Source organism: Paraburkholderia sp. RL17-368-BIF-A (assembly GCF_046054045.1).
Taxonomy (GTDB): domain Bacteria; phylum Pseudomonadota; class Gammaproteobacteria; order Burkholderiales; family Burkholderiaceae; genus Paraburkholderia; species Paraburkholderia graminis.
The window spans coordinates 55890-111425 of record NZ_JARESN010000019.1 but is presented as its reverse complement, the minus strand read 5'-3'; the positions used below and the strand labels follow the sequence as shown (position 1 = coordinate 111425).

Genomic DNA, 55536 nt, shown 5'->3' with positions numbered 1-55536 from the left:
GCGCAATGCCTGCTGCCGCTCGCGATAAAGCCGCCGCATGCGTCCAAGGTGCCGCCCGAATTCGCCGCCTTCCATGAAATGCGCGAGCGCGAGTTGCTCCAGCCGATGCCCGCCGCGCAGCATCTCGTACAGCGCGACTTCGGCATGCGCGGCGATGGCGGGCGGCAACACCACGAAGCCGATGCGCAGCGCCGGAAACATCGTCTTGCTGAACGAGCCGACGTAGAGAACCGGCGCGTCGTCCACGAGCCCCTGCATGCTCGCGATCGGCTCCCCGGAGTAGCGGAATTCGCCGTCGTAATCGTCCTCGATCACCCACGCGCCGCAGCGCCGCGCCTCGGCAATCAGCTCGAGCCGCCGCGCCACGGACAACACGGCGCCCGTCGGATACTGGTGCGCGGGCGACGTGTAAATCAGCTTCGGCGGATGTGCGGCCCACGCGCCGGGCGGCACGCACATGCCTTCTTCGTCGACGGGAATCGGCTGAACGCGCACGTCGCCCTGTCTGAACGCGGCCTTCGCGCCGCGATAGCCGGGGTCCTCGATCCACGCGACGTCGCCGGGATTGGTGAAAAGCCGCACACACAGGTTCAGCGCCTCCTGCGCGCCCTCGGTGATGATCACCTGCGAGCCCTCGCAGCGCACGCCGCGGGCCATCCGCAAATGCGCGGCAATGGCGTCGCGCAAGGCCGGTTCGCCGGCCGGCGTGCCGTAGCCGAGCGCGAGCGGCAACGCGCGCTCCATCGAACGTTCGAGTGCGCGCCGCCAGGCGGCCAGCGGAAAGCGGTCCAAAGCGGGCGTGCCGGGCGTCAGCGGCAACGCGCCATCCATGTAGGTGCGCGTCGCCTTGAATTCGCCGACGCGAGCCGCGTAGGCCACTTTTGGCGCGGCGGGTCGCGCGGGCGGCTCGGCGCGCGCCGCGCGGCTCGAGAGCGCGGTCACGCGCGTGCCCTTTTTGTCGGCGACCACATAGCCGACCGCCGCCAGGTGCTCATACGCGATGACGACGGTGTTGCGCGACACGCCCATTTCCGCCGCCAATAGCCGCGACGACGGCAGCAGCGATCCGGCCGGCAGGCGTCCGCCGAGAATGGCCTGCTGCAGGCGCTCGATCAGCTGCTTTTGCAACGGCGCGGTTTTCCCGGCGGGGTTGCCAGTGGCGCTGCGGTCGCTGTTGCCACGGTTCGCGGCCGTATGAGCAAGCGGACCAATAATCTCGATCATGACGGCTGGACCTATCGAATTCGATTGAGCTGGATCTTTTTAACATACCACGATTGCCGTATCGTTCTTCCATGATTTCCACGATCAACGACACCCACGACGCGAGGAGTGCACACATGGAACCGCAACGTAACGCCTTCGACCAGCCGATCGGCGCGCCGCTGCCCGAGTGGCGCGGCGCAAAGCCGCCAGGGCGCGCGCAGTTGGCGGGCCGCTATTGCCGGATCGAAGCGGTCGACGTCGACGCCCATGCGGCGGATCTGTTCGAAGCCTACGATTCGGCCGACGATGGCCGCGACTGGACCTATCTCGGCGTCGGCCCGTTCGAGAGTGCAGAGGCGTATCGCGAACATTTGGCGCGGCTCGCCGAATCGGCCGATCCGCTGCACTACGCGGTGATCGACAGCGCGAGCGGCAAGGCGGTCGGCACCTTCGCGCTGATGCGCATCGACCCGGCCAATGGCGTGATCGAAGTGGGACACGTCGTTTATTCGCCGCGTCTGAAGCGAACGCGCATCGCGACCGAGGCCATGTTTCTGCTGATGCAATATGTGTTCGACGAGCTCGGCTATCGGCGCTTCGAATGGAAGTGCGATTCGTTGAACGGACCGTCGCGCGCGGCGGCGCTGCGTTACGGCTTCACGTTCGAAGGCATCTTCCGTCAGGCGATTGTTTATCGTCAGCGCAATCGCGATACGGCGTGGTTTTCGATTATCGACAGCGAATGGCCGGTGTTGCGGCCGAGTTATACGCGTTGGCTGAGTGATGCCAATTTCGATGCCGAAGGCGGGCAAGTGGAAAGGCTGGCGGATTTGATTGCGCGGGGAAGAGCGGCGTCTGATTGAGTCCCGCTGATATCAGTTCGAACGATGAATTTTTGAGCCGGCTTTCGCGCCGGCTTTGCTTTTACATCGCCGCGCCTGGCTCGCGCTTGAACATGATGGTCGGCTGACCTTTATACGTCGTGCGAAGCTGCTCGCGATAGCCGGCCTTGTGCGCGACTCGCAGCGACGCTTCATTCTCCGGCGCGACGATGCATGCGGTTGCAGCGCCCGGCCATTTTTGATCGGCCCATTCCAACGCGGCGCGCACGGCTTGCGTCGCGTAGCCTTTGCCGTGCATCGCCGGACTCAAAGCCCAGCCCATTTCCGGCGTGCCCGCCAATGACGGCTCGATCTCGCGCTGAAAATCGGCGAAACCCACTTCGCCGACAAAGCGCCCGGTGTCCGTTTCGCGGACTACCCAATAGCCGTAATCGAGCAGCGCCCAGTGACCGGCATAGCGCAGCAGACGCGCCCACACTTCCTCACGCGCAAAAGGCTTGCCGCCGATGTACCGGACGACCTCGGGATCGGACCACATAGAGAAGCTGTCGAGGAAGTCGTCGCGCGTGTGTGGGCGGAGGGTGAGGTGGGGGGTGGTGAGGGTGGAAGGAGGCGTGGGCATTTGAGGGAGCGGCGGCTCGGCGAGTGAGCTTGAAGATTGAGAAGTTGAACGTGGACGCTCAAAGACGTTGCGCTTGCATCATCGCAGATTCCTCGCGTCTGCAAATTATTGCAGCGATTAGTTGCCGCCGGCGGCTCACGCCAACTCCAAAAACCGCCCCAAACAAGGATTACGATTCGCCGGCGACCACGCCAGCACCTGCTCGACCAAAGGCGCATCCACGAGCGGCTTGAACACCACGCCAGCCAACTGCGCCTTGCGCATTGAAGCCGGCACGAGTGCGACACCCACGCCTTCATCGACGAGACTCAGCACCGTCTGCTGCAATTGCACCTCGAAGCGGATGTCGGGCTCGAAGCCGCCCGAGCGGCAATGCTCGAGGATCGTCGCGCGCAACGTGGGCGCCACTTCCTCCGATGCCAGCACGAACGGTTCGCCGGCCAGTTGCGCGATCCTGAGCCGCCGCGCGCGGGCTCGCGGATGACCACGCGATAGCGCCACGCACAACGGCTCGCGCAGAATCGTGCGCGTCGCGAGTCCCTTGCCCGGCACATGCGGAAACATGATGGCCGCGTCGATATGCCCGGCCACCACCTGCGCGGCGAGATCGTTCGAAACGACCTCGCGCAGACTCAAAGCGACCTCGGGATACGCGGCGCCGAATGCACGCGCATAACCGGGCACCACGTTATAGGCCGCGCACATCGTGAAGCCGATGGCGAGCTTGCCCGCTTCGCCCGACGCCGCTGCCTGCGCATTGCTCACCGCCTGCTCGACCGACGCGAGGATCGCCTTCGCATCCGCGTAGAAACGCTCGCCCGCGGCGGTCAGCGTGACGCTGCGCGGGCTGCGCTCAATGAGCGTCACGCCGAGGCTCGCTTCCAGCGCCGCCAGTTGGCGGCTCAACGGAGGCTGCGACAAGTTCAGGCGCGCCGCCGCGCGCCCAAAATGGCGCGTCTCAGCAAGCGTCACAAAATAGCGCAGCGGCTTGATGTCGATCACGTTGCTATCCCCCTTTTCCAACGATGCACAAAAGGTATCGTCGAAGGCAAAAAACGGTATTTGATTGTATCAACGCAAATCACTACGCTGACGGCTCGCCCTTCTATCCGCGTTTATTGCCCGCGCGTTCCAAACCGATGTTAGCCACTCTCGAGATTCTGCTTCCCGTCTTCGGCCTCATATTCGCGGGCTTTGCGTGCCGCCGTCGCGGCGTGCTCGGACCGAACTCGGCATCGGAACTGAATCGCTTCGTGGTCTGGCTGGCGTTGCCGGCGCTGCTCTTCGACACGATGGCGCGCGCCACGTGGGAGCAGTTGTATCAGCCGGCGTTCGTCGTCACGTTTTCCGTTGCATGCGCGGGCATCTTCGCGCTGATACTCGTGATGCGCCTGCTGAACGGACGGCATCTCGCGGACGCGAGTGTCGATGCAATCGCCGCCTCGTATCCGAACACGGGCTATATCGGCTTTCCGCTCGGCATGATCGCGTTCGGCCAGGCGAGCTTGACGCCCACCACCATCGCGACGATCCTGGTCGCGTGCGTACTGTTTGCGGGCGCCATCGTGCTGATCGAAGTCGGCTTGCAGACGGAGCGCACGCCGCACAAACTCGGCCTGAAAGTGCTGGGCTCGCTGGCGCGCAATCCGCTGATCGTGTCGCCGATTGCCGGCGCGCTCTTCGCCAGTCTTCATGTGCCGTTGCCGCCGAGCGCGGAGACCTTCCTCAAGCTGTTGAGCGGCGCGGCCAGTCCGTGCGCGCTGGTGAGCCTCGGCTTGTTTCTCGCGGAAAAGCGTCCGTCCGAATCGGGCACGCGCGGCATTGCGTGGCTGCTCACACTCGTCAAGCTGATCGTGCAACCGGCGCTGACATGGTGGCTCGCGGCGCGTGTCTTTGGCCTCTCGCCCGCGCTCGTCGAAATGGCGGTCGTGCTCGCGGCGCTGCCCACCGGCACCGGCCCGTTCATGCTGGCCGAGTTCTATGAACGCGAGGCGCACATCACATCGCGCACCATTCTGTTGTCGACGGTAGGCTCCGTCGTGACGCTCTCGCTGCTGTTGCTATGGATGGGTCATCGCGCCTGAATCCAAACGCACGCGCACCCACAGCCGCAAAACAACGAGCGCTTTTCCAGCCACGCCGCATCACACGCTAAGATTGAGGCCGCCGGGCCCGCGCGACGCCCGGCGCGACAAGACAGTTTGCCTCGGAGAATCTGATGCCTGAAGAGTATGAAGTGCATGGTCCGCACGACCATGCGGTGCAGCACGCCGGTCACCACGACGCGGACTCTTTCGGGAGCCGCATGGCCGTGATCACGGCAGTGCTCGCGACGATCGGCGCGCTATGCGCCTATCAAAGCGGCAACAGCGAAAACCTCGCGCTGTACTACAAGAACGAAGCCGCGATCAAAAAGACGGAAGCATCGAATCAATGGAATTACTACCAGGCCAAGGGCGAAAAGCAGAACCTCGCGGAGTTGGGCGCGGCGCTGTCCGCGGGTCAGTCGGACGAACACGCAAAGTTTCTCGCGGACGTCGACAAATATAAGCAGCAGAAAGAACCGATCCGCGCCAAAGCCGAAGAGATCGAAAAAGAAGTCCTCGATAACAATGCGAAGAGCGAAGTGCTGCTGCACGGTCACCATCGCTGGGCGCAAGCTACTACGCTGATTCAGGTAGCCATCGCGCTGTGTGCGATCACGTTGCTGACGCGCAAGAAGTGGCTGCGCAATCTGTCTTTCGTGGTCGCGGCCGTGGGTGTCGCCACTGGCGCGCTCGCATTTTTCTCGGCTTGACGGGAGCTTCGTGTGATCGATAGTTCAGCCGTTCTCGGCGTGTTATCCGTGTATGTGGCCGGCGTCGTGATTCCAGGACCGAACTTCGTGGCCGTCGCGCACAAGGCGGCGTCGACCACGCGCACCGAAGCGCTCGCGGTGGTGGCGGGCATCGTCCTCGTCAATCTGTTCTGGGCAAGCTGCGCGATTCTCGGCGTCGGTATCGTGTTTGCGGCGTTTCCGTGGCTGGCGTTTGCCGTGAAGATGGCCGGGGCGGCTTATCTGATCTGGTTCGGCGGACGGCTGATCTTCAAAGCCTCGGCGGGCAACTCGCAAGAGATCGCGCAAGCGCCTGGCGGCAGCCTTCGTCAGGCGTTCGCGCAAGGCTTCGCGACCAATATCGCCAATCCGAAGTCGGTCGCGTTTTTTGCCGCGGTGTTTTCGTCGGCGGCGCCGCCGCACGAGAGCGTCGGCACGTTCCTCGCGATGCTCGGCATGGTGTTCGTCGTGGCAAGCAGCTGGTATGGCTTTGTCGCGCTGACGTTGTCGCATGCGCGAATTGCATCGGCGTATCGGCGCAGCAAGGCGTGGGTCGATCGCGTGTGCGGCGGCGTGATTATCGCGTTGGGTGTGCGGCAGTTGATACGGTAGGGGGTTGGTGGGGGCGTATGTTCGCGGACGTCGCCGCATGACGCCGCGCCGCGTCCACCCCAGTTTATGCGCACAAACTACGGCGCCCTACTGCATCGCCGAGCGGGCGCGCTCCAGCAGCAACTCGCGCTCTCGCACATTGCGCGTCATCGCCGCCGCGCGTTCGAACTCCGCGCGCGCTTCGTCGAGGCGGCCGAGTTTTGCGAGCAGATCGCCGCGCACACTCGGCAGCCAGTGATAGTTCGCGAGCGTGGCATCGGCGGCAAGTGCATCGACTATATCGAGGCCGGCCGCCGGCCCGAACGCCATGCCCACCGCGACCGCGCGATTCAATTCGACGACCGGCGAAGGCGCCACCTGCGCAAGCGCGTCATATAGCGCGACGATCTGCGCCCAGTCCGTCTCTTCCGCGCGATGCGCGCGTGCGTGACACGCGGCCAGCGCGGCTTGCAGCGCATACGGCCCGCTCGCGCCGCCAAGCGCATGCGCCGTGTTAAGCGCAGCCAATCCGCGACGAATCAGCAGCGGGTCCCAACGGCTGCGATCCTGGTCCAGCAACAGAACCGGGCGGCCCTGCGCATCGGTTCGCGCATGCATGCGCGACGCCTGAATCTCCATGAGCGCCACAAGGCCATGCACTTCGCTTTCATCGGGCACGAGACCGCTCAGCACGCGCCCGAGTCGCAGCGCTTCTTCGCTGAGCGCCGGGCGCATCCAGTCGTCGCCGGCCGTGGCCGAATAACCTTCGTTGAAAATCAGATAGATCACTTGCAGCACCGACGCGAGCCTCGGCGCGCGCGCGTCGGCCTGCGGCACCTCGAACGGCACTTTCGCCGCCGACAGCGTGCGCTTCGCCCGCACGATCCGTTGCGCGATGGTCGGCTCGGGCACGAGAAACGCGCGCGCGATTTCATCCGTCGTCAGACCGCCGAGCAGGCGCAGTGTGAGTGCGACGCGCGCGTCCGTCGACAACACCGGATGACACGCGGTGAACACGAGCCGCAGCAAGTCGTCGCCGATGTCGTCGGCACGCGCCGCATCCAGCGCATCGACGAAATCGGGCACCAGATGCGCCTCGAGCGCGTCCATGTCGTGGCCCAGTTCCTGGCGCTTGCGCGCGTGCAGCGCTTCCTGCCGCAAGCGGTCGAGCGCGCGATTTTTTGCAGTCGCCATCAGCCACGCTCCAGGATTGTCGGGCACGCCCGCGTCCGGCCAATGTTCGAGCGCGGACACGAGCGCGTCCTGCGCCAGTTCTTCGGCGAGCCCGACGTCGCGCACCATCCGCGCGACGTGGGCGATGACCTTGGCGGACTCGATCCGCCAGACGGCCTCGATGGCACGATGAGTGGCCAGTTTCGTCACAGGCTCAGCCCGCCGCCTTGGCGTTCGGGTCCATGTAGATCAGCTCCCAGATATGTCCGTCGATGTCCTCAAATCCGTGGCCGTACATGAAGCCGTAGTCCTGCGGCGCGCGCGGCACGCTGCCGCCCGCTTCGACTGCTTTGGCGACCAGCGCGTCGACTTCGCCCCGGCTTTCGCACGACAGGCCGACGAGTGTTTCCGTACTTTCTTTCGGATCGCAAAGCGATTTACGCGTGAACGACTTGAAGAGGTCTTTCACGAGCAGCATCGCGTAAAGGTTTTCACCGAGGATCAAACATGCGGCCTGATCGTTGGTGAATTGCGGATCGAAGCCGAAACCGAGCGCGCTGAAAAATGCCTTCGACCGTTCGAGATTACCGACGGCGAGATTCACGAAAATTTGCTTGTGCATGATGGAATCCAATAATCGGTTCGCGGCGGCTCAGCGGCAATTTAGCGGCGGCCCGCTTCCAGTTCACGGAAACGCTCAAGCTCCGGACCCGGCTCGAAGTCCTCGAGTTCGAAGAGTTGCCGCACTTCGATTTCGCCATCGGCGTTTTCGCCGAACGGCGCGGGAAAACGCCGCGCCCATTCCATCGCTTCCTCGCGCGAACGCACCTGGATCAGCGTGTAGCCGGCAATCACTTCTTTGGTATCCGCAAACGGACCGTCGATCACCGAACGCTGGCCGCCGCTGTAGCGAATGCGCCACCCTTTCGAAGTCGGCTGCAAGCCGGTGGCGTCGAGCAGCACGCCGGCCTTCGCGAGTTCTTCGTGATACGCGCCCATCGCGGCCATGAGGGACGCTTCGGGCATTTCGCCGGCTTCGCTTGCGGCGGTTGCCTTCACCAGGATCATGAATCGCATCGCGGTTACTCCTTTTGTCGTGATGTTGTAGAGAGCGTGCGGCGCCTTGGCCGCTCTTACTCACACGACGAGCAATGCACGAACGATTCGACAGCTATGATGCGTCGCTTGGGGAAAACCCCGAGTCAAAAGCCGTCGCTCGCTTACATGAAGCACGGGCCGAGCTTGCGTACCTCGACGGTGCACCACGTCGCCGCCGGACAGGCTTGCGCAATCGCCACGGCTTCTTCGCGCGATTCGCAATTGAGCAGGTAGAAGCCGCCGATCATTTCCTTCGCTTCGGCGAACGGGCCGTCGACCAGTTTCGGCTGGCCGCCGCGCACCTGCACGCGCACGGCGTCGCTGGAGGATGTGAGCGCTTCGGCCGCCAGCAGTTTGCCGCGCTCCTTGAGATCCGCGCCGAAGCGCACCATCTCGTCGTAGACTTCGCGGCCCTTGGCCTCGCCGCGTTGCGCGCGTTGTTCGGGGGGTTCGACGATCAGCAGCATATAAGACATGGCGTCTCCAATGAATGACGCTGCGGACCGTCAGCCCGGCAGTCGTATGACACAAATGGACGCTCATGCGAGCGCGGAAAGCCAGTCTAACAAGCGCGCATCGTTCCGGTAAACCTGCCTCGATGGGTAATCGGCCGTCGGCGGTTGAGTTTTACGAAGACTCGTAATAGATGGACGGCAAGCGAATTGAGTTTCGCCACGCGCGTGGCGTTGCGCCGATTTGAAGCGGTTGCGAACGCGCTAACGTCTGCTTCAAACTAAGCGGCAGTCGGAAGAAGATTGAGCACTTCAATGTGACGCAGCACAACGATCAACAGACGCAAAGCAGACGCAAAAAAAACGCCCCACGTGGGGCGTTCTATCGTCTTCAACTTACCGACTTAAAGCACCGCTTCCGCGATCGCTCTCGTCCGCGCGGACCGCATCAAGCCTTCGATCATGCGCGCCTGCGCGTTCGCGATCTCGCTCAACGACGCCACCGAAAGTTGCGCATCGAGAATCGCCAGCGCCGTGCAGAGTCGCGCGTATTCGTCGTCATTCAACTTCCATGCGCCGGTTCGCTGCTCGCGCTCGTCGAGGTGAACCATCGCCGCATGCCCGCTCTGAATATCGTCGAGCGTGTCTTCGCCGAGGCCGAGGCGCGCCAGTTCCTGCGACACCAATAAATGCCGGCTCAACATCATGTGTAGGTCGCGCGAACCGTGGCCGTGCTGGAACGCGTCGAGCGACGCATAGCACTGCAGGATCATCGCGGCGGTAACGGGCTCGTGTGCGCTGCGGCTGTGAGTGAGCGCACGCAATAGCGGCGACATGGCCGGCGCATTGTGTTTGCGGACTCGCGCTTTACTGGACATAGATTCAACCTCCTTCGCTAACTCTCGGCTTCGTCGCCACATCGGTACGATTTTCCGGCGACGAATGCCGCCGATGCGCCGGCGGCTCGACAGCCTCTAATGTGAGTCTGTGTAAGCATGATGGCAAGCCTTTATTAAGACCGGCTTAAACGGCGAAATTCCCGGTCGTCCACCGCAAGTACAAAAAAAAACCCTGTTCCCGCGAGAGAACAGGGCCGGACAGGATGGAAGTCGTGCTTGCGCGTGGATGCTCGCCGACCTTTAACCATCGAAACTAACCAAGCTGTTGCTGCTTGTGCTGCTACTGCGAAAAGCAAAACGTTTGCTGCCTGCTTTACCGCTACTGCGAAGACTTTTGTTGCGACGTCAACTGCTTGTGTTATTGCTGCTCAAGCTATTACCGGTGCTGCAAAAACTGCAAACTGCAACTTGAAAAAAACGATCTGCTACTTCACCTGCCACTGCGCCATTTGCTTCTACTTCCTACTGCTTTACTGCCCTGCCGTGTCGACTGCCACGGCAAACTGCCATCAACGGTACGGTTCAAAACAACGCGGGGGAAGACCGCGTCGATGGGCTCGGTGATTTGTCGCTCCATGGAAAACAGTTTATGCGAGCGAGCGCTCGAGCAATTGGGCAAAAGGAAGGGCATTGCCACGCCTGTTTGACGAATGGACGTAACAATCGGGGACGCATGTGGAAGAGACTGCGGGGAACAACGCGAACGGACACCGCCGCGCGCAAGTCAGAGCAACTCGGCGCGAATCAGAGCAACTCAGCGCAAGCAGACACAGCACAACGAATGCGCACGCAGCATCACGTAGACGCTGCGTGCGCAACGATCAATCGACATCAGCGCGCGGCAAAGTCGCTGATCGTCAGCAGGACTTTTTCGCCCGGACGCGCCAGCATCTTTCTTTCGGCCACAGCGGTGATGCGCTTGCGGCCATCGGCGAAAGTTTTCAGCATGCGGTCTTCCGCGGCGCCGCGTTGCAACCAGAAATATTGCTCCAGCGCTTCACGCGTGACGGCGCATTCGAGTTCCCGTCCTCGCGCCGAAAGCTGGAAAATCACCGCGCGCCCGTCTGGGGAGACGCTTGGTTCAAGCTCGATAATCTCCATGGCCCACCTCGCAAAGTTGCTTATGCCGCCCGTCGTATTCAACGAGCGACGCCGAACAAAACTGAATAGACACGCAAGCCCGCATCGGTCTTTCGGCTGATGAATCCGCTACTGCGCCGCCGTTACCTCAATCGTAAGCGAACGTGAAAACGCGTGCATGTCAGCGTGCCCCAACCGAAGCGCAGGCGAAACTGCACGCGCGTTCGTCAGCTCGGGCATGCGTGGCGTCGCGCTCATCCACCGCGAGCGTTTCACACAGAAGTCATGCAATAGCGTACTCAAACCTTCGGACATCGCGTGTGTCCCGCCGCGCACTCCGCGCGACGCGGACGCAAGCGCGAACCAGGAATGCGGCGGCCGCAATTCGTGGGACGTCACACCACGCGAATCGCGGAAACGCAGGCAGCCCGTGTCGGGATAGAAGACGAGCGTCGTCACGTCGCCCTCGATTGCGCGCGTCAGAACTTCGGTTCTCGGGTTCAGCATTGTTCGTCGTATGCCAGGTGGCGCCGTCTGTCGGCGTTTCGGCGTGTCGCGCCGCGAGGTCTCGACCTGCGCGCGTATCAATCCGCGGGTAAGGGCAAAAGCAAGGCACATGCCAATCTGTGTCGAACGCGCCGCGTCCGGTTTCCGTCGAGCCCCATAAAGTGCAAACGTAGCGCGGTCTGCGAACGGCAAAGCATAGGCGGCGCTTGATGCGTCGCGGGTAAAGCCGCTGCGGTGCATCGTGTTGTCGACAGTCGCGTGAGCCGCGATATACGTCGATCAACTGCGCAAGCGCGCACGTTCACACGCCGATGCATGGTAAAAACGCGCAGGCAGCATGACAATTCGCGCCCATTCTTACTAACGGCCCGCGCGCCCGCGCGCCTCGACATGTCCGACCACCAACCTGCGATAACCCTGCGCCCCGCTTCCGCCGACGACGAAACGTTCCTCTTCGAGTTGCGCAAGGCGACGATGACCGAGCATCTCGCGCGCGTCGGCGAACCCGCGGACGACGCCGAGCATCGCGCGCGTTTGCTGCATCGTTACGACGCGGCGCGCGTGATTTGCGTCGACGGCACGCCTGCCGGTTTGCTCAAGGCGCATCGTTCCGATACCGAATGGCGAGTCGTTCAATTGCAGATCGCGCCGGCACTGCAAGGGCGCGGCATCGGCGAACGGGCGCTGCGCACGGTGCTGCGCGACGCCGACGCCGCGACCTTGCCCGTCGCACTCAAGGTGCTCAAGGGCAATCCGGCGCGGCGTCTTTACGAACGGCTCGGCTTCAAAGTCGTGAGCGAAGATGAGAGAGAGTTTCACATGAGGCGCTCGCCCCGTGCGTCGGCGGAAACTGAAGCAGAATGAATGGCGGATAAGAACTGACACCGCACGAGCTGACTTGACCATTCACGAACGCGCGTGCCGACAGATGCGTTGATGTGAAGCTGATCCCAAGCTGATCCGACGAATATCGGCCCGCACGCGTCACATGTTCGTATACGAACTGCACCATCCTGGCGCGGCGACCTGCTTATCGCCGAACAATGTACAGCCGCCGTAGGCATCCGCAGTCTTGCCCTGAAACAGCGAACATGTGCTGCACTTCTGGTCTGCTGCGTATTGCGGATACTTCGCTTTGTCGACCTTCGACGCGTCTTCCTTATAGCCGAGCGCTTGCGCTTGCGGGTCGGTCTCGCTGAGTACATTTGCGTTTGCGCTGGCGGCGAAGCCCACGCGCGACATCATGAGCGAAGAGCCGGCGCTCACACTCATCAATAAAAAATGGCGGCGCGACGTTTTCATTGTTGTGCTCCGATGGTGGTCATGGCGCGTGTCATCGCGGGGATGAATCAACTGCAACGATTCTAGCGTGAGCGACCATTCGCACGCACGCAACCACGCATGCTTACGATTTGAATGCACGCCGAGCGCTCGCGAACGCGACTCTCGTTTTGCGTTTATCCTCTTTGCTCGTTTCTCGCAGTGTTCTCCATCGCAATCGTTTGGTCCCATTCGGAGTTGAGCATGCAATACCGCAAATTCGGCCGCACAGGGCTGACTGTTTCCCGCCTGTGTCTCGGCACCATGACGTTCGGCCTGCAAACCGAAGAAGACGCTTCGCGCCGCATTCTCGACACAGCCGCCGATGCCGGCGTGAACTTCATCGACACCGCCAACGTTTATCCGCTCGGCGGCGGCGAGGACAACGCGGGACGCACGGAGGAAATCGTCGGGCGCTGGCTGAAGGGCAAGCGCGATCGCTTCATTCTGGCCACCAAGGCAGTCGGCAAAATGGGCCCTTCCGCGTGGGATCAGGGCGCGTCGCGCAAGCATCTGCTCGATGCCATCGACGCCTCGCTAAAGCGTCTCGGCACCGACTACGTCGACCTGTATCAACTGCATTCCGACGACGCCAACACGCCGCTCGACGAAACGCTCGAAGCGCTGGACGTGATCGTGCGTTCGGGCAAGGCGCGCTACATCGGCGTGTCGAACTTTCTCGCGTATCGGCTCGCGCGCGCACTCGGCCGCGCGGACGTGCTGCGCGTCGCGCGCTTCGTCTCGGTACAGCCGCGTTATAACCTGCTGTTCCGCCAGATCGAACGCGAACTGCTGCCGCTCGCCGCCGAAGAGGAACTCGCCGTGATGCCATACAACCCGCTCGCGGGCGGCTTGCTGACCGGCAAGCACAAGCTCGATGCAGCGCCTGCGTCGGGCCGCTTCACCGAAAGCGTCGGCAAGGCGGGCGCGATGTATCAGGAGCGCTACTGGCATCACCGCGAATTCGAAACGATCGAGCGGCTCAAGAGCATTGTCGAGCCGACCGGCGAATCGCTCACGCGCGTTTCGCTCGCGTGGGTTCTGGCGAATCCACTCATCACGTCTGCGATTATCGGTGCGAGCCGCGCCGAGCAACTGAGCGACACGCTCGCCGCATCCGAACTCGTGCTGGACGACGACATCAAGAAGCAACTCGACGAAGCCAGCGTCGAATATCGTTGGGGCGATGCGGCGCGCTAACCGCGGCAGTCAGCCGACATGGCGAGTGATCGCGAGCCGCAACACGCGCGCTGCGATCATCGCCCGTATCTGAGCACCGTGCTGGTGGCCGCGATCACATGGTCCTTCATGGCGGCGAGCAGCGCGTCTCTCGTCAGACCGGCCGGCAACGCATCCGGCGCGAGATCGAGCGCGTAGATCTGCACGACATAGTGATGCGGCACCTCGCCGACCGGCGGACACGGGCCGTAATAGCCAGGGCCGCCCGTGCGGTTCGTTCCGGCGACGCTTCCAGGCGGCGGCGCGGCTCCCTCGCCAAGCGCGGTCACGGAAGACGCAATGCCGTATAGCACCCAATGCACGATGCCGAGACCTTTAGCGCCATCGGGATCGAAGATCGTCACTGCATAACTCTTTGTGCCGGCCGGCACGTTGCGCCATTGCAGCGCGGGCGACACGTTGCCGCCGCCGCAGTTATTCGCGCTGGCCGCATGCGTCGATTCGAGTGTGCCGCCATCGGCCAAACCGGGCGAACTCAAGGTGAAAGCCTCGGCCGCATAGGCGTGAGCAACGGCGAACGTCAGCATCGCGCCGACGCTCAACGAAATCATGCGCCGCGCAGCGCCAACGTAAGCCCTTCGAATCATTGTTGTTTGCTCCCGGCGATTCGCGCCAGTTGAGATCTATTTGAACTTCCCCGTGCGTGCATTCGCTTCGGGCAATTGCCGCGTTTCGCGCACCGACCTCGGATGCCATAAGCGCGCGCCGCCTTCAATACCCGCATCGTTCGAAACGGTCGCAACGTTCGCGGGCAAATCGAATGTCAGCCGCGCCGCGTTGCCGCCGCCAATCCATAGCTTGTCGTAATTCACGAGCGATTCGAGAATGCCGATCACTTTGTGAACACGCTTATTCCAGCGTTTATTCCCGGCTTTTTCGCGTGCTGCGTCGCCGATGTACTCGTCATAAGCCACGCCTTTCTTGCTGACCGGATGATGCGCGAGTTCGAGATGAGGCATCAACTCGCCGTCGCGAAAGAGCGCGGTTCCCGCGCCGGTGCCGAGCGTCAACACGAATTCGATGCCCTTGCCTTCTATCGCGGCGAAGCCCTGCATTTCGGCGTCGTTGATCATGCGCGCGGGCAAGCCGCCCAGTTTTTGCGCGAGCAGATCGGCAAGCGCAAAGTCGCGCCATCCTTCCACGCCGAAATGCGGCGCGGTCAGAATGCGGTTGTTGCGGACCACGCCGGGAAAGCCGATCGACATCAACTGCGCCGGCGCCTTCGCGATCAATGGCTCGACGAGTTTTGCCAACGCATCGACGAGTTGCTGCGGCGTGCACGGATGCGGCGTCGCCACGCGCAAGCGCTCGGTTTGCATCTGACCGTTTGCGTCGATGATCGCCGCTTTCAGTCCAGTGCCGCCGACGTCGATTGCAAGAATCCGTTCGTTACGCGTTGCTGCCTTGTCTTTCGATGCCGCCATGTTGCCCCCCGTTGATGTGGTTTTACCGAGCGCGTTCACTTCTTTTCGATTGCATTGGTCTTTAATGGCCGCCACGCGCGGCCGTCGCGTGCGAGCAGCGCATCAGCTTCGGCGGGCCCTTCACTGCCGGCCGCATAGCCGTGCACGGGCATCGCGCCGCCCGTTTTCGGATGCAGCACATCGTCCACCGCGCACCAGCTCGTCTCGATGCTGTCGGCGCGCTGAAACAGCGTCTCGTCGCCGAGCATGCAGTCGTACAGCAGCGTTTCATAGCCGACGTTCGCACGCTCCGCGAAGAAGTCTCCATAGTTGAACGAAGACTGCACCGGGCCGATCTGCATCACCGGGCCCGGCGTCTTGACGTTGAAGTCGAAGCTCGTGCCGTGCGCGGGATCGATACGCAGCGTCAGCACGTTCGGCGTGAGCGCGTCGACGGGCGTGTCGCGAAACAGACGGAACGGCACCGGCTTCAGTTGCACGGAGATTTCAGTGCGCCGCACCGCAAGCCGCTTGCCCGTGCGCAAATAGAAAGGCACGCCGGCCCAGCGCCAGTTTTCGACGAACACGCGCGCGGCCGCATACGTTTCCGTCTTGCTGTCCGGCGCGACGTCCGGTTCCTCGCGATAACCCACACCCGTAGCGCTTTTTTCGTATTGACCGAACACGACGTCGTTCGGTGTGAGCGGCAAGATCGCGTCGAAGATCTCGGCTTTTTTATTGCGCACGGCTTCGGCGTCGAAAGAATTGGGCGGCTCCATCGCCACCATGCCGAGCAACTGGAACAGGTGGTTCGGCACCATGTCGCGAAACGCGCCGGTCTGCTCGTAGAACTTGCCGCGCCCTTCCACGCCGATTGTCTCGGCCGCCGTGATCTGCACGCTGTCGATATATTCGCGCCGCCACACAGGCTCGAACAGCGCGTTAGCAAAGCGCACGGCAAGAATGCTTTGCACCGTGTCCTTGCCGAGAAAATGATCGATGCGATAGATCTGCGATTCCTTCGCCTGCGAAAGAATGTGCGCGTTCAGATCGCGCGCCGATGCGAGGTCGGTGCCGAACGGCTTTTCGATCACGATGCGGCGAAAGCCGCCGTCCTCTTTCAGCAAACCGGTCTCGCCCAAATGTTCGACGATCGGTTTGAAGAAGCGCGAGCCCACGGCCAGATAAAAGATCACATTGCCGCCGGGCGCCTGAGCGAGTTTTTGCTTCAGACGCGCGAAGGTGTCGGGCGTGTCGAAATCGCCGGCCATGTAGGTGAGGCGCTGCGCGACCCAATCCCATGCGCTGTCGTCGAGCTTACCGGCGTGGAAAGTGCTGGCTTTGTCGGCGGCGAATTTTTGCAGCGACTGGTGCAGTTCTTCGCACCATGCGCTCGTTTCGCGCTCGCCGTGATTCACGCCGACAATCTGCATGCCGCCGTCGAGCAGGCCATCCACGGCGAGGTTGTAGAGCGCGGGCATCAGGAGGCGCTTGGTGAGGTCGCCGCCCGCGCCGAAGATGACCAGCGTGCAAGGCGGCGCCGGGCACTTGCCGGCGGGCGACGGCGGCTCGCCGTGCGCACTCGCACTCACTTTGCAACTGCGCGGCGCGGCAAGGTTGCCGTTAGCATCCGCATTCGGAGAATTAGCGGCTTGGGGATTCGATGGAGTCGACATGGGATTCACTCGAGTAAGCCAATGAAACGGACGTGGCAATAGAGAGAAGACCGCGCCCGCCCCCACACAGTTCAACAACGGTCACGCGCTATTTGACCGCACTGCTCGCCAGCGCGGAAACCGTTTCAGGTTCGACCGCGGGCTCCGTGGGCCGCGCCGGAGCCGACGGCGCTGCCGGAATCGGCGCGCGCCCAGGCTCGCCTGCAAGCGGCACGCTGCCCGATGCGGCCATCTCACGCGGTTGCAGCAGCAATGCGACAAGCCCGGTCCAACCGGTTTGATGCGAAGCGCCGACGCCGCGCCCGTTGTCGCCGTGGAAGTATTCGTGGAACAGAATCAGATCGCTCGAACGCGGGTCCGCTTGCAGCAACGGGTACGCGCCCATGACCGGACGCTCGCCGTCCCGGTTCTTGAGGAATAGCGTGGTCGCGCGGCGCGCGAGTTCATCGGCGATTTCGGACAACGACAAGGTCTTTCCCGAGCCCGTCGGATATTCGACGCGGAATTCGTCGCCGTAATAGCGGTGAAATTCGTAGAGCGATTCGATCAACAGATAATTGACGGGCATCCACACCGGACCGCGCCAGTTCGAATTGCCGCCGAACACGCGCGTATCCGATTCAGCCGGCAGATATTTGACCGTGAAGCTATTGCCGTTGTGATCGAACACGAACGGATGATCGCGGTGGTATCGCGACAGCGCGCGCACGCCGTGATCGGAGAGAAATTCGCTTTCGTCGAGCGCGCGCCGCAACAGCGCTTTCATCCGATGTCCGCGCAAAACCGACAGCAACAATGCATTGCCCTTACCCGGCTCGTTCCAGCGCGAGACGAGCTTCGCGAGATCCGGCCGATGCTTGAGGAACCACACGAGCCGCTCGCGCAATCCGGGCAATTCGCCATGCAGGCGCTCTTCGAGTACATGCACCGCAAAAAGCGGAATGAGCCCGACGATCGAGCGCACGCGCATTGGAACACTGGTGCCGTCAGGCAGGCGCAGCTTGTCGTAGAAGAACTCGTCCTCGCTGTCCCATAGTCCGGTATCGCAGCCGTCGTCGCAACTCACGGCTTGCGCGATATACAGGAAGTGCTCGAAGAACTTTACGCCGATGTCGACAAACACATGGTTCGCATACGCAAGTTCCAGCGCGATACGCATGAGGTCGAGTGCATACGCGGCCATCCACGCGGTGCCGTCCGCCTGATCGATGTGGCCGCCCGTGGGCAGCGGCGACGAACGATCGAAGATGCCCACGTTGTCGAGCCCAAGAAAACCGCCCTGAAAGATGTTGTGACCGTCGGCGTCCTTGCGGTTCACCCACCACGAAAAGTTGAGCAGCAGCTTGTGAAAAATGAGTTCCAGAAAATCGCGATCGGGCTTGCCGGTGAGCGCGCGGTCGATCTCGTACACGCGCCACGCGGCCCACGCGTGAACCGGTGGATTCGCATCGCCTAGCGCCCACTCGTAAGCGGGCAGTTGTCCATTCGGATGCTGATAGCGGTCTTTCACCAGCAGCAGCAATTGACGTTTCGCGAACGCCGGATCGATCAACGCAAACGCCGCCGCATGAAACGCGAGATCCCACGACGCGTACCACGGGTACTCCCACTTGTCGGGCATCGACACGATGTCCGCATTGCACAGGTGCATCCAGTCCGCGTTGCGTCCACGTTTGCGCGCGGCCGCCGGTTGAGGCTGCAACGGATCGCCTTCGATCCAGCGATGCACGTCGTACCGGTAGTACTGCTTCGACCACAGCATGCCCGCGAGCGCCTGGCGCTGCACGAGACGCGCGTCCGGATCGTTCATGTCGCGTTGCAGCGCGCCGTAGAACTCGTCGGCTTCGGCGATACGCTTTGCAAAGAGTGCGTCCGCGTCGAACGGCACTTCGTCGGGCGTCGCCTCGGGACGCCAGCGCATATACACGACCGCGCGCCCATGCGGACCGAGTTCGATTGGCGCATGCGCGCCCGCCTTGGTGCCCCGATCGCGACGCACCGCGTGCTGATCGCCATGCACGAGGTAATCGTTGAAGCCGTCCTTGAACGGACCCTCGCCTTCCATATTGAAGAGGCGCTTTACGTTCGTGTCGTTCTCGCAGAATAGCCACGCGATTTGCGGCGCGTCGTGCGACCACGCGGTGACGACAATCGGTTCATGTCCATGCTGATGGCCGATCAACTGCGCGCGGCCTTCGTGGTCCGTGCCTGCGGCAAGCGACGGCTTGTCCGTGTTCTCTTTCCACGACCACGAATTGCGCGCCCAGATTTGCGGGAGCACATCGAGCGATGCGGGTTCGTCCGCGCGATTCTCGATTGTGACGCGCATCACGATGTCGTCGGGCGCGTGCTTCGCGTATTCGACCTGCACGTCGAAGTAACACAAGTCGTCGAACACGCCCGTATCGAGAATTTCGTACTCCGGCATGTCGCCGCCGCGCCGCGCGTTTTCCTCGATCAGATCCTGATACGGATAAGCCGCGTGCGGGTACTTGTACAGCATGCGCATGTACGAATGCGTCGGCGTGCCGTCGAGATAGAAGTACAGCTCCTTCACGTCCTCGCCGTGATTGCCCTGCGCGTTCGTGACACCGAAGAGCCGCTCTTTCAGGATCGGGTCTTTGCGATTCCACAGCGCAAGCGACACGCACCAGCTCAGCGTGTCGTCTCCGAAACCGGCAATGCCGTCCTCGCCCCAACGGTATGCGCGGCTGCGCGCATGGTCGTGCGGAAAGTAGTCCCACGCAGTACCGTCCGCGCTGTAATCCTCGCGCACGGTGCCCCATTGACGCTCGCTGAGGTAGGGGCCCCAGCGCTGCCAGTGGGCACAATCCGCCGAATGCAGACGTGAACCTTCAACAGTGGCGAACAGATTCGCAGCGCGCAGCGGTGGCATGACAGCTTCCTTGCGTCGGGCTTGGCGGTGGGACACACATCGTAGCGCGGTTTACGCGATGTGGCGATCCAACCCGGCAAGCAAATGCTCGACGCGCAGCAATTCGCCGAGCGACCACGCCTGCCACGGCGTGCCGGCGGGCGCGTGCGGCAAATCGCCGTCGGCGATTTCGGAAAGGTGATCGAGCCCCGCGTGATCGAGATGCGCATACAGCGGATCGAGAAAACGCGTTCGAGCTTCGCGGCGCGTTTCGTCGGTATTGCCGCGCACGCGCAGCCACGCTTCGACGAATGGACCGAGCAGCCACGGCCACGCCGTGCCCTGATGATAGGCGCCGTCGCGTTCGTAAGGGGCGCCGCTGTAGCGGCCGCGATAAGCCGGGTCCGACGGCGCGAGCGTGCGCAAGCCGAGCGGCGTCAGCAATTGCGCTTCGACCTGATCGACCACGGCGCGCGCCGCCGCGCCTTCGAGCAACGCGAACGGCAGCCCGCCGACCGCGAAAATCTGATTCGGACGAATCGCGCGGTCCGCTGTGCCGCTGACATGATCGACGTCGATGTTATCGAAAAGCGCCTGTGTCGACGGGCCGACGAAACGCTCGCGGAACGCCTGCCATGCGCGGTCGGCCGGTTGTTGCCATTGCGCATTCCACGTTGCTGCAATGCGCAATGCGTTGATCCACAGTGCCTGCACTTCGACCGGCTTGCCGATGCGCGGCGTCACGACCCAGTCGCCGACCTTCGCATCCATCCACGTGAGCTGCATGCCTGCGACGCCCGCGCACAACAAACCGTCCTCCGCCGATGCCTTGATGTTAAAGCGCGTGCCTTGCGTGTAGCCCGCGAGGATCGCGTCGGCGGCGGCTTGGAGACGCGCCCTTGTTGCCGCGCCCGCGTGATCCGTCGACAGATAGTCGTGCACGGCGACGATGAACCACAGCGACGCATCGACGGAGTTGTATTCGGGCGTGTCGCCGTAATCGGGGAAACGATTGGGCAGCATGCCCTCGGACAACGTGCCCGCCCATTCGAGCAGGATCGCCTCGGCGGCATTGAGACGGCCCGATGCGATCAGCAAGCCGCGCATCGCGATGAACGTGTCGCGGCCCCAATCGGTGAACCAGGGGAAGCCCGCGAGTATCGTGCGGCCCTCGTTACGCTGCACGACGTAGGCATCGGCGGAACGTTGCAGGCGCGAGCCGAATGCTTCGCGGCGTTGTTGTTCGGTTTCCGCGAGGGTTTCTGCATGGTGCGTTGCGGTTACGTGTGTTTGTGTTGCGTCGGATGCGCTGAGAATCATGACCGCTTGCTCATCCGCGAGATTGAAGCTGAATACGCCGGGGGTCGCGAGGTCTTCGCTGAAATCCAGCCCGCGCTCGCGCTCGCGAACGTAGCAGAAGTTGCGATACCAGTCGGGCGCGTGCGCGTAGCTGCCATTCGTCGCGGCATGAATGCGCGGCAGGTCGCCGTAGGGTTGCCAGCTTACGTTGCGCGCGTCGTCGCTGATTTGCGCGCCAAAGTTGAACGCCGCGTTCTCGTGATGCAGCGCGTGATAGTCGCGGCCGGACAGCAACGGCCTGACCTTCAGCGTAAGCGCGCCTGTTGGCGTCGCCGCCTGCGTGCGTTCCCATTGCCAGCGCAATACCGTTTCGCACGTCGCCTTGCTGACGAACACTTCGGCCGTGATGACAATCTGCGCATTGAACTCGAAGCGCCATGTCGGCCACGGCTCCGTGCCGAACGCCAGCAGATTCGCGCTCGCATCGGGATAAAGCACATCGGGCACGTAGCGCTGCATGCTGAGCGGATAGCGCTCGCCGTCCGCTTCGAGCCAGGCTTCCGCGCCGTTGACCAGCACGACGCGCCCGCCTGGCGCGCGCGTGGCCGCCAGCAGCAATGCGTGATAGCGGCGCGTGCGCTCGGTGCCCACGGTCCCCGACGCGAAGCCGCCGAAGCCGTCTGCCTCGAGCCATTCGTCTTCGAGCCGCGGCATGTCGAAAGGTCGTTCAATGCGTGTCATGGCGTGAGTGATCTTGCGATGGAAGGCATTAGCGTGTCCATTCTCCTACTTATCACTTTCCGGTTCCTTTCGAAGAACTCACAAACGCGAGTCATTTTTCCCACTCGCAAACGTTTCACAATTATTTCTTGAAAGGGTTGGAGACTGCATCCGCTTTCACAAAACTGGATGCCGACATGAGAAGAGACAAACACCCCGTGAGTGTCTTTTTCGTTGCGCTCGCAACGTACGCATTAACGGGTGCATTAACGGGTGCATTAAGCGGCTGCGGCGCGGATGACTCCGCATCGGCCAATGCGTCTTCTTCATCGAATGTTGATGCTTCGCTCGATGCGCCATCTTCCGCGGCATTGTCCGCAGCCGCTATTCCGAATGCATCGTCGGCGCTCGCCGCGAATCCCGCTCTCGCATCCGACGCCATCACGCAGAACGTGCAAGCCAGCCTCGCCGCCGACAGCCAGCAGGTCGCGCCCGTCATGCGTTATGCACCGGGCGACAGCGCGAACAGCAACTGACCGATTCCCCTGGCGCGCGTGGCGCGCTATTCTTCCCCCCGCAGAAGGTGATATTCCATGACATCAAATAGCCGTCGCCGTTTCCTGCAGACCGTGGCTTCGTCCGCCGGCGCTGCCGCTGCGCTTACCGCGCTGCCCGAGTCGATTCGCAATGCGTTGGCCGTTCCCGCGTTTTCGCGCACGGGCACGATTCACGATGTCGAGCACATCGTCGTGTTCATGCAGGAAAACCGTTCGTTCGACCACTACTTCGGCCATATGCGCGGCGTGCGCGGCTACAACGACCGCTTCCCGATTCCGCTGCCGAACGGCAAGCCGGTCTGGTATCAGCCGTCGAAGGCGGACCCCACGAAGCCTGTGCTGCCCTTCCATCTGGATACGTCGACCACAAGCGCGCAATGCGTGGGCGACCTCGATCATAGCTGGTACAAGACGCATGCCGCGATAGACGGCGGCCGCTACGACCAGTGGCCCGCGACCAAGACCGACATGACGATGGGCTATCACCTGCGCAGCGACATTCCGTTCCACTATGCGCTCGCCGATGCGTTCACGATCTGCGACGCGTATTTCTGCTCGATGCCGGGACCGACGCATCCGAACCGCTCGTATCTGATGAGCGGCACGGTCGACCCGACGGCCAAGTTCGGCGGACCGCTGCTCGACAACAACGACTGGGTCGACGGCGACGGCCCGCCGAACTATCAGTTGCTTTCGTGGACCACGTACCCCGAGCGCCTGCAAGCCGCCGGCATTTCGTGGCAGATCTATCAGCAGGGACTGACCGGCGCCGATCCGCTGAACGGCAACTACGGCACCAACATCCTGCAAAACTTCAGCAACTTCATCAACGCGCAGCCTGGCTCGCCGTTGTATGAGCGCGCCCAAACCGTACGCACCATCGACGATCTGAAGGCCGACGTGCTCGCGAACAAGCTGCCGCAAGTGTCGTGGCTGTGCCCGCCCGCCGCGTACTCGGAGCATCCGAAATACACGCCGGCGTATGGCGCCGAATATACGTCGCAGATTCTGGATGCGTTGACGTCGAACCCCGAGGTGTGGAGCAAGACCGTGCTCTTCATCATGTACGACGAGAACGACGGCTTCTTCGATCACCTCGTGCCGCCGCAACCGGCAACCACGGCTGCGCAAGGCAAGTCGACAGTCAGCACCGAAGGCGAAATTCACAACGTGGTCAACCCGGGACGCGGCGGCAGCTATACGGCCGACGGCCTGCCCTACGGCCTCGGCCCGCGCGTGCCGATGACGATCGTGTCGCCGTGGAGCAAGGGCGGCTTTGTGTGCTCGCAGGTGTTCGATCACACGTCGGTGATTCGCTTCATCGAAACGCGCTTTGGCGTGTACGAGCCGAACATCACCGCATGGCGTCGCGCGGTGTGCGGCGACCTGACGACAGCGTTCGATTTCCGCACGCCCGACTCGCGCATTCCGCCGCTGCCCGACACGAGCAACTACAAGACCATTGCCGACAACCAGTGCGCGACGCAGCCGAAACCGACCGTGCCCGCGACGCCCGGCTCAATCGATCCGCAGGAAAGCGGCATTCGTTTCGCGCGCGCCTTGCCGTATGAATTGCATGTGAACGGCCACGCGGACGCGAAGCAGAACGCGTTCGAAATTTCATTCGGCAATACCGGCGACCAGGGCGCGCATTTCTATGTGTACTCGACGAATCGCACGGACGGTCCCTGGCGTTACACCGTTGAAGCGGGCAAGTCGCTCAGCGAGTCGTTCGATCTGACATCGACGAACGGCGTCTACGCTTTTCAGGTGTTCGGTCCGAATGGTTTCGTGCGCAAATTCGCGGGTAACGTCTGGAGCAATGCGCAGGCAGAGCAGCTTGCGGGTGGCCATCACAATGGCAAACCGGCGGAGCCCGAAGTGAAGGTGCAATACGATGTCGCGAACGGCAACGTGTTCCTCAAGTTCAGCAACAAGGGCGGCAGCTTTGCGCGTTTGACGGTGACGGATAACGCGTATGGCGCACGTCCGCGTCCGGTGATCGTGCCGCCGGGCGCGCATATCGAAGAGGCGTGGGTGCTGGCAGCGAGCCATCACTGGTACGACTTGACGATAACCAGCAACGACGACGACAGCTTCTCGCGCCGCGTTGCGGGTCACGTCGAAAATGGGCGGCCGAGTATTAGCGATCCGGCTGCGATTGCGCCGGTGTTGGTGGCAAGTAAGGCGGGTTAGGTTGAGGCTGCGGTTGCGGTTGCGCGTGCGTGGTGTCGGCGCGTCTGGCCGCAGCCTCTGTTGATTGCTAGCAGAGTTCGCACGAAGCTGCTGTCATCACGCCCCCAACAACACCCCCGTTCTAAACGCCCGCGTCCCCGTCACACGCCCCAGCGGCGCGCCCGCCGTCACAAACCGAATCGCGCGACGCATGTAAAACACGCCTTCCGTATTGCTCGTCAACGTAGTGGTTTCGTCCGTCAGCGGATCGACAATATCGAACAACGGTTGACCGACGCGAATCGTCTCGCCGATCTTCGCGCGATGCACGAGAATGCCGCTCACGGGCGCATAGAACTGCTCGCTTCCGGCGAGCGGCGTCGCAGGAGTCAGCAACGGCGGCAGCGGCTTCGCTTCCAGCCGAATCGCCTTGCGCCACATGAGATAGTCGACGATCGCATCGGCGTCGTGCTGTGCCGCTTCGTATGAAACGTCGCGCTGGCCGCGGCATTCGACAGTCACTGCAATCGTGCCGGTAGGCACCGGCTTGTCGGCGGGCATATGTTGCTGCAACTCCCACCACAGCAGGCTATGCGTTTCGTCGAAGGCCTCGCCGCCCGAGTTCGTCGCCAGCAGCGACGCTTCTGCGCCAAGATAGCGCGCGAACGGTTCGACTTGAGGCCACGCCGCCTCGCTCGTGTAGAGATGCATCGCGGCCTCGAGCGAACAATGCAGATCGATCACCACGTCTGCATCGAACGAGAGCTTCAGCATCGCCAATTGCAATGACTCGAACTCGGTCAACGGCTTTTGCGCGGCGAGTTCGTCGGCAATCAGACGACGAACGATCCGCACGTTTTCGGCGGCGTCCGAACCTAGCGCTTCGCGCGCTTGCGCGACAAGTTTCGTCAGCCGCACAAAGTGCCGGTTGAAGTTCTTGCCGCTTGCAAGGTCGAAGCGTCCGATAAATTGTCCGAGTACGTATTGCCCGAGTCCGATGGGATTTGCCACGGGCACAAGCACGATCTCCGCATTCAGCGCGCCCTGCTTTTCAAGTTCGATCAAACGACGCTTCAATAGAAGCGTGGTCAGCATCGCTGGCGTTTCGTCGGCATGCAGCGACGACTGGATATAAATCTTCTCGCCGCTGCCTGGCGCGCCGAAGTGAAACGATACGAGTTCGCGCTGGGTGCCGATTGCCGGCGAAATGAGCGGATGCGATTGCCTGTTCATGAGAGACGAGCGTGGAGTTAAAGAGCGGAACGCGCGGGCATCAATTGCCGTACGGGTCGAAGTCGAAGTACTTTTTCGCGATCTGCGCATACGTGCCGTCTTTCAGCATCGAGGCAATCGCGGCGTTCATCGACGCCTGCACTGCCGTCTCGTCCTTGCGCAAGCCGATGCCCGTGCCGCGATCGCCCATCGAAAGCGGTTCGCCGACAAACGCGAAGCCCTTGCCGGACGGCGTGCGCAGAAAGCCGAAGTCCGCTTCCACCGAGCCGAGCAGCGCGCCGTCGAGTCGTCCATTCTGCAAGTCGGCGAACACCTCGTCCTGGCTCTTGTACGCGACGACATGCGCGCCGAGCGGCGTCCAGTTCTTCAGCGCATAACCTTCGAACTGCGTGCCCGATTGCACGCCGATCTGTTTGCCCGAGAGCGCCTGCAAGCCCGCGGCGAGCGGCGAGCCTTGCCGCGCGATCAGCCGCGATTTGAACTGAAAGAGCTTCGACGTAAATAGAATCTGCTGCTCGCGTTTCTGCGTGATCGCCATCGACGAAAGAATCGCATCGATCTTGCGTGCCTGCAGCGCGGGAATCATCCCCGAAAATTCGAGCTCGACCCATTGGCAACGCGCTTTAATGCGGCGGCAAATTTCATTGCCGAGGTCGACGTCGAAGCCTTTGAGGCTGCCGTCGGGCGACTTTGAATCCATCGGCGGATAGCTTGGGTCGATGCCGAGGCGCAGCGTGTCGGACTCGGCGGCAAACGCGCCGCTGCTGAGGGCCAGCGCGGCGCTTACGATCATCATCAGAGGCAGTTTCATGGGAGCGGAAGTTGTCGAAGTGGACGGAACACGGCGAGCCCATCGTATGCCGCTGCGCCGCTTCATAGAAGTCAGCTTCGGACTATCATGATCACCTTTGCCGATCACTGGCAGTGAACCACGGACGCTCCAATGGCGTTGACGATCTCCCAACTGCGGGCCTTCAAGTCCGTCGCCGAACATGGCAGCTTGCGCGCGGCCTCGCGTGCACTCGGCGTCGCGCAAAGCGGCATCACGCAGCAGTTACAGAACCTCGAATCGATGTTGGGCGCGACGCTTTTCATCCGAACGAATCGCGGCATCGCGCTGACCGCGCTCGGCCAGCGGCTGTTGCAGCGAGCGGGCGCGATTATCGGCGAATGCGAGCGCGCCGAGCAGGAGGTGCAGCAATTGCGCGGCGACTACGCGGGCGAGGTCACGTTCGGCATGACGACAGAACCGTTAGTCGATGCATTGGCGCCCGTGCTGATGCAGTTCCGCACGCGCTTCGAGCGAGTGGCGCTGCATCTGCGCACCGGCACATCGCGCATGATGATTTCGTGGATTCGTGAAGGCACGCTCGACTTCGCAGTCGCACTCGTGTCGAAGCACACCGATACCGCTGATCTTTCCGTCGCGCCGCTGTATCGCTCCGATCCAGTGATCGTCTGCCGCAAGGGTCATCCGAAGGCGCGGGCTCGCTCGCTTGCCGATCTCGCCGATTGCACATGGATCGCCACGCGCTCGCCGAATCTCACCGACGATCCGCAAGTCAATCGACTGAATCATCTGTTCGAAAGTCATGGTTTGCCGCCGCCGAAAATCGTCGCGACCGTCGAAGGTTTGTACGAGACGCTGCATCTCGTGGGCGCGACGGATTGCCTGTCGCTGGAGTCGTCGATTGTCGCAACACAGGGCGCGTTTGCCGGCGCGCTGACCACGATCGACGTCCGCGAGCGCGCGATCGAGCAAACCGTCTGCCTGTTGCAACGCGCCGCGATTCCGCTCACGCCCGCCGCGCAGGAACTCGCCACGATGATCGCGTCGTACACGCGCACCGTGCGGGCGCGTTGATGGAGGCGCTGCAAGCAGGCTTGCCGCGCTGCGACTAGAATCAAAGCCCCCTTCTTCGCGCGAACAACTTTCGAGGCGTCAGTAAAAAGAAAGGCGCGAGGCTATGTCGCAGACCATCAACAGGAGTTTTCCCACATGATGAATCGAGACAATCCCGTCTGGCTGATCACCGGCTGTTCGACCGGCTTTGGCCGCGAACTCGCGAAGCTGGTGCTCGAGCGCGGCTGGCGCGCCGTGGTCACGGCACGCGATGCATCGAAAATAAAAGACATTGCCGAGCCGCACGGCGAGCGCGCGCTCGTTCTGCCACTCGACGTGACGAACCGCGCGCAGATCGCGGAGGTCGTCGCACAGGCAAAGCAGCGCTTCGGCCGCATCGACGCGCTCGTGAATAACGCCGGCTACGGCTATCTGGCGGCAATCGAAGAAGGCGAAGACGCGGAAGTGCGGGCGATGTTCGAGACCAACGTGTTCGGTCTCGTCGACATCACGAAAGCCGTGTTGCCGGTCATGCGCGAGCAGCGTAGCGGTCTGATCGTCAACGTATCGTCGATTGGCGGGCTCGCGAGTTTCGCGGCGACCGGCTATTACCACGCGACGAAATATGCGGTGGAGGGTCTGTCGGAAACGCTCGCCGCCGAGGTCAAGCCGCTCGGCATCGACGTGCTGATCGTGGAGCCCGGTCCGTTCCGCACGAATTGGGCCGGTGCGTCGATGAAGCAATCGGCCACCGTCATCGACGACTACGCGGCCACCGCCGGCGAGCGGCGCAAGCAGACCGAAGCGCGCAGCGGCAATCAGGCGGGCGATCCGGTGCGCGCGGCGCAAGCGATTATCGACGCCGCACTATCGGACAAGCCGCCTCTGCGTTTGCTGCTCGGCAAGACCGCGCTCGAACTCGCGCGCAAGAAGCTCGACTTCATGCGCGGCGATTTCGATGCGTGGGAAGCGACCACCGTGGGCGCCGATTACCCGGACGCCTAGAACTCGACGAGCGCGAAGTCTTCCTTGCCCACGTCGCACAGCGGGCAACGCCAGTCGGCGGGAACGTCGGCCCAGCGTGTGCCCGGCGCGATGCCCTCTTCCGGCAAGCCGGCGGCTTCGTCGTAAATCCAGCCGCAGATCACGCAGACCCACTGCTTGAAGTCGTCGGCGGAAGCGGGGTTGGCGGCGTTGGTGGCATTCGCCGATGGCGAATCCGGCGCGCTTTGCTGCTGTGAAGCCGGCGTCTCGTCCAGGCTGACGACGAGCGGCGCCTCCGTGCTCGCGCCGCTTGCGCTGCTCGCTGCGAGGCGCGCCTGCAGGCTGTCGAGCAGGCGTTGCGCTTCGTCTTGCGTGAGGTCGATCCAGTACGGATCGCCTGCGCCGTCGTTGAGCCGTTCGGGGGAAAACTGGATCTCCAGCGCTACGCCCTTCTTGTACATGACGGCGTTACACGACCAGATTCAGCACGATGGCCGCGATAAGCGCAGTGCCGCCGATCAGGCCGAGCAATTGAAGCAGAGTGAGGGATTTGCGCGATGCGGTGGGGAGTTGTTGCGTGGTCACGAGACGGTCTTCGGAAATCGGAAAAAGCGAAATGGTACACGGGTCGCGCGGCGGCGCATGCCGATTTGCGCAAACCCGTGTGTGATGTTGGGCAAGCGGTGGCTCGCCTGATTGGCGAGCAGTTGCCATTATCGCAGCGCGAACGCGCCGGATTATTTACGGCGCGGAGATGAACTCATTCGCGGGCAGGCGCAAAGCCGCCCGCGGTAGGCCGCCCCGCGCTTCCGCTCAGCTTTTCGCCAGCGGGCTGCCGTGACGCGAGTCCCAGAAGCGGATCACTTCGGTATCCCCGGTGCCCGCGCCGACCACCTGATCCGGCGAGCCGCATTCGCGCAGCAGCGCGCGCAGATCGTTGATAACGGGAAACACCTCGTGATTCCAATCCGCGCCCTGCGAATCGTGCGCGCGCTGCTCGGCTTCGACGATTTCGCGGTCTTCCTTGAAGATGCGCTCGGTGAACCACACCAGCAGCGGCCACGCGAGATTCAGTGCGCCAGGAATGCCCGGCTTGCGAATCGACAGCAGCCCGAACGTGCGATTGGTGCGCTGCTCGCGATCGAGCGGCACATAGACGATCCACAGATCCATCACGAGTGTCTTCTCCGACGTGCGAATCTGCAGCGTCTGATACGGATACTCGGTGCGGATCGTCATCACGTCCTTGTCGTTGTCGCCACCCGTTTTACGGCTCTGGCCGAACACGATAGCCTCGCCGATCGGCTGCTGGCCGGCCATGCGCGCAAACGTATAGTCGACCTCGACCCAGCCTTCGCCGCGCCGCCGCCCGAGCGAACGCGCGCGCATCTGTCCCATTTGCCGGCGATGCAAAAACTGATGGTTCATGTCCATCAGATTCTCGTGCATGAACGAGTAGTGGCAATTCACCGGACGGCCGAAGCGCCGCGTCTTGTACTTCTTGTCCGACACGGAGCCGAGCGTGGGCAGCGGACGAACCTCGGCCATTGCCGGGTCGCCGGGGAATACGAAGATCAGTCCTTCCACTTCGCGGCACGGATACGAGCGCACGCCGTTCGGCAAACGCTCGCGCCCGAGATAGGGCACGTCGATGCATTTGCCCGAGCAGTCGTAAGTCCAGCCGTGGTAACCGCAACGAATCGATTCGCCATCGACCACGCCCTGGTGCAACGGCACCTGCCGATGCACGCAGCGGTCTTCAAGCGCGAACACTTTGCCGGACTCGGTGCGTGCGAGCACGATCGGATCGCCCGCGAACGTCACCCCATGCGTCTTGCCGCGCTTCACCTCATGTGACCACGCGAGCGGATACCAGTAGTCCGGGTGAATCCCGACGCGGCGCAGGTCGCGAACCGGCGCGTCGTTGGCGGCCTGGCCCTGTGTGGGAGCGGCTTTTGGCGATGCCGCATGCGTTGGCGACGCCTCGACGGTGTTTTGTTCGAGCGGGGGAACAGCATGCATAGTGTGGAGCCTCCGTGCACGTGCGGATAGAGTAGGAGGCCGCGTGTGGCGGCCGTTATCGCCGTCAGTCTACTCGAACCGGGCGGAGCCTGGGGCGGGCGGGACATCGCGCCGCGCCCGGCGGCCGGGTGCTCGGGGGTGTCGCTACGCGTCGTCGCCGGCTATCAGGCCGGTGCGGCGCTGCACGCCCCACGAGCGTCCGCCGCGCAAAAAATGCAGCCAGCCGAGCGCCGCGCCCAGGTGCCGCAGCAACTGGAAAGTGAACGGCTCCGCGATTGCCGCGAGCATCGCCATCCCCATGCCGGCACGGCTGCGCGTGCCGGTCCAGCGTCGGTAAAGATGGATGCTCCACAGGTAAAAGGCGAGATCGATCGCCGTTTTGACGCCGATCACGCCGAAGATCGACGCGACGATCGCGCCGTGACCGCCCAGCAAAAAAGCGAGCAGCAATCCGAACGCCGTCAGGCCGTAGATCGGCTGCATCGTGTCGAGCGCCTTGACGGGCAGCATCAGCATGCCGAGCATTCCATAGCGCGGATTGCCGGTCATGTCGCGATTCCAGTACTGCGTTTGCAGGAAGCCCGCGAACCAGCGGCGACGCTGGCGCAGGAAACTGGCGAGGTTGTCGGGCGCGTCCGTGTGCGCATGCGCGTTGCCGATCACACGCACGTCCCAGCCGAGGCCGTGATCGACGGAATGACGGCGCAGCCGGTGAATCAGCTCGTAGTCTTCGACCAGACACTGCGGATCGAAACCGCCGACGTCCAGCAGCGCCTCGCGTTTGAACGATGCGAACGCGCCCGACACGAGCAGCAGACTGTCGGCGCGCATCCACGCAAAACGCGCGATGAAATTGCGCATGTATTCGTAGGTCTGGAACCATTGCAGCACGCGGCCCGACGCCGATTTGCCGCACACCGGCACCAGAATGCCGGCCGCGGCGACGAGCTTCGCGTCGTTCGCAAAAGCGGCGCGCATCGCGTAGGTGGCGTCGTCGTCGAGCAGCGTGTCGGCGTCGACGGTCATCACGGTTTTCGTTGTCATCAACGTGATGGCGGCGTTCAGCGCGCGCGCCTTGCCGCCGTGCGGCATGCGCAGCCAGAACAGATTCGGATGCAGCGCGCTCGGTGCGCTCAGCGTGCCCTCGGCAGGCGCGGTGAGACCGAAGCGTTCGGTAAGGAGCGCGTGCGTTTGATCGGTCGAGCCGTCGTCGGCAATGACGATTTGAGCCGGGCCGTGCACCTGCCGCAGCAGCGCCGCGATCGTGACCGGCAGCACGGCCGCCTCGTTATGCGAGGCGACGATCACGCCCATGTCCGGCAGAGCGCGCCGATCGTAATCGGGCTCGAGCGGCGGCACACGGCGCATCAACGGCAAGCTTTTCCAGGTGACGAACGCGAGCAGCAACGTGTCGTAGAGCACGTAGGCGATACCCGTCGACCACGCAACCACGCCGTGCAGAAAGAATGCACGCGCAAACAACAGCAGCCATGCAGCGACGACGGCCGCATGAATCAGCGTGCTCAACCACGTCGTGCCGCGCGGCACGATGCGGGGCGATGCAAGCGCGAACGCCTGTTCCAGGGTCTTTTTCAAAATTGCCAAGCGTCGATGGTTGCTGCCGTTTCAGAAAATGAGCGATGCGGTTGTCACGGCACCATGCGCTTCAGAACCGATTTACGATCGATCCACTCGTGCTTCAGCGCGCCGCCGATATGCATGGCGAGCAGCGCGTACAGCGCATAGCCGAGCCACGTATGCAATGCGCCGAAGCGGTCATGCAGCGTCTCCTTCAACGCCGGCTCGAGGTTCATCACGTAGCCGATGCGCGGCCAGGGAAACAGATCGAAGAGCCGCATGGGATGCGTGGCCGCGTCCTTCCATGCCGAGTCGTGCAGCCAGCCCGAGAGCGGCAGCGCGATCATCAGGAAATAGAGAACGAAGTGCGCGACATGCGCGGCCACTTTTTCCCACGACGGAAATTCGCGCGGCAGCGGCGGCGGCTTGTGCGATACGCGCCACAAGATCCGCATTAGCGCGAGGCCCAGTACCGTGATGCCGATGGACTTGTGCGTATTGATCACCGGACGCACCCAGTCGTCGGGCAACGAGTCCGCGCTCAAGGCCAGCACCACGTTGCCGATGATCAGCAACGCGATGAGCCAGTGCAGCGCGATTGCCGTGCGCGTGTATCGCGGGGCTGCCGAAGCGTGGGTCTGGTTGGCCAGACGTTGAGTGTGCGTATTCATGAGTGATGTGATCGGCGAGAGAATCGTTGCAATGTCTTTGTAATGGCGCGTTCAGCGGCTTAAGCGACGCACCATTCACGGACAAGAACTGCTGAGTGTGCCGTTTTATTCCATGACGTGCTTAATGATGTGTTTCGGTTTATTTCACGTCGGCAGGCCTCGGCGAGTTTGCGCTAGACCCGAGAACTTCGTGGCGCAAGAAAAATATCTCTGTGGCGTGCAACCCGCGATAGGCCAATTCAATTGGCATCGGCGGAAATCGCATCCTCTAATAAAAGCCCTGTGTTTGGCTGCATTCGCCTATCGACCGTCGCTTAACCGGAGACATCAATGTCGCAACCCGAGCCAAATGTGGAAGAAGTGGTGAGAAGCATCGCGGAAGAGACCGATACGCCGACCGAGACGGTCTCGAAGATGTACGCGGACACGTTGGCCGACTATCGCCATCAAGCCAAGGTGCAGGATTACGTGCCGCTCTTCGCGGCGAGGAAAGTGCGCGACCAGCTTCGCGACGCGTCACATCGCAAGCATTGAATATCGCGGCGCGTGTCATGCGATTCGTCGGTTGATTTAGCCTGATACATGCGGCGATATACGCCGCGATACCCGCGCCATTGCACGTAAAACACCGCTTATTTTTTCCCGCTGCTAGACTGAACTCCGTTCAACCGACCGGGGGATTGGCATGCGTGTGGCAATCGTTGGCGCGGGAATCGCCGGGCTGAGCACGGCATGGTCGCTCACCAAACTGGGGCATGATGTCACGCTGATCGAGCAGGGTTCGATCCCGAATCCGCTCGCCGCATCGGGCGACCGGCATCGCATGATTCGCCGCGCATATGGCGAAGCCGACGGCTATGCGCAGGCCATCGCCGAAGCGTTCGATAGTTGGGACATGCTATGGGACGATCTCGGCGTTTCGCACTATGCAAATTGCGGCGTGCTCGGTATTTCGCAGTTTGCCGGCGATGGCGCCGAGCGGTTTCGCATCGGCCTTGACCGCATGGGCTTCGAGTACGAACGGCTCGATCCGCGCGAGGCCGCCGAGCGTTACCCGTTTCTCGATGCCGCTACGTTTCGCTACGCCTACTTTGATCGCGACGGCGGCACGCTTTTCAGCGAGCGCATTGCGCATGATCTGAAAGCATGGCTCCGCATGCGCGGCGTCGACATTCGCATGCACACGAAGGCCGTGGCGATCGATCCGCAGAACGCGAGCGTGCGCATCGAAAGCGGCGCGACGGTTCACGCGGACCGGCTCGTCGTGACGGCCGGTGCGTGGACGCTGCGGCTCTTTCCGTCGCTCGCGGAAAACCTCTCGATCTATCGCAACGCCGTTGCTTATCTGACGCCGCCCGCCGATCTCGACGATGCGTGGTCGAACGCGCCGGCAATCGTCGACATTGGCGGTTCGAGCGACGGCTATGTATTGCCGCCCAGCGACGGTATTGGTCTGAAGTTCGGTGCGCGTGCATTCAAACGGTCGGTGCCGGATGCGGAAAGCGACCGCATCGCCGGGCCCGACGAAGGCGACCGCTTGCGACGGCTCTTTGCGCCGCCGCTTAGCCGCATCGATGAATACACGGTCACGGAGGTGAAGACCTGCGCGTACACGTTCACCGCAGATGAGCGGTTCTTTTCGAAGCGCATCGGCAAGACGCTCGTGGTGTCGGCGTGCTCGGGGCACGGCTACAAATTCGGCGCGGCCGTGGGCCAGCGAGTCGCGCATGCGCTCGAAACCGATGACGACGCGACGCTCGTTCAGTGGCTCAGAGCGGAAACGGTGTGAGGACGTTGTGAGCGACGTTGTGAGAGACGGCGCTTGATCTTGCGCTGAGTGAGTGCATGGTTCCAAATTCTGCGCATGCGCTGGAGCTAACAATCGCGGCCCGATTTTCTTATGCTGACGGTTTGCGTCGATATAACAAAGGAGCCGCGCATGTCCGACACGATTCAGATCCGCCCCGTCAAACACGACGATTTCAATGCATGGCTGCCGCTATGGGACGCATATAACGCGTTCTACGGCCGCTCCGGCGAGACTGCATTGCCGCGTGAAATCACGCAACTCACGTGGGGCCGCTTTTTCGATGTGTACGAGCCGATGCATGCGATGGTCGCCGAACGCAATGGGCAGTTGGTCGGCATCGTGCACTTTCTGTATCACCGGCATACGACGCTCGCGGGACCGATTTGTTATTTGCAGGATCTGTACACGTTTGAATCCGAGCGCGGCAAAGGCGTGGGGCGCGCGTTGATCGAGGCAGTGTATGCGCGCGCGAAAGCAGACGGTTCGCAGCGCGTGTATTGGCAAACGCACGAGACGAATCACACGGCGATGAAGTTGTACGACGCGGTGGCGGATAAGTCGGGGTTTGTGGTTTATCGGAAGCAGGTGTGAGCAACGCCCCGCTGCTTTAGACATTCACGCGGCTCGCCCCAAAACAAAAAGCGCACCACCCAGTGCGCTTTTCATCCCCGCAATTACGGCCTCACATCACCGCCCACCTAACCCGCCCTCAAGCCTCCAACTGCTCGAGCACCTTGCCCTTGGTTTCAATCCCGAGAAAATGCACCGCCACCGCCGCAAGAAACGGCACGGCCGCGAGAATATAAAACGCGATCTGTAAATTACCGCCGATCATCGTCTTCGACACAATCGCCGGCGCGAAAATCGCCGCGACTTTCAGCCATGCGCCGCCGACGCCGCAACCCATCGCGCGAATGCTCGTCGGGTACAACTCCGGCGTGTATACATAAGCCGTGATGAAGCCGCATGCAAGAAAGCCCAAGGACAACGCACAGCACGTCGCCACCACATACACCGACGAATCGTGCAACACGCCCGCCATCAGCAGCGAAACTGCGCACGCCAGAAACGACAGATTAATGATCGGCTTACGCCCCACCTTGTCCACCAGCAGCGCGCAAGTCAGCGACCCCACCACGCCCAGCACCGAAGCCGCCACGGCCAGGTTCAACGCGAGTTGCAACGGCGCGTGATAGATCGTGCGATAGATGGTCGGCAGCCACGTCGACAGACCATACTGAATGAAGCCGCATGTGATCCACAGCATCGCAACGGCCAACGTGCGCTTCAAATACGCCGGACCGAACAGATCGCCCATGCGGCGCTTCGGATGACGATTCGCCATCGCTTCGAATTCGGCCGAATGCACAACCGGCGGCAACGGACCCTTCGCGGCGCGTTCAAATGCATGGACTGCTGCATCGGCATCGGCCATGCGTTCGCGTTCGGCGAGCCAGCGCGGCGACTCGGGCACGAGCTTGCGCAACACGAAGAACAGAATCAACGGCATGCCGCCGATAAAATACATTGCCTGCCAGCCGAAACGCGGCACGATCCACGCGCCGAGCGCATTTGAAGCCAGCAGCCCAACCGGAAAAACAATTTCATACAACAGCACGAAACGGCCGCGCCCATGCGCACGGCTGATCTCGTTGATGTAAGTCGCGGCAACCGGCAATTCGCCGCCGAGTCCCAGGCCCTGAATCACGCGCAGCACGACAAATGCCGCGAACGTCGGCGCAAATCCGCACGCAATGCTCGTAATGCCGATGATGCCCGAGCTCAGTGCAATTGCTCGAACTCGCCCCTGACGCTCGGCATACCACGGGAACACGAACGCGCCGATCAGTTGCCCGACCGACCCCGAGCCGATCAGAAAGCCGATTTCCCACGGCGTCAGATGCCACTTCGCGATCAGCACCGGCAGCGTAGCCGCAATCGCGATCACGTCGAAGCCGTCGAAGAACGTGGCGAGTCCGATCAGAATCCGCGCGCGCACCTGCATCGCGTTCTTCGGCAGTCGCTCGAGCCGCGCGATGATCGAGCCTCTCGTGACAGGGCCCGAAACGCCTGCGGCGCTGCGGTCTCCAATGGTGTTGTCGATGGTTCTCATGCCGTGGTGCCGTCCGTAGATGTGGTTAGGCAAGCGCCGTTGAGGCGTCGGTCAGTGTGGCAAGGTCGATGGTCCGGCCTTGATTCATCCACTTGCGCGAGAGCTTCAGTTCGCGCGGAGTGTTGATGGCGATCACGCCGCGAATCGCGCCGTCTTCCAGATGAAAAAGCGTCGCGCGCTTGCCCGGTAAATCGCCGCGTATCGCGAGCTGCGCATCGGCGGGAATGTCGCCGAGAATCTGCAGATTGACGTCGTATTGATCGGACCAGAACCACGGAATGTCCGCGTATGGTTCAAACTTGCCGAGCAGCGCCTTGGCCGCGCCAATCGCCTGGTTCTGCGCATTGGCCCACGATTCGAGACGCACGCGCCGCTTCAGCCACGCGCTCGGATGATTCGCCACGTCGCCGCAAGCGAAGATGCGCGGGTCGTCGGTCGCGCCGAAATGATCGACCACGATGCCGTCCTCGACCTTCACGCCCGCCGCTTCGGCCAACGCCGTGTGCGGCGTAAGACCGATGCCGGCGACCGCGAAATCGGCGTCCAAAGTCGAGCCATCCGCGAACGTTGCACGAATGCGATTTGCGTCGTTCGGATGATCTTCGAGCTTCGTGAGCGCGGCTTTGAGGCGCACGTCCACACCGTTCGCACGATGCAGGTCGAGCAGGAAGTCGGAGACCATCGGCGGCAATGAACGGGCGCATAGACGCGGCGCGCCTTCCACCACGGTTGCATCCACGCCGAGCTTGCGCGCGGTCGCGGCCACTTCGAGACCGATCCAGCCGCCGCCCACCACGAGCACACGCTTGCTCGCGCGCAGCCGTTCGCCGAGCGCAACGGCTTCATCGAGCGTGCGCAGATAAGTCACGTGCGAGGTCTTCACCAGCGCATCCGGCAAGCGACGCGCCGCGCCGCCCGTCGCGATCACGAGGCGGTCGTATTGCACTTCACGTCCCGCTTGCGTGCGAACAACGCGCTTCTCGCGATCAATCGACGTCGCGCAATCCGGCTGCCACGCTTCGATCTTCAGCGCGTCGAAATCGTCGGGCTTGACGAGACGCACGGTGTCGATAGTCGCTTCGCCGGAAAGCACGGCTTTCGAAAGCGGCGGACGTTCGTAGGGCAAATGCACTTCGTCGGCGATCATCACGAGGCGGCCGTCGTAGCCTTCCTTGCGCAGCGTCTTCACGACCCAGCCTGCCGCCTGGCCGCCGCCGATCACGACAATCGTGCGCGGCGTTTCGAGCTCGGCATGCGCGGCTCGCGCCTTTTCAGTAGCAGGGTCAGTCATTTTTGCGCTCCGTCATGAACTTGCCTTCCGGCGCCTTCGCGTTTTTCTGCCGACGCGTATTGCCGTCGATGCCGCCATCGATCGCCCATTCGGCGAACACGGTCGGGCCCGGTTCGAAATCGCGCGGCTGCCATTCGGGCGTGAGTTGATCTTCGTCGGCGTAGTACTCGATCAGGCCGCCGGCGGGATTCTGGAAGTACCAGAAGTACGCCGACGAAACCGGATGACGTCCCGGCCCGAGTTGCGTATCCCAACCGCAGCGGCTGGTGTGCATGCCGCCGCCGAACACTTCATGGATGTCGCGAACGGTGAACGCGACGTGATTCAGACCGCGCTTGCCGTTCGGCAACGCGAGCAGAAAAATGTCGTGATGGCCGCCGTGCGGCGCGCAGCGCATGAATGCACCGCGGCCCGGATAACGGTCCGACATTTCGAAGCCGAGCAGTTCCTGGTAGAACTTTTCCTGTTCGGCCAGCCTGTTCGTGAAGAACACGACATGACCCACTTCGACGGGTTCGGCGCGCTCGTAAATCGGCGACGGCTGATCCACGCGCAGCGTTTGGCCCCACACGTTCGAAGGCGAGCCGTGAATATCGAGCGCACGTTTGCGCGTCACTTCAACGCGAATCGCCATGCCGTTGGGATCAATGCAGCCGACTGCATCTTCGGTTTGGAAATGGCCCGGCTGACCCGCAAAGCGTCCGCGCAATTCGTCGAGTTCAGCTTTAGTCGCAACGCCCCACGTGACTTCGCGCAGCGTCGGACCTTCTTCGAATGCGGGCGGCAGCGACGGATCGTTGGCATCGACGGCGAGAACCGTGCAGCCGTTGAGCGTTTCGAAGCGCGCATGCGTTTCGTCGTGCGCGACTTCCTTCAAGCCCCAGTCCGCGAAAAAGCGTCGACAGGTAGCGAGATCCGTCACGCCGTAGATAATCTGTTCAATGCCGAGAATCGTCATAACCTGCCTCTTGCGTATCGTGTGTCTTCAGTCAGCCCACGCCAGCGGCGCGTCGTTCAAGCCCCAGTAGAGGCTCTTCTGCTGCATGTATTCGCGGATGCCGAGCCGGCCTTTCTCGCGTCCCATGCCGCTCTCTTTCCAGCCGCTAAATGGCGTCGAAATCGAGAACAGCTTGTAGGTGTTGATCCAGATCGTGCCGGCTTCCAGCGCGCGGGCGATCCGATAAGCACGCTTGTAATCGCGCGTCCAGATGCCGGCGGCGAGGCCGAACACACTGTTGTTCGCTTCTTTGAGCAGCGACGCTTCGTCGTCGAACGGCATCGCGACCAGCACGGGGCCGAAGATTTCTTCCTGGCAGATGCGTGCGTCGTTGGTGAGACCTTCGAGAATCGTCGGCTGAAAATAGGTGCCTTGTTCGCGACCATCGCCGACCGGACGCTCGCCGCCGCACAGCAGGCGTCCACCTTCTTCAAGACCGAGCGCGACATAACGCTCGACCGTTTCGCGATGCGCCTGCGTGATCAGCGGACCCATCTGCGTTTCCACGCGCGACGGATCGCCGACGCGCAACTTGCGCGCGCCTTCTACCAGACGCTTCATGAACGCATCATAGATAGAGCGCTGCACGAACAGACGCGAGCCCGCGATGCACGCTTCGCCCGACGAGCTGAAAATGCCGTACAGCACGCCGTTCACCGCGTGATCGAGATCGGCGTCGTCGAAAACGATGGTCGGCGATTTGCCGCCGAGTTCCAGCGAGACCGGCATCAGCTTGTCCGCTGCAATGCGCGCGATGCCTCGGCCTACTTCGGTGCCGCCGGTGAACGACACTTTCTTCACGAGCGGATGACGCACGAGCACGTCGCCGATCACGGAGCCTTTGCCCGGCAATACGCTGATCACGCCTTTCGGCACGCCCGCTTCCTCGCAGATGCGCGCGAGCGCCAACGAGGTCAGAGGCGTCACTTCCGCGGGCTTGAGCACGACGGCGTTGCCGCCTGCCAATGCGGGCGCGAGCTTTTGCGCGTCGGACGCAATCGGCGAATTCCACGGCGTAATTGCAGCGATCACGCCGATGGGTTCATACACGCTCATCGTCAGATAATCGCCGCGCGAAGGCGTGACTTCTTCGTCGAGCGTTTCGAGGCACGCCGCGAAATAGCGGAACGTGTTGGCCGCGCTCGCCACGAGCACGCGCGTCTCACCAATCGGCTTGCCGTTGTCGCGGCGCTGCAACTGCGCGAGCGCTTCGTGACGCGCCATGATCAGATCGGCGATGCGATACAGAGTCAGCGCGCGTTGATGCGGCTTCAAACCGGACCAGTCCGCGCGACGCCATGCGATATCCGCGGCTTCCACGGCTTCGCGGGCGTCGTCGGCATTCGCCGTGGAGATTTCCATGTTGACCGACTGGTCCGCCGGATACAGGCTTTTATACGGGTTGCCGCGCCCTTGCCGCCATTCGCCGCCGATAAAAATATCGCCGGTCGGCACAAGGCTGGTATCGAAGTGAGTCATGTCGGTCATTCCGGTTTGCTTCAGCTATTCAACTATTCGGCCAAGGTCTCAAATCACACAGCGCGCCGCGCGATTGCGTAACGCGCGAATCGCGCTGTACGCGGTCAACGCAGATGTTTTCGGGTTGTCGGGCAACGGCTTGCCGCACATTTCCAGCGACATCTCGCCGAACGCGCCGCGCGCGAGAATCCTATGCACGTTGCGCGTCACATTCGGATCGGCGATCAGGCGAACGGTCGTGTGATCGAGACCGAGACCAGCGAGCGCAATCGTCGCGGCAACGTTGGCGTTCTTCGGATAGAGACGCGCCGCTTCGCGCGCGCTGCCTTCGAAGATCACCTGCTCGACTTTCAACGCGTTCAGATCGCAGACCTGTTCCGCGGGCGTGCCGAGCCAGCCGGTCGGCGGCTTGCGGCCCGTGTACAACACTTCGTCGAGGCCGCCGAGCTTCGCCGCGGCCAATGCATCCACGCCGCCGATTGCGCCCGAGAGCAACGTCAGCGTTGCGTCGCCTTCGTCGGCTGCTGCGGACAACGCATCGAGCAACGTCATATCGGATAACGCACCGATCGACGCGACCGCGCAATCCGTGCCGGCCTTCAGCAGCGGCACAACGTGATCGACCAGTGCGCTGTGTCCCGCGCATTCCAACGCGAAATGCGGGCGGCTGCTCAATGCGGACACTGAAGCCACTACGTCCACCGTCGAGCCGACCACTTCGCGCACCGAAGCCATATGACGCTCCGGCACGATCACGTGCGACACGCGCACCGTCGGGTCAGCGGCGACCGAGCGGTACACCGCCTGGCCGATCGCGCCGAAGCCGATCATCGCGACGTCGACGGGAGCGTGGTGCCCCGCGTAGCCCGCATCACGCATGTTCCGGCTCCTCTTTCTTGACCGGCGGCCCGGCGAACGCGGTGGCGAACGAGCCGACCGACAGCATGTCCACCTCGACCAATACCGGACCGGTCTTCGCCATGCCTTCGCGAATGATCGCGTCGGCTTCATCGAGCGATTTGATGCGGTAGTGCGTGAGCTTCAGGCTTTCGCAGAACTGCGCGAAGTCCGGCTGATGCAGATCGACATAGCAGCGGCGGCCGCCGTATTGCGCGTCCTGAATGTTGCGGATCACGCCGTAGCATTGATCGTTCATCAACACGATCATCACGTTGGCGTTTTCCTGCACGGCCGTCGCGAGTTCGCCGACGTTGACCATCAGGCCGCCGTCGCCGACGAGGCACACGGTTTTTGCAGCGCTACCTGCAAGCGCCGCGCCGATGCCCATCTGCATCCCCTGGCCGATGCCGCCGCCGAGTGCATGCACGCCCGCGCGCGGCGAGAAAATCTTCAGCATGCGGTTGCCCCACGTGCTGTTCGAGATCGTGACGTCGCGCACCCAGTTGTAGTCGCGGCCCACCGCTGACTGCAACGCGTCGACGAGACGCTTGTACGGACCGAGACCCTTGCCTACATCGGCGACTGCGCTTTCGCGCGCCGCGGCCAGATCCGGTCCGAATGAAGGATCGACCTTCACGCGTCCTTCGAGCAGCGTCGCGAGTTCTTCGAGCACCGCCGATGCATCGCCGTGAACGAACATCTCGTTGCGATAGCCGCGGTTATCGGCGAGCGCGTCGGCGTCGATGCGATACAGCGGTTGCGGCAATGCGAGCTTGTACTTGAGCGTTTCATTGCCGCGCAGACGCGAACCGACGACGACCAACGCATCGCAAGTCTTATAGAAACTTTCGACGGCCGGATGCACGTTAAACGCGCCCAGCGTCGCGGGATGATCTTCGGGCAACACGCCGCGGCCCTGCACGCTCGTCACGACGCCGAAGCCAAGCGTGACCAGACGCTCGACGGCATGCGTCGCATGACGCGCGCCGCCACCGAGCCACAACAGCGGACGCTTTGCATTCGCCAGTTGTTCGGCCAATTGCGCGACGCGCTCGCTGCAATGCGTGAGCGTGGTGATATGCGGCGCGGCCATGTCGGCGGGCCATTCGATTTCGGCGGCCTGAATGTCGATGGGAATCTCGACGCTCACCGGACCGCTCGGCGCGGTTTGCGCAACGCGCACGGCTTCGCGGATGGTCGGCAGCGCGGTCTCCACCGAACGCACGCGATACGCGGCCTTCGAGATGGACTGGAGCATCGACAGTTGATCCGGCGCTTCGTGGATGTACGCGAGATCGCGGTCGAGATATTCGGTTTCGATCTGGCCGGTCACATGCAGCAGCGCGGTGCCTGCGGTCAGTGCTTCGACCATCGCGCCCGCTGCATTGCCTGCCGCCGTGCCGGTGCTCGTGAAGGCCACACCGAGTCCGCCCGATACGCGCGCAAGACCGTCGGCCATATTCACAGCGCCCGCTTCGCCGCGCGCGCCGACATAGCGAATCTTGCCGCGGTTGTGGATCGCGTCGAGGATCGGCATGTTGTGGATCGAGATCACGCCGAACGCGGTTTTTACGCCGCACTGCTCGAGAAAAGCGGCGATCAGTTCGCCAACGGTGGTTGTGTTAGACATGTCGTGCAACGCCTCCAGAAACATCGATGTGACTGCCCGTCGTATAGGACGACAGCGTCGTAGCCAGATAAAAGAGCGCTTGAGCGGCTTCTTCGGGTTTGCCGAAGCGGCCTAGCGGAATGTTTTTCTTGCGCGCGAGTTCGGCGGTCCAGTCGTCCCAGCTCTGGCCCGGCTGCGCTTCTTTTGCATAGCGTCGGCGCCATTGCCCCGATTCGACGATGCCGATCAGAATCGAATTGACGCGCACACGCTGCGGCGCGAGTTCCACCGCGAGCGACTTGATGAGGTTCTGCACGCCCGCACGCGCCGACGAAGTCGCGACCATATGCGGCTCCGGTTGCAGCGCGAGCAGCGAATTCACGCAGACCACGGCCGCGTTGCCCGCGCCGCCGTTGGCTGCATCGCGCAGCATCGGCAGAAAGGCGCGCGTGGGGCGAATCACGCTGAAGTATTTGAGGTCGAGTTCTTCGCGCCATGCTTCGTCGCTTGTATCGGCGAAGGTCGACACGCGGCCCTGGCCCGCGTTGTTGATCAGCATGTCCGTGCGGCCGAAGCGTGCTTGCACCGCTTGTGCAAACCCGTTGACGTCGTCGGCATTCAGCACGTCGCAGCGGCGCGCGAGCAATTGCGCCGCGGGAAACTGCGCGTTCAAGGCGGCCTCGGCTTGCGCGAGACGTTCGGTATCGCGGCCGCAGATGGCAACCGATGCGCCCGCTTTCAAAAACAGTTCGGCGCACGCGAGACCGATGCCGGACGAGCCGCCCGTCACCACCGCTACTTGCCCGCTGAGATCGATTTGAATCATTTGAGTCCCAATGCCTTCATGTATTTGCTGCCCGCATTCGAACCGTTGCCCGGCCGGTAATTGAGCCGCTGCGAAAGCTCGTCGGCTGCGCGGCGCACTTTGTCGACCAGACCGCTGTCCAGCAGCGACGCGTCGATCTCCTGGCGCGGAATCGTCGTCGTGATCACGGCGACGATGCGCCCCGTGTCATTGCGCACCGGCGCGCTGACAACCGAAATGCCGCGCTCGAACGACGACTCGCTGATCGCGAAACCGCGCCGCGCGTCGTCGCGAATCCGTTCGTAGAGGTCGTCCACCGTCGCGGGTGTCTGTCGGGTGAAACGTTCAAGTTCCGGCTCGGGATAAAGCTTTTTCAACTCGTCGAGCGTCATGTCGCCCATCAGGACCTGACCGTGCGTCGTTGCATATGCGGGCAGGCGCGTGCCGACGTTGACCTTCACCGAACTGAAAATCGGCGCGTGGCTTTGTGCTTTTGCGACGAAAACAACATCACGTCCATCGCGAATCACGATGTGCGCGGTGAGACCCGTTTCGTCGCGCAAGGCTTCGATGATCGGCAAGCCGAGGTCGGTCAATTCCAGCGAACTCAGATATTCGAAGCCGAGGCGCAACACGGCGACGCCGAGTCGATAGTTGCGGTCTTTATCCGCGCGTTCGAGAAAGCCGAGCGATTCCAGCGTTTGCAGCAAGCGGAAAACTGTCGTGCGAGGAATCTTCAGGCGTCGCGACAATTCCGGCGCGCCAAGAACCGGCTCGCGCGGCGAGAACTCCGTGAGAATCTTCAAGCCGCGTTCCAGACCGGGCACGCGGTAACTGCTATCGCTGTTGCTATCGCTGCTGTCGTTGCGGTCTTCTTCCGCGTCGCGCTCGTTGAGGGTGTCGGGCGTCATTCATTGGCTCCGTTGTCCGACGCTTGCGCGGCAGAACGTGTCGATGATCGCGGTGTACGCGGCGCTTGCTTCGATATAGCCGGCGTGCCCCGCGCGTGGCACGACTTGCAGTTGGGTGTCCGCGGCGAGCGCGAGTCGCTCGCAGGCCGCGGGTGTCGCAATCGTGTCGTCCGCGCCGACCGCGATGTGCAGCCGGCCGTTATAGCGGCCCTTCAAGTGCGCGAGGTCGCCGGCGAGGTCCGCGTTGGCGAGCAGATGCGTGGCCTGCGCGTAGCCGTGCGGAATCACACGCGACATATTCCAGCGCACCCATGCACGCGCTTCGTCGCTTGCATGCGCGGACAACATATTGGCGCTGCGTTTTTCCGCGAGACCTTGCGGGCCGAGTTCGTTGAGCATCGCGAGCCGTTGATCGCGCTTCGTCTCGCGCACTTCCGCGGAAGCCGCGCCGTAGCCGCCGGCCGGCGACAACAGCAACAGACCCGCCACACGCTGCGGATGCATCGCGGCAAACGAACCGGCGATGATCGCGCCGAGCGAATGACCAACCAGCACGCAACGTTCGATGCCGAGCTTTTCCAGCCATTCATAAAGCACGTTTGCGTAGTCGGTGGCTGCGGGAGAAGCGGCGGGAACCGCCGTCGATTCGCCATAACCCGGCGCGTCCCACGCCAGCACGCGACGGCTCGCGCTCAATGCCTCGAACTGCTGCACCCACGAAGCCGCGCCCGAGCCGATACCGTGCAACAACACGAGCGGCAATGCATCGCTCGTCTCGCATGCTTCGCGATAACTCAGCACGCGCTGCGATGCCAGTTCGACCTGCCGCGCAGGAAAGCGCGCAACGCGTGCTTCGAGCGTGGCGTGTGAAGCTGCGGCGGTAGCGGACGGGACTGCGGACATGATTTCCTTCGTGGACGTTTTGACGAAAAGCGCTTAGCGCTTGAGCGCGGCGAGCGGCGAATCCGGCGGATACGTCGGCGTAATCGGCTTCGGCGAACCGAGCATCACGCACATCAGCGCGTCTTCTTCGCCGATGTTGATCTCCGTGCGATACACGCCCGGCGGCACCGAAATGAGATCGCGCTCGCCGAGCACGGCTTCCCACGTTTCGCCGTCTTTCTCGCAGATCACTTTCATCTTGCCGCGCAGCACGAAGAAAATTTCTTCGACATCCATATGAATATGGCTCGGGCCGATGTTGCCGGCCGGAATCACCATCGTCGAAAACGTGAAGCCGCCTGCGGGCACTGTGTTCGAATCTTTGGCGACGCCTGTGCCGCCCGTGCCGACGTAGCGCATTTGCGCACGGCGATACTTCGGGTCGAAGTCGGCCTGGAATTTCAGCGCGTCCCAGTCGTAGCGACGCGTTTCAAAGCGCGCGACGCGGCTGTCGAGCCACTGCGCAAAGCTCGCGTCCGCGGGTTGGTCCCACGATTTGCGTTCGATATCGGCGTCCGCCATCTCTTTCTCCTTTCGATTCGACAAGATCAATTCATCACGAAGCCGCCGTTCACCGGCAGCAACTGGCCGGTCACGAAGCGCGCGGCATCGGACAAGAGGAACAGCACCGGCCCGGTCACGTCGTCGGGCACTTGCGCACGCGTCAGCGCACGGCCTTGCAGGTAATACTGATGACGCTCGGCGGGCACATACGCGGTCGCCTCGACTTCGGTGAGGCCGGGCGCAATCGCGTTGACGGTCACCTGATGCGCGCCGAATTCGCGTGCGAGCGAGCGCGTCATCGAGATCACGGCGCCCTTGCTCGCCACGTACGCGAGCAACTTGGGCGCGCCCCACATCGCCGTATCCGACGCAATGTTCACGATGCTGCCGCGGCCCGAGTCACGCAGATAAGGCAACGCGGCGGCGCTCATCAACCAGGTGCCGCGCACGTTCACATTCATTACGGCATCCCAGGTATCGACGGAAAGCTCGTCGGCAAACTTGCCGCCCGAGTTCGTGATGGCCGCGTTGTTGATCAGCGCGTCGATGCCGCCGAGTTGCGTCGCCGCCTGGTCGGCGAATTGCGCGATGCTTTCGGGGTTGGCGAGATCGAGCGGAAGGTACGTCGCCGCATGGCCTTCGCCAGCAAGCGATGCCGCCAGCGCGCGTCCTTCGTCGTGCAGCACATCGCCGAATACGACTTGAGCGCCGGCTTGCACCAAGGCCCGCACGAACGCCGCGCCGAGACCGCGCGCGCCGCCCGTCACGAGGACGCGCCGGCCGTTGAGCATCGCGGACGCGTCGTTATGCATGGTTCTGGCCCGCTGCTTCGGTTTGGGCGGCTTGCGCCTGATGCGCTTCCAGCGCAGCAAAATCCTGTTGCGCGCGCTGACGCAACATGCGCCGCACACGCGTCATGCCCACATCGTGCTGATAGAGAAACTCATGCTCGCGCGCATTCGGCGCCATGCTTTCGAGCACATAGCGGTCTTGCTCGAGCACGGCCCAATGCAGACCTTCCAGGCGATTGCGATACATGAAGCGCCACGCGTCGCGCTGCCAGCCCTGCACCTTGCGGGTCCGCCAGAAATAAACCTGGCAATTGTTTTCGTCGACGGGAACCGCGAAGCCGATGATCCCGAAGTTGCCGCCGGGGCCGAACTTCTTCTTGTACGGAATCGCAAGGCGCATCCACAGGCAACCGGTTTCGCCGAGTTCGACCCAGTCGAAGTTCACGTCGCGCTGGCCGACCTTTTCGAACATCAAACCGGTTTCGGTTTTGCGCACGCGCATGTCGGCCTGCTTGTCGCCTTCGGCCATCGAGTGCGAAGTCGCGTGCAAATAGGCGCCGTGCATCGGGTCCATCACGTTGTCGATCGCGTACTGGTAATTGCACTTCCAGTTCGACATGCAGAGGAAGCTCGCGTATTCGTCGCCGACGAGTTCTTCCGGCAATTGCAGCGGAGCGGGTTCCTTGTGGGCGTCGTCGCCGAACCAGAGGAAGATCGCGCCCGCGTGTTCTTCGGCGGGATACGACTTCACGCACTTCTGGCCTTCGAGCGGACAGTTCGACACGGCCGGCACTTTAGTGACCGTACCGCCGCCGTTGACCTCGATCCCGTGATACCAGCACGCGACGCTGCCGCCGAGGTTCCAGCCGAGCGACAGGCGCGCGCCGCGATGCGGGCAGCGGTCTTCGAGCGCGTGGACTTTGCCTTCCTTGTCGCGCCACAGCACGATCTGATCGCCAAGGCGCGTGATGCCGATGGGCGCATCGCCGACTTGCCAGCTCGGCGCGACGGGATACCAGTAGTTGCGCAGACCGCGGTCCAGATACGACTGGATGGGATCGGCTGCGGGTTGACTTGTAGCGGGGGACGTCATGAAGAGACTCCGGATGCGAATGCGGACGCAGTGAGCGTGGTCGAAAGAGCGCGCTTATTCGGCGAGCAGACGAAATTCGGCGGCGAGGCGTTCGGCGTTCCACGCATTGCCTTCCGGCGTGCGAAAGCCAATGCCATTCAAACCGTCGACGACTTCCTGCAACTCCACCGCGCCGGCTTCGAAAACTTTTTCGAGTGCATCGCCGAAGTCGTTTTCGTATTGCGTCGGCTCGGCCTTGCGCGTTTGCCAGATGAAGTTTTCCGTCTCGCCCGGCTTCTCGATCACGCCCTTGCCGGCGACGTTGTTCGGCTGCGGCGCGAGCCACGGCTTCAGGAAGGGATTGAAGTTCACGGCTACTTCTCGCATGTCATTCCACCTTGATCTGGATTTCTTCACCGGCGAGGCGCACCGAATACGTCTTCAGGTCGCGGCCACCGGGCTCTTTCAGGCACTTGCCCGTCGGAATGTGAAACACGGCTTCGTGCAGCGGGCATTCGACCGTGTCGCCGTCGATAAAGCCCTGCGTCAGCAGCGCGTATGCATGAGGACAGACGTTTTCGAGCGCATAGAGCGCATCGCCCACCTTGTAGATGCCGATTTCCGTGCCGTCGAGCTTGAACTCGAGCGGCGCGTCGTCGGACAGGTCGCCGGCATGGCCGGCGCAGCGCCATTGTTCAGTCATTTCTCGCCTTCTCCTGAAGCCATATGTTCCATACAAGGAACATCAGTTCGTGTATGGATAATTATAGGAGTGACTCTAGCCGCGACAAATAAAAATCTCAAGCGTTAGGGGAAAACACTGGCGGTCACTGACCACGCCCGGCATTGCTCCGACCGGCACACACGGCCACAACGCTTTGCCGGCGCGGTTTCGGCCGTAAAACCAGCGCATCCGACGAAGCCCAGACTCGGGTTTCTACGGACACCGAAAATTTATTTTGACCACTTTCGAAGTCACTATACTTTCCATAGGCGATACACACGCCCATAGGTGGAACATAAAGCGCGGCAGATTTGGCGGCTCGACCAAAGCTGCATCAACCCAAAAAGCAAGCGATCAGGGACGACGAAACTGGCCCGAGCCACGCGTCGTGTGATCAGGAGAACCAACGGTGAAGCACATCATTGCAGCCGGTTTGACGGCAATCTGCGTAACGACAGGCGCATGGGCGCAGAGCAGCGTGACGCTGTACGGCAGCCTGGATGCCGGCATCGCGTACATCAGCAACGTGGGCGGCCACGCGAAGTGGATCGAGGAACAGGGCAACATGCAGCCCGACCGCTGGGGCCTGAAAGGCGTCGAAGATCTCGGCGGCGGGCTCAAGACGATCTTTCAGTTGGAGAACGGCTTTTACACGAACACCGGCGCGTTCGCGAAGGCGGGCACGCTGTTCAATCGGCAGGCGTTCGTGGGTTTGAGTTCGGACAAGATCGGCACGCTGACTTTCGGCCATCAGACGCCGTTCAGCTTCGACGTGCTGGGTCCGCTCAGCACGGCCTATCTCGCGGCGAGCTGGTATGCGTTCCATCCGGGCAATATCGACGAGCTTGCCGACACAGGCGTCGTGCCGTTCGACAACTCGGTGAAGTTTCGCTCGGCCACATTCAACGGCTTCAGCGTCGGCGCGATGATGGGTCTGGGCAACACGACGAACTTCTCGACCGGCAAGACGCTGAGCTTTGCGCTTAGCTATGCGAACGGTCCGTTCAAGGCCGGCGCGGCGTATGCGAACGAGCACAACCGCACGCCGTCGATCGTCACCACGGGCATCACCAGTTTCCAGGGCGTGCCCGCCGCCAGCTACAGCGCGGACAAGGTGCAAAACATGGGCGCGGGCGCGTCGTACCAGTTCGGCAAGCTGCTCGTGCACGGTCTTTACACGCGAGTGAAACTGGAGTCGGCCGGGCACTCGGACACCTATCAGAGCTACGACGTCGGCGCGAATTATCAGTTCACGCCGTTCAACAGCGTGTCGGGCGGCGCCGCGACTACCACGCTCGCCGGGCACCGCTGGACGCAGTTCGAGATCGGCGACATCTACGCGTTGTCGAAATCGACGCAACTGTATGTGAATGCGCTCTACGAGCGTGCGGGTTCGAATACCGACGCTGCGTTCTTCACTGCGGGCGTGTCGAGTGGCCGCAACCAGACGATCATTCTGACGGGCATCCACCACTCGTTCTGAGCGGAAGATCGGAATCTCGAAGCCTCCGAACTAGCTCGCCGTGACCGGTTTGCGGCGAGCCTGCGACGCGGTAGGGTCGTCCGCGCGCGGACGATAGCCCAGCCGCTCCGACAATTCGAGCGCGGCCTGGCACACGGCGCTAATGAGCGGCTCGCGCTCCTCGCTCTCGCCGAGATCGGAACGCGGAATCGTGACCGTCAACGCGGCGGCGATCTTGCCGCTCTGGTCGCGCACCGGGGCGCTCACTACTGAAATGCCCCGCTCGAACGACGCCTCGCTCAGCGCATAGCCGAGCGCCGCGCTTTCGCGCACTCGTCCGTACAGTTCTTCGACAGTCGCGGGCGTGCGTTCGGTGAATCGTTCAAGCTGCGGCTCGGGATATAGCTGACGCAGTTCGTCGAAAGTGAGATCGCCCATCAGCACCTGGCCATGCACCGTCGCATGCGCGGGCAGACGCGTGCCGACGTGCACCTTCACCGAACTGAACATGGGCTCATGAGTTTGCGCTTTGCCGACGAACACCACGTCGCGCTGATCGCGAATCAGCAGATGCGAACTCAAACCGGTGACGTCGCGCAGACGTTCGAGAATCGGCGTGCCGACGTCGGTCAATTCGAGCGAGTTGAGATATTCGAAACCGAGCCGCAGCACCGCGACGCTCAGCCGGAAATAACGGTCGCCGTTGACGCGTTCGAGAAAGCCGAGCGCCTCGAGCGTCTGCAACAGACGGAAGGTTGTGGTGCGCGGAATGCCGATGCGCCTGGACAATTCGGGAGCGCCGAGCACAGGTTCGCGCGCGCTGAATTCGGCGAGGATACGCAGGCCGCGCTCGAGGCCCGGCACGAGATAAGTCGAGCCACCGGCGCTGTCTTCGTCCACGCCGCTTTCCTGCGCCGAAGGCATGACATCGTCCTGCGAAACCGGCGCTGCCGCAGCGCGGGGCCTGGTCTGCTTGCGTGCCGCTCCTGTCTGCTCTTCTTTTGCCATCTTGGCTGCCGTTTTTCTGCTGTTCATCGAGGTCAGATCAGCATGATAGCGTCTTTGCGGTGCTATGCTTTGATGCGGTCCGCTGCGCGAGGCCTCGTAGCCGCGCCTTCGTTCCGCTCAAGCGTCCGGAGACTACGCTCATGCCTAATTCCGTGCAGATTCAGGTTGCCGATTCGCATCTCTATCCTGGCTGCGCGGTGCACATCGCGCACTTACCGGAGCCGGCGCGAGCGGCCGCCGCGATCGTCGAATTCGCGGACGGCTCGGGCGCTCATGCCACCTGTCATCTGCGGGCGCACGACGAACTCGAACTGACCGTCGACGGTTACGCGACCCAACAGCGCCATCCGGTCAATTCAAGGCATTGGCTGCTGTTCGCCGTCGATGCAACGCACAACAGTTGGCGCGTGAAGCGCCGCTTGCCTTAGTTGCCGCTTAGTTGCCGCTTAGCTGCAAACCCCCGCCGCACCATCAGCACGATCGTAGCTTTCGCCGGCGTCTTGCGCGCCGCCCCGAGCCGCATTTGACGCTCGTCACGCCCACCTGGGAACCGACCGATGACAGACCACGACTCCTCGCCGCCGAACTCCAATAGCGCCGACAGCGCCGATCACCCCGCCAACGTCGCGGACGACCCTCTCAATCCCGAGCGCCGCCGTGTACTGACGGGCCTCGCCGCCGTCGGCATCGGGCTCGCGCTGAGCGGCTGCAAGACCGAAGAGATGGCGAGCGCCGCCGGCCCGCGCAGCGCGGCGGATATACGGCTCGATGCCGCACTGCGCGACCAGGTCAAACAGATCGTGGTGATCTACGCGGAGAACCGCAGTTTCGCCAATCTCTACGGCAATTTTCCAGGCATCCAGCATCCACTCGACGCCGTCGCCGCCGAGCGCTATCTGCAACTCGACCGCGACGGCAAGACGCCGTTGCCGCGCCTGCCGGCCATCTGGGGCGGCCTCGTTCCGCAAGCCCAGGAAGTGGACGGCAAGCGCTACATGATCGGCCAGAAGGACCTCGGCAATCTGCGCAACGGGCCTTTTCATCTCACCGACGCGCAAGGCGCGCCGCTGCCCACAGGTGTGATCACGCGCGACCTCGTGCATCGCTTCTATCAGAACCAGATGCAGATCAACGCGGGGCGCAACAACCAGTTCGCCGCGTGGGGCGATTCGGGCGGCCTCGTCATGGGCCATTACCGCAATTCCGCCGATACCCTCAAGCTCTGGAGTCTCGCGCAGCAATACACGCTGTGCGATAACTTCTTCATGGCCGCGTTCGGCGGCTCGTGGCTGAACCACATCTTTCTGATTTCGGCGCAGGCGCCGTTCTATCCGGACATCCATAACAGCCCGGCGAAGAAAATGGTGTCGGTGGTCGAAGGCGACGATCCGACCGGCGTGCGGCTGAAGCCCGCGCCCGACTCGCCGGCATCGGCATTGGACGGTCCGCCGAAATACGTCAACGACGGCGCTTTCACCGCCGACGGCTACGCGGTCAACACCATGGCGCCGCCGTATCAGCCGAGCAACGTGCGCCCGGCGGAAGGCGGCGACCCGGCATTCGCGGACGCGTCGAATCCGCGCGTGCTGCCGCCGCAGCATTACGCGACGATCGGCGACCGTCTCTCGGACAAAGGCGTGGATTGGGCGTGGTACAGCGGCGCGTGGCAATACGCGCTGGAGCATCAGGACACGGGCGCGGTGCCCGACTTCCAGTATCACCATCAGCCGTTCAACTACTTTGCCAACTACGCGCCGGGCACGGCGGCGCGGCGCAAATATCTCCGCGATGCGGGCCTCGGCAGCGAGCCGTCGACGAACCGTCTGATCGCGGACATCGACGCGGGGCGTCTGCCCGCCGTCACGTTCTATAAGCCGCAAGGCGATCTGAATATGCACGCCGGTTACGCGGACGTCGAGTCGGGCGACCGGCACATCGCGCGCGTCATCGAGCATATTCAGCGCGGTCCGCAGTGGGCCAATACGGTCGTAATCGTCACCGTCGATGAAAACGGCGGCTGGTGGGACCCGGTCGCGCCGCCGAAGGGAGACCGGTGGGGGCCGGGCTCGCGGATTCCCGCGCTGGTGATTTCGCCGCTTGCCAGAAAGGGCTACGTCGATCACACCGTGTACGACACGAACTCGATTCTTCGGCTGATCAGCCGCGTGCACGGACTCGCGCCGCTCGATAGCGTCGTTGCGCGCGATCGCGCGTTCGCCCGTAACGGCCTTGTGCCGCCTGGCGATTTGACGGCGCCGCTGGACCTCGCGTGAGCTCGTCGAAGGACGCGCGCGCGAGCTGCGCGTTCGTGTCGCAGGCGGGCGTTTGCGCGTCCATCCAGGCGTGTTTCCGCGCGGGCTTCGGCGTCGCTTTTTAACGCCGAAACTCATAGCTTCGCCTTGAATAACCGGTGCCGCGACATAGACTGTTAAAGCAATTCTTGGCACTTTGCACGGAACTGATATGCGCCTGACTATCCTTATCAACGGTTCCGATCCCACCGTCAGTCACGACTACGCTGTTCTATGGCTCGACACCGACCAGCACCGGTGGTCGAGGGAAGCGCATCAAGGGATCGATCTGCCCCCGTGGGGCGAACTGCACGACGAAGACGGCGTGACGACACTGTGCGCGCCGAGCAACGACGCGCCGCTTTGCACGCTGCGCGGCTTGCATGTCGACCGAAAGCAGCGTGTGAGCGCGGCGCAAGGCGACGCCGCCTGGACCGCGATGCACAATCGCGCACCGACGAGCGGCTTCTGGCGTTTGCAAGCGGTCGATCGTCAAGACGTGCACGCTGAAAATAGCGTGTTCGGCAATTAATTCCCGCAGCTCTTTCTGCTCGGTCGAAATTCCACGCGCGGGTCGTTGAGGCTCGCGCGTGGAATTTTTTGTTCACGTGTCGGCGCGAAGTGAGCATGAGGTGAGCGCGATATGAGTGCGAGCGCACCAAACGCGTTTCCGCGACGCATGCCCTTAAGCCGGCCTTAAGTTTGCGTGCGTAGAGTTGGAAATCCACGCATTCGGGTCGCTGCAAGGCGGCCCATTTTTTTTGCCCGCGCGAATCGCATTGCATCGCCTCATGCGTGCGCGCGACGCTATACTTTGCGCCCCTTACCTCTCCACCGTTCGACACATGAAGAAGTGGTTCGCCTGTCTGCTCGTCGCGTTTGCCGCTCACGCGAATGCAGCGCCTTCCTGTACCCAGTTCACACCGAATGCGCAATGGCCCGTTCTGACGAATCAGAAGATGGCGCCCAAAGCGCGCATGCTTTGCTATAGCGATTTCGCCGTCATGCATTCCGGTATCACGCATGGTCCGTTGTGGTCCGCGGAACATCTGACGCGCGACCATATCGAAGCCGCGAAAGACATGGTGCGCACCAACAAGTTCTTCGAAGACGCGCGCTTGCCCGACGGCGAAGGCGCGACGCTCGCCGACTACAAGCGCAGCGGCTTCGACCGCGGGCATATGAGCCCCGCGGGCAATCGCTGGAATCGGGACGCGATGGCACAATCGTTTTCGCTTGCCAACGTGGTGCCGCAAAATCGCGAGAACAATCAGCGCTTGTGGGCGCGCATCGAAACGTCGGTGCGTAAAATCGCGATGGCGTATGACGACACTTACGTCGTGACAGGCCCGATGTTCAGCGGACAGCAGTTGCAGACTATCGGCTCCTCGCGCGTGTTCGTGCCGACGCAGTTGTTCAAGGTGGTCTATGTGCCTTCGCGGCAACTCGCGTTCGCGGTCGTGGTCGACAATGTATCCACGAACCGTTATGACATCAGGACGATTCACGAACTCGAGGCAGTATCGGGCATCCGCTTTCCGGGCATTCCGGAGAACCTCAAAGATCAGCGACCGGGAGGACTCAAAGGTGTTTAAACCCTATTCGAACGACGACGACGTGCTCAACATCCAGGGCGACGCCATGACCGTGAGCAACGGCACGACGCGCGTCGTACTCAACGGCACGCTCGAACTCACGCAAGATCAGCGCGGGCTGAAGGCCGCGCTCGCATTGAAGCAGGCGGTGGATGCGATCGTGGCGGCGTTGCAGGCGCAGCCGGCGCTGCCCGCGAAAGTGAAAGAGGAACCAGACGCGAAGCCGGGCGTCGTCGATAACCCGTTTCAGTAACGTCTAAAGCGCAGCGTAGTCGCATGCCGATATGTTTCCGCGACTGCGCCGCAGTTACTTTTTGTCACCAGAGCATCGTCAACTGCTGTCTTCCGGACT

Annotated in this window: 56 protein-coding genes (1 of these 56 cut by a window edge); 19 read left to right on the top strand and 37 right to left on the bottom strand. The window is 62.6% G+C overall.

The annotated features are described in order from the left end of the window. A protein-coding gene (gene pdxR / locus P0D87_RS26655; RefSeq protein ID WP_053859815.1) for a MocR-like pyridoxine biosynthesis transcription factor PdxR crosses the window boundary here: on the bottom strand, nt 1–1224 show its 5' portion. The gene continues 291 nt to the left of window position 1, outside the view; the window shows 1224 of its 1515 coding nt (coding positions 1–1224); its start codon is at nt 1222–1224; its stop codon lies off the left edge, out of view. 116 nt (nt 1225–1340) lie between these two features. Here pdxR and P0D87_RS26650 point away from each other — a divergent pair, with 116 nt between their 5' ends. Then, nucleotides 1341–2069, top strand: a complete 729-nt coding sequence (locus P0D87_RS26650; protein ID WP_053859814.1) for a GNAT family N-acetyltransferase — start codon at nt 1341–1343, stop codon at nt 2067–2069. A gap of 61 nt (nt 2070–2130) precedes the next feature. Here the strand turns inward: P0D87_RS26650 and P0D87_RS26645 are convergent, their stop codons facing one another. Together P0D87_RS26645 and P0D87_RS26640 are read right to left on the bottom strand one after the other, a co-directional pair. After that, nucleotides 2131–2670, bottom strand: coding sequence for a GNAT family N-acetyltransferase (locus P0D87_RS26645; RefSeq protein WP_053859813.1), 540 nt, complete (start codon nt 2668–2670; stop codon nt 2131–2133). Between the two features lie 135 nt (nt 2671–2805). Then, on the bottom strand, nt 2806–3672 hold the full coding sequence (locus P0D87_RS26640) for a LysR family transcriptional regulator (RefSeq protein WP_053859812.1): 867 nt from the start codon (nt 3670–3672) through the stop codon (nt 2806–2808). A gap of 137 nt (nt 3673–3809) precedes the next feature. Between P0D87_RS26640 and P0D87_RS26635 the strand changes: the two genes are divergently transcribed. The 3 genes from P0D87_RS26635 (at nt 3810) to P0D87_RS26625 (ending at nt 6097) form a co-directional block, all read left to right on the top strand. Then, entirely contained in the window at nt 3810–4754 is a 945-nt protein-coding gene (locus P0D87_RS26635) for an AEC family transporter (RefSeq protein WP_053859811.1), read from the top strand. Between the two features lie 134 nt (nt 4755–4888). Next, complete coding sequence (locus tag P0D87_RS26630; protein ID WP_006047337.1) at nt 4889–5467, top strand: DUF4337 domain-containing protein; 579 nt, start codon at nt 4889–4891, stop codon at nt 5465–5467. A 12-nt stretch (nt 5468–5479) separates the two neighbouring features. Then, nucleotides 5480–6097, top strand: coding sequence for a LysE family translocator (locus P0D87_RS26625; protein ID WP_053859810.1), 618 nt, complete (start codon nt 5480–5482; stop codon nt 6095–6097). An 87-nt stretch (nt 6098–6184) separates the two neighbouring features. Here P0D87_RS26625 and P0D87_RS26620 read toward each other — a convergent pair whose 3' ends face one another. The 7 genes from P0D87_RS26620 to P0D87_RS26590 form a co-directional block, all read right to left on the bottom strand. Next, nucleotides 6185–7459 (bottom strand): RNA polymerase sigma factor, encoded by a 1275-nt coding sequence (locus tag P0D87_RS26620; RefSeq protein WP_053859809.1) that lies wholly within the window; start codon nt 7457–7459, stop codon nt 6185–6187. A 4-nt stretch (nt 7460–7463) separates the two neighbouring features. Continuing rightward, a complete protein-coding gene (locus P0D87_RS26615) occupies nt 7464–7871 on the bottom strand; it encodes a VOC family protein (protein WP_006047340.1) in 408 nt (135 codons plus the stop codon). Between the two features lie 41 nt (nt 7872–7912). Next, a complete protein-coding gene (locus P0D87_RS26610) occupies nt 7913–8326 on the bottom strand; it encodes a YciI family protein (RefSeq protein ID WP_029967178.1) in 414 nt (137 codons plus the stop codon). Nucleotides 8327–8469: 143 nt separating this feature from the next. Then, the gene (locus P0D87_RS26605; RefSeq protein ID WP_006047342.1) at nt 8470–8823 is read right to left on the bottom strand and encodes a YciI family protein; all 354 of its coding nucleotides are present in this window, start codon (nt 8821–8823) and stop codon (nt 8470–8472) included. 380 nt (nt 8824–9203) lie between these two features. Continuing rightward, nucleotides 9204–9677 carry a hypothetical protein gene (locus P0D87_RS26600; protein ID WP_053859808.1) on the bottom strand — a complete coding sequence of 158 codons (474 nt, stop codon included), beginning with the start codon at nt 9675–9677 and terminating at the stop codon, nt 9204–9206. An 852-nt stretch (nt 9678–10529) separates the two neighbouring features. Then, nucleotides 10530–10799 (bottom strand): DUF1488 family protein, encoded by a 270-nt coding sequence (locus tag P0D87_RS26595; RefSeq protein WP_006047345.1) that lies wholly within the window; start codon nt 10797–10799, stop codon nt 10530–10532. A gap of 108 nt (nt 10800–10907) precedes the next feature. Further along, nucleotides 10908–11525 (bottom strand): hypothetical protein, encoded by a 618-nt coding sequence (locus P0D87_RS26590; RefSeq protein WP_321175883.1) that lies wholly within the window; start codon nt 11523–11525, stop codon nt 10908–10910. 150 nt (nt 11526–11675) lie between these two features. On the opposite strand from P0D87_RS26590, the gene P0D87_RS26585 reads away from it, so the two are divergent. After that, nucleotides 11676–12149 carry a GNAT family N-acetyltransferase gene (locus tag P0D87_RS26585; protein WP_053859806.1) on the top strand — a complete coding sequence of 158 codons (474 nt, stop codon included), beginning with the start codon at nt 11676–11678 and terminating at the stop codon, nt 12147–12149. Nucleotides 12150–12269: 120 nt separating this feature from the next. Here P0D87_RS26585 and P0D87_RS26580 read toward each other — a convergent pair whose 3' ends face one another. Next, a complete protein-coding gene (locus P0D87_RS26580; protein WP_053859805.1) occupies nt 12270–12587 on the bottom strand; it encodes a high-potential iron-sulfur protein in 318 nt (105 codons plus the stop codon). Between the two features lie 222 nt (nt 12588–12809). Here P0D87_RS26580 and P0D87_RS26575 point away from each other — a divergent pair, with 222 nt between their 5' ends. Continuing rightward, entirely contained in the window at nt 12810–13805 is a 996-nt protein-coding gene (locus tag P0D87_RS26575) for an aldo/keto reductase (protein WP_006047349.1), read from the top strand. A 56-nt stretch (nt 13806–13861) separates the two neighbouring features. On the opposite strand, the gene P0D87_RS26570 is transcribed toward P0D87_RS26575, so the two are convergent. The 5 genes from P0D87_RS26570 to P0D87_RS26550 form a co-directional block, all read right to left on the bottom strand. Next, nucleotides 13862–14395 carry a YbhB/YbcL family Raf kinase inhibitor-like protein gene (locus tag P0D87_RS26570; RefSeq protein ID WP_371025993.1) on the bottom strand — a complete coding sequence of 178 codons (534 nt, stop codon included), beginning with the start codon at nt 14393–14395 and terminating at the stop codon, nt 13862–13864. 72 nt (nt 14396–14467) lie between these two features. After that, nucleotides 14468–15268: an ROK family protein gene (locus tag P0D87_RS26565; RefSeq protein ID WP_006047351.1), complete on the bottom strand. Its 801-nt coding sequence runs from the start codon at nt 15266–15268 to the stop codon at nt 14468–14470. A 35-nt stretch (nt 15269–15303) separates the two neighbouring features. After that, the gene (gene zwf, locus P0D87_RS26560; protein WP_053859803.1) at nt 15304–16923 is read right to left on the bottom strand and encodes a glucose-6-phosphate dehydrogenase; all 1620 of its coding nucleotides are present in this window, start codon (nt 16921–16923) and stop codon (nt 15304–15306) included. An 88-nt stretch (nt 16924–17011) separates the two neighbouring features. Continuing rightward, nucleotides 17012–19819: an MGH1-like glycoside hydrolase domain-containing protein gene (locus P0D87_RS26555; RefSeq protein WP_053859802.1), complete on the bottom strand. Its 2808-nt coding sequence runs from the start codon at nt 19817–19819 to the stop codon at nt 17012–17014. Nucleotides 19820–19870: 51 nt separating this feature from the next. After that, nucleotides 19871–21838 (bottom strand): amylo-alpha-1,6-glucosidase, encoded by a 1968-nt coding sequence (locus P0D87_RS26550; protein WP_053859801.1) that lies wholly within the window; start codon nt 21836–21838, stop codon nt 19871–19873. Nucleotides 21839–22014: 176 nt separating this feature from the next. On the opposite strand from P0D87_RS26550, the gene P0D87_RS26545 reads away from it, so the two are divergent. Next, nucleotides 22015–22353 carry a hypothetical protein gene (locus P0D87_RS26545; protein ID WP_053859800.1) on the top strand — a complete coding sequence of 113 codons (339 nt, stop codon included), beginning with the start codon at nt 22015–22017 and terminating at the stop codon, nt 22351–22353. Between the two features lie 57 nt (nt 22354–22410). Continuing rightward, nucleotides 22411–24570, top strand: a complete 2160-nt coding sequence (locus P0D87_RS26540) for a phosphocholine-specific phospholipase C (RefSeq protein WP_053859799.1) — start codon at nt 22411–22413, stop codon at nt 24568–24570. A 96-nt stretch (nt 24571–24666) separates the two neighbouring features. Here the strand turns inward: P0D87_RS26540 and P0D87_RS26535 are convergent, their stop codons facing one another. Further along, nucleotides 24667–25782 carry a succinylglutamate desuccinylase/aspartoacylase family protein gene (locus P0D87_RS26535; RefSeq protein WP_053859798.1) on the bottom strand — a complete coding sequence of 372 codons (1116 nt, stop codon included), beginning with the start codon at nt 25780–25782 and terminating at the stop codon, nt 24667–24669. Between the two features lie 40 nt (nt 25783–25822). Further along, nucleotides 25823–26593: a transporter substrate-binding domain-containing protein gene (locus P0D87_RS26530; RefSeq protein ID WP_053859797.1), complete on the bottom strand. Its 771-nt coding sequence runs from the start codon at nt 26591–26593 to the stop codon at nt 25823–25825. A 132-nt stretch (nt 26594–26725) separates the two neighbouring features. Between P0D87_RS26530 and P0D87_RS26525 the strand changes: the two genes are divergently transcribed. Next, nucleotides 26726–27646 (top strand): LysR substrate-binding domain-containing protein, encoded by a 921-nt coding sequence (locus tag P0D87_RS26525; RefSeq protein WP_053859796.1) that lies wholly within the window; start codon nt 26726–26728, stop codon nt 27644–27646. Nucleotides 27647–27781: 135 nt separating this feature from the next. After that, a complete protein-coding gene (locus P0D87_RS26520) occupies nt 27782–28630 on the top strand; it encodes an oxidoreductase (protein WP_053859795.1) in 849 nt (282 codons plus the stop codon). Here the strand turns inward: P0D87_RS26520 and P0D87_RS26515 are convergent. The 4 genes from P0D87_RS26515 to P0D87_RS26500 form a co-directional block, all read right to left on the bottom strand. Continuing rightward, entirely contained in the window at nt 28627–29070 is a 444-nt protein-coding gene (locus P0D87_RS26515; protein ID WP_082367137.1) for a rubredoxin, read from the bottom strand. The two genes, P0D87_RS26520 and P0D87_RS26515, sit on opposite strands and share 4 nt — an antisense overlap. A 352-nt stretch (nt 29071–29422) precedes the next feature. Next, nucleotides 29423–30631, bottom strand: coding sequence for a Rieske 2Fe-2S domain-containing protein (locus tag P0D87_RS26510; protein ID WP_053859794.1), 1209 nt, complete (start codon nt 30629–30631; stop codon nt 29423–29425). 144 nt (nt 30632–30775) lie between these two features. Next, nucleotides 30776–32227, bottom strand: coding sequence for a glycosyltransferase family 2 protein (locus P0D87_RS26505; protein WP_053860787.1), 1452 nt, complete (start codon nt 32225–32227; stop codon nt 30776–30778). A 53-nt stretch (nt 32228–32280) separates the two neighbouring features. Continuing rightward, entirely contained in the window at nt 32281–32880 is a 600-nt protein-coding gene (locus P0D87_RS26500; protein ID WP_029967208.1) for a cytochrome b, read from the bottom strand. 330 nt (nt 32881–33210) lie between these two features. On the opposite strand from P0D87_RS26500, the gene P0D87_RS26495 reads away from it, so the two are divergent. From P0D87_RS26495 to P0D87_RS26485, 3 genes are all read left to right on the top strand, one after another. After that, complete coding sequence (locus P0D87_RS26495; protein WP_029967210.1) at nt 33211–33414, top strand: DUF3562 domain-containing protein; 204 nt, start codon at nt 33211–33213, stop codon at nt 33412–33414. Nucleotides 33415–33565: 151 nt separating this feature from the next. Then, nucleotides 33566–34669: an NAD(P)/FAD-dependent oxidoreductase gene (locus P0D87_RS26490; RefSeq protein WP_053859793.1), complete on the top strand. Its 1104-nt coding sequence runs from the start codon at nt 33566–33568 to the stop codon at nt 34667–34669. A gap of 150 nt (nt 34670–34819) precedes the next feature. After that, nucleotides 34820–35281, top strand: coding sequence for a GNAT family N-acetyltransferase (locus tag P0D87_RS26485; RefSeq protein WP_053859792.1), 462 nt, complete (start codon nt 34820–34822; stop codon nt 35279–35281). A gap of 118 nt (nt 35282–35399) precedes the next feature. On the opposite strand, the gene P0D87_RS26480 is transcribed toward P0D87_RS26485, so the two are convergent. From P0D87_RS26480 to P0D87_RS26415, 14 genes are read right to left on the bottom strand one after another with little or no spacing between them, the layout of a single operon-like run. Next, nucleotides 35400–36803, bottom strand: coding sequence for an MFS transporter (locus P0D87_RS26480; RefSeq protein ID WP_053859791.1), 1404 nt, complete (start codon nt 36801–36803; stop codon nt 35400–35402). A 25-nt stretch (nt 36804–36828) separates the two neighbouring features. Further along, a complete protein-coding gene (locus P0D87_RS26475; protein WP_053859790.1) occupies nt 36829–38094 on the bottom strand; it encodes an NAD(P)/FAD-dependent oxidoreductase in 1266 nt (421 codons plus the stop codon). Beyond that, a complete protein-coding gene (locus P0D87_RS26470; RefSeq protein WP_053859789.1) occupies nt 38087–39052 on the bottom strand; it encodes a VOC family protein in 966 nt (321 codons plus the stop codon). The genes P0D87_RS26475 and P0D87_RS26470 overlap by 8 nt, the downstream gene beginning before the upstream one ends. Nucleotides 39053–39079: 27 nt before the next feature. Beyond that, nucleotides 39080–40570: an aldehyde dehydrogenase gene (locus P0D87_RS26465; protein WP_029967222.1), complete on the bottom strand. Its 1491-nt coding sequence runs from the start codon at nt 40568–40570 to the stop codon at nt 39080–39082. Nucleotides 40571–40618: 48 nt separating this feature from the next. Beyond that, nucleotides 40619–41449: an aspartate dehydrogenase gene (locus P0D87_RS26460; RefSeq protein ID WP_053859788.1), complete on the bottom strand. Its 831-nt coding sequence runs from the start codon at nt 41447–41449 to the stop codon at nt 40619–40621. Beyond that, nucleotides 41442–43100, bottom strand: a complete 1659-nt coding sequence (locus P0D87_RS26455; protein ID WP_053859787.1) for a thiamine pyrophosphate-binding protein — start codon at nt 43098–43100, stop codon at nt 41442–41444. The genes P0D87_RS26460 and P0D87_RS26455 overlap by 8 nt, the downstream gene beginning before the upstream one ends. Next, nucleotides 43093–43905, bottom strand: coding sequence for an SDR family oxidoreductase (locus P0D87_RS26450; RefSeq protein ID WP_053859786.1), 813 nt, complete (start codon nt 43903–43905; stop codon nt 43093–43095). Before P0D87_RS26450 ends, P0D87_RS26455 begins: the two co-directional genes overlap by 8 nt. Continuing rightward, nucleotides 43902–44795: an IclR family transcriptional regulator gene (locus P0D87_RS26445; protein ID WP_053859785.1), complete on the bottom strand. Its 894-nt coding sequence runs from the start codon at nt 44793–44795 to the stop codon at nt 43902–43904. The genes P0D87_RS26450 and P0D87_RS26445 overlap by 4 nt, the downstream gene beginning before the upstream one ends. Then, entirely contained in the window at nt 44796–45698 is a 903-nt protein-coding gene (locus P0D87_RS26440) for an alpha/beta fold hydrolase (protein ID WP_053859784.1), read from the bottom strand. A gap of 33 nt (nt 45699–45731) precedes the next feature. Next, a complete protein-coding gene (locus P0D87_RS26435; protein ID WP_053859783.1) occupies nt 45732–46259 on the bottom strand; it encodes a cupin domain-containing protein in 528 nt (175 codons plus the stop codon). 26 nt (nt 46260–46285) lie between these two features. Next, nucleotides 46286–47053 (bottom strand): SDR family oxidoreductase, encoded by a 768-nt coding sequence (locus tag P0D87_RS26430; RefSeq protein WP_053859782.1) that lies wholly within the window; start codon nt 47051–47053, stop codon nt 46286–46288. Further along, a complete protein-coding gene (locus P0D87_RS26425; protein WP_029967233.1) occupies nt 47046–48125 on the bottom strand; it encodes an aromatic ring-hydroxylating dioxygenase subunit alpha in 1080 nt (359 codons plus the stop codon). The genes P0D87_RS26430 and P0D87_RS26425 overlap by 8 nt, the downstream gene beginning before the upstream one ends. Before the next feature lie 54 nt (nt 48126–48179). Continuing rightward, nucleotides 48180–48491 (bottom strand): recombinase-like helix-turn-helix domain-containing protein, encoded by a 312-nt coding sequence (locus tag P0D87_RS26420; RefSeq protein ID WP_006047380.1) that lies wholly within the window; start codon nt 48489–48491, stop codon nt 48180–48182. Nucleotide 48492: 1 nt separating this feature from the next. Beyond that, a complete protein-coding gene (locus P0D87_RS26415) occupies nt 48493–48807 on the bottom strand; it encodes a non-heme iron oxygenase ferredoxin subunit (RefSeq protein WP_006047381.1) in 315 nt (104 codons plus the stop codon). Nucleotides 48808–49237: 430 nt separating this feature from the next. Between P0D87_RS26415 and P0D87_RS26410 the strand changes: the two genes are divergently transcribed. Beyond that, entirely contained in the window at nt 49238–50311 is a 1074-nt protein-coding gene (locus tag P0D87_RS26410; RefSeq protein WP_006047382.1) for a porin, read from the top strand. 30 nt (nt 50312–50341) lie between these two features. On the opposite strand, the gene P0D87_RS26405 is transcribed toward P0D87_RS26410, so the two are convergent. Next, a complete protein-coding gene (locus tag P0D87_RS26405; protein WP_053859781.1) occupies nt 50342–51298 on the bottom strand; it encodes an IclR family transcriptional regulator in 957 nt (318 codons plus the stop codon). Nucleotides 51299–51438: 140 nt separating this feature from the next. Here P0D87_RS26405 and P0D87_RS26400 point away from each other — a divergent pair, with 140 nt between their 5' ends. The 5 genes from P0D87_RS26400 to P0D87_RS26380 all read left to right on the top strand — a co-directional run bounded on the left by P0D87_RS26400 (nt 51439) and on the right by P0D87_RS26380 (nt 55437). Then, the gene (locus P0D87_RS26400) at nt 51439–51726 is read left to right on the top strand and encodes a hypothetical protein (RefSeq protein WP_006047384.1); all 288 of its coding nucleotides are present in this window, start codon (nt 51439–51441) and stop codon (nt 51724–51726) included. Between the two features lie 129 nt (nt 51727–51855). Further along, a complete protein-coding gene (locus tag P0D87_RS26395) occupies nt 51856–53571 on the top strand; it encodes an acid phosphatase (RefSeq protein ID WP_053859780.1) in 1716 nt (571 codons plus the stop codon). 190 nt (nt 53572–53761) lie between these two features. After that, nucleotides 53762–54121, top strand: coding sequence for a DUF3564 domain-containing protein (locus tag P0D87_RS26390; protein WP_006047386.1), 360 nt, complete (start codon nt 53762–53764; stop codon nt 54119–54121). 313 nt (nt 54122–54434) lie between these two features. Continuing rightward, nucleotides 54435–55184, top strand: coding sequence for a DNA/RNA non-specific endonuclease (locus P0D87_RS26385; RefSeq protein WP_053859779.1), 750 nt, complete (start codon nt 54435–54437; stop codon nt 55182–55184). Then, a complete protein-coding gene (locus P0D87_RS26380; protein WP_006047427.1) occupies nt 55177–55437 on the top strand; it encodes a hypothetical protein in 261 nt (86 codons plus the stop codon). Before P0D87_RS26385 ends, P0D87_RS26380 begins: the two co-directional genes overlap by 8 nt. Nucleotides 55438–55536 lie beyond the last annotated feature (99 nt).

Bases quoted from the DNA above. Each gene is read 5' to 3' on its own strand.
- P0D87_RS26425 (WP_029967233.1), bottom strand. From the start codon at position 48,125: ATGACGTCCCCCGCTACAAGTCAACCCGCAGCCGATCCCATCCAGTCG.
- P0D87_RS26520 (WP_053859795.1), top strand. From the start codon at position 27,782: ATGATGAATCGAGACAATCCCGTCTGGCTGATCACCGGCTGTTCGACC.
- P0D87_RS26415 (WP_006047381.1), bottom strand. From the start codon at position 48,807: ATGACTGAACAATGGCGCTGCGCCGGCCATGCCGGCGACCTGTCCGAC.
- P0D87_RS26500 (WP_029967208.1), bottom strand. From the start codon at position 32,880: ATGAATACGCACACTCAACGTCTGGCCAACCAGACCCACGCTTCGGCA.
- P0D87_RS26525 (WP_053859796.1), top strand. From the start codon at position 26,726: ATGGCGTTGACGATCTCCCAACTGCGGGCCTTCAAGTCCGTCGCCGAA.
- P0D87_RS26595 (WP_006047345.1), bottom strand. From the start codon at position 10,799: ATGGAGATTATCGAGCTTGAACCAAGCGTCTCCCCAGACGGGCGCGCG.
- P0D87_RS26470 (WP_053859789.1), bottom strand. From the start codon at position 39,052: ATGACGATTCTCGGCATTGAACAGATTATCTACGGCGTGACGGATCTC.
- zwf (WP_053859803.1), bottom strand. From the start codon at position 16,923: ATGTCGACTCCATCGAATCCCCAAGCCGCTAATTCTCCGAATGCGGAT.
- P0D87_RS26575 (WP_006047349.1), top strand. From the start codon at position 12,810: ATGCAATACCGCAAATTCGGCCGCACAGGGCTGACTGTTTCCCGCCTG.
- P0D87_RS26510 (WP_053859794.1), bottom strand. From the start codon at position 30,631: ATGCATGCTGTTCCCCCGCTCGAACAAAACACCGTCGAGGCGTCGCCA.
- P0D87_RS26610 (WP_029967178.1), bottom strand. From the start codon at position 8,326: ATGCGATTCATGATCCTGGTGAAGGCAACCGCCGCAAGCGAAGCCGGC.
- P0D87_RS26465 (WP_029967222.1), bottom strand. From the start codon at position 40,570: ATGACTCACTTCGATACCAGCCTTGTGCCGACCGGCGATATTTTTATC.
- P0D87_RS26615 (WP_006047340.1), bottom strand. From the start codon at position 7,871: ATGCACAAGCAAATTTTCGTGAATCTCGCCGTCGGTAATCTCGAACGG.
- P0D87_RS26405 (WP_053859781.1), bottom strand. From the start codon at position 51,298: ATGGCAAAAGAAGAGCAGACAGGAGCGGCACGCAAGCAGACCAGGCCC.
- P0D87_RS26530 (WP_053859797.1), bottom strand. From the start codon at position 26,593: ATGAAACTGCCTCTGATGATGATCGTAAGCGCCGCGCTGGCCCTCAGC.
- P0D87_RS26545 (WP_053859800.1), top strand. From the start codon at position 22,015: ATGAGAAGAGACAAACACCCCGTGAGTGTCTTTTTCGTTGCGCTCGCA.
- P0D87_RS26490 (WP_053859793.1), top strand. From the start codon at position 33,566: ATGCGTGTGGCAATCGTTGGCGCGGGAATCGCCGGGCTGAGCACGGCA.
- P0D87_RS26565 (WP_006047351.1), bottom strand. From the start codon at position 15,268: ATGGCGGCATCGAAAGACAAGGCAGCAACGCGTAACGAACGGATTCTT.
- P0D87_RS26635 (WP_053859811.1), top strand. From the start codon at position 3,810: ATGTTAGCCACTCTCGAGATTCTGCTTCCCGTCTTCGGCCTCATATTC.
- P0D87_RS26480 (WP_053859791.1), bottom strand. From the start codon at position 36,803: ATGAGAACCATCGACAACACCATTGGAGACCGCAGCGCCGCAGGCGTT.
- P0D87_RS26580 (WP_053859805.1), bottom strand. From the start codon at position 12,587: ATGAAAACGTCGCGCCGCCATTTTTTATTGATGAGTGTGAGCGCCGGC.
- P0D87_RS26460 (WP_053859788.1), bottom strand. From the start codon at position 41,449: ATGCGTGATGCGGGCTACGCGGGGCACCACGCTCCCGTCGACGTCGCG.
- P0D87_RS26540 (WP_053859799.1), top strand. From the start codon at position 22,411: ATGACATCAAATAGCCGTCGCCGTTTCCTGCAGACCGTGGCTTCGTCC.
- P0D87_RS26485 (WP_053859792.1), top strand. From the start codon at position 34,820: ATGTCCGACACGATTCAGATCCGCCCCGTCAAACACGACGATTTCAAT.
- P0D87_RS26400 (WP_006047384.1), top strand. From the start codon at position 51,439: ATGCCTAATTCCGTGCAGATTCAGGTTGCCGATTCGCATCTCTATCCT.
- P0D87_RS26600 (WP_053859808.1), bottom strand. From the start codon at position 9,677: ATGTCCAGTAAAGCGCGAGTCCGCAAACACAATGCGCCGGCCATGTCG.
- P0D87_RS26550 (WP_053859801.1), bottom strand. From the start codon at position 21,838: ATGACACGCATTGAACGACCTTTCGACATGCCGCGGCTCGAAGACGAA.
- P0D87_RS26650 (WP_053859814.1), top strand. From the start codon at position 1,341: ATGGAACCGCAACGTAACGCCTTCGACCAGCCGATCGGCGCGCCGCTG.
- P0D87_RS26440 (WP_053859784.1), bottom strand. From the start codon at position 45,698: ATGTCCGCAGTCCCGTCCGCTACCGCCGCAGCTTCACACGCCACGCTC.
- P0D87_RS26590 (WP_321175883.1), bottom strand. From the start codon at position 11,525: ATGCACCGCAGCGGCTTTACCCGCGACGCATCAAGCGCCGCCTATGCT.
- P0D87_RS26585 (WP_053859806.1), top strand. From the start codon at position 11,676: ATGTCCGACCACCAACCTGCGATAACCCTGCGCCCCGCTTCCGCCGAC.
- P0D87_RS26515 (WP_082367137.1), bottom strand. From the start codon at position 29,070: ATGTACAAGAAGGGCGTAGCGCTGGAGATCCAGTTTTCCCCCGAACGG.
- P0D87_RS26385 (WP_053859779.1), top strand. From the start codon at position 54,435: ATGAAGAAGTGGTTCGCCTGTCTGCTCGTCGCGTTTGCCGCTCACGCG.
- P0D87_RS26455 (WP_053859787.1), bottom strand. From the start codon at position 43,100: ATGTCTAACACAACCACCGTTGGCGAACTGATCGCCGCTTTTCTCGAG.
- P0D87_RS26555 (WP_053859802.1), bottom strand. From the start codon at position 19,819: ATGCCACCGCTGCGCGCTGCGAATCTGTTCGCCACTGTTGAAGGTTCA.
- P0D87_RS26645 (WP_053859813.1), bottom strand. From the start codon at position 2,670: ATGCCCACGCCTCCTTCCACCCTCACCACCCCCCACCTCACCCTCCGC.
- P0D87_RS26395 (WP_053859780.1), top strand. From the start codon at position 51,856: ATGACAGACCACGACTCCTCGCCGCCGAACTCCAATAGCGCCGACAGC.
- P0D87_RS26445 (WP_053859785.1), bottom strand. From the start codon at position 44,795: ATGACGCCCGACACCCTCAACGAGCGCGACGCGGAAGAAGACCGCAAC.
- P0D87_RS26390 (WP_006047386.1), top strand. From the start codon at position 53,762: ATGCGCCTGACTATCCTTATCAACGGTTCCGATCCCACCGTCAGTCAC.
- P0D87_RS26475 (WP_053859790.1), bottom strand. From the start codon at position 38,094: ATGACTGACCCTGCTACTGAAAAGGCGCGAGCCGCGCATGCCGAGCTC.
- P0D87_RS26420 (WP_006047380.1), bottom strand. From the start codon at position 48,491: ATGCGAGAAGTAGCCGTGAACTTCAATCCCTTCCTGAAGCCGTGGCTC.
- P0D87_RS26605 (WP_006047342.1), bottom strand. From the start codon at position 8,823: ATGTCTTATATGCTGCTGATCGTCGAACCCCCCGAACAACGCGCGCAA.
- P0D87_RS26495 (WP_029967210.1), top strand. From the start codon at position 33,211: ATGTCGCAACCCGAGCCAAATGTGGAAGAAGTGGTGAGAAGCATCGCG.
- P0D87_RS26450 (WP_053859786.1), bottom strand. From the start codon at position 43,905: ATGATTCAAATCGATCTCAGCGGGCAAGTAGCGGTGGTGACGGGCGGC.
- P0D87_RS26630 (WP_006047337.1), top strand. From the start codon at position 4,889: ATGCCTGAAGAGTATGAAGTGCATGGTCCGCACGACCATGCGGTGCAG.
- P0D87_RS26535 (WP_053859798.1), bottom strand. From the start codon at position 25,782: ATGAACAGGCAATCGCATCCGCTCATTTCGCCGGCAATCGGCACCCAG.
- P0D87_RS26435 (WP_053859783.1), bottom strand. From the start codon at position 46,259: ATGGCGGACGCCGATATCGAACGCAAATCGTGGGACCAACCCGCGGAC.
- P0D87_RS26430 (WP_053859782.1), bottom strand. From the start codon at position 47,053: ATGCATAACGACGCGTCCGCGATGCTCAACGGCCGGCGCGTCCTCGTG.
- P0D87_RS26570 (WP_371025993.1), bottom strand. From the start codon at position 14,395: ATGATTTCGTTGAGCGTCGGCGCGATGCTGACGTTCGCCGTTGCTCAC.